This window comes from Porphyromonas canoris, from assembly GCF_000765975.1.
Lineage (GTDB): Bacteria > Bacteroidota > Bacteroidia > Bacteroidales > Porphyromonadaceae > Porphyromonas_A > Porphyromonas_A canoris.
The window spans coordinates 1-57,671 of sequence record NZ_JQZX01000012.1; the positions used below are offsets into that span (position 1 = coordinate 1).

Consider the following 57,671-nt stretch of genomic DNA (forward strand, 5'->3'; position numbering starts at 1 on the left):
TGGGCGAAGACGTGGAAGAGGATCTTCCTTCCATCACCTTGACGACAGAGAAAGCCGTGGGCGAGAAGATAGAGCTTTCGATCAATGCCGAACCGGAAGACCAAGCGGATGTCTGGATAGACCTGAACAACAACAAGGTCAAAGATGCAGGCGAGAGCGTAACCGAATTTGGCATCAATAAAGGGTACACACTCGCGGCACAGACCGTTACGGTGTATGGAAAGGTAAGCTACTTGAACTGCTATGGTCAGAAGATAACCTCCCTGGATGTGAGCAAGAACACAGCTTTGACAGAGTTGTACTGCTACTCTAACTCCCTCACCTCGCTGGATATGAGCAAGAACACAGCTTTGACACGGTTGGACTGCTACTCTAACTCCCTCACCTCGCTGGATGTGAGCAAGAATACGAAGTTGGAATTCTTGGTCTGCTACTCTAACTCTCTCACCTCGCTGGATGTGAGCAAGAACACGGCTTTGCAACTGTTGGGCTGCTACTATAACTCCCTCACCTCGCTGGATGTGAGCAAGAACAAGGCTTTGAAAATATTGACTTGCGACTCTAACAAGTTTACCTCGCTGGATGTGAGCAAGAACACTGCTTTGACAATATTCTCCTGCTCGAATAACCCGAATCTAAGCTCCTTGAAGATCTCGAGCAGCATAAATGATGCGTTGTGGGTCAACGACTGCAAGCTGAGCGCGGAGACGCTGAACGAGATATTCCGGACACTTCCCGATGTAAAAGGGCTGACCGAAGGCGAGAGAAAGATAGCTGTTATCGCAAACAATCCGGGTACGGCAGCGTGCAACAAGAAGATCGCAACAGACAAAGGCTGGAAATTGGATGTCGAAGATACTCCGCCTGCCGGCAACAGCATGACGATGACGACAGAGAAAAAGGTAGGCGAAAAGATAGAGTTGCGCATGAATGCCGAACCGGCAGACCGTCCGGACATCTGGATAGACCTGAACAACAACAAGGTCAAAGATGCAGGCGAGAGCGTAACCGAATTTGGCATCAATAAAGGGTACACACTCGCTGCACAGACCGTTACGGTGTATGGAAAGGTAAGCTACTTGAACTGCTATGGTCAGAAGATAACCTCCCTGGATGTGAGCAAGAACACGGCTTTGACAGGATTGGTCTGCTACTCTAACAGTCTCACCTCGCTGGATGTGAGCAAGAACAAGGCTCTGACATCTCTGGACTGCGAGAAGAATAAAAACCTAAGCTCCGTAAAGATCAGTAACAGTATAAACAACTATTTGGACTGCAACGACTGCAAGCTGAGCGCGGAGACACTGAACGAGATATTCACCACGCTTCCCGATGTAAAAGAGCAGACAGAAGGGAAGAAAGAGCTATATATCAAAGGTAATCCGGGAGCGGCGGCGTGCAACAAGAAGATAGCCGAAGACAAAGGCTGGAGATTGGATGTCGGAGATACTCCTCCTCCGTCTGTTCCTAACCAAATGACGATGACGACAACGCTAGCCGTGGGCAAGAAGATAAAGCTTTGGATCTATGCCGAACCGGAAGACCAAGCGGATGTCTGGATAGACCTGAACAACAACAAGGTCAAAGATGCAGGCGAGAGCGTAACCGTATTTAACTCCGAAGAGTACACACTCGGTGCACAGACCATTACGGTGTATGGAAAGGTAGGCAGGTTCGACTGCGAAAAGAACTCCCTCACCTCGCTGGATGTGAGCAAGAACACGGCTTTGACAGAGTTGGTCTGCTTCTCTAACTCCCTCACCTCTCTGGATGTGAGCAAGAACACCGCTTTGACAGAGTTGAACTGCTCCTATAACTCCCTCACCTCGCTGGATGTGAGCAAGAACAAGGCTTTGACAGAGTTGATGTGCGTCTCTAACTCCCTCACCTCGCTGGATGTGAGCAAGAATACCGAGTTGGAACGGTTGGACTGCGACTCTAACAAGCTCACCTCTCTGGATGTGAGCAAGAACACCGCTTTGAGACTATTCTCCTGCGAAAAGAACCCGAATCTTAGCTCCTTGAAGATCTCAAGCAGCATAAATAATACGTTGTGGGTCAACGGCTGTAAGCTGAGCGCGGAGACACTGAACGAGATATTCCGCACACTTCCCGATGTAAAAGGGCAGACAGAAGGCGAGAAAGAGCTATATATCAAAGACAATCCGGGTACGGCAGCGTGCAACAAGAAGATAGCCAAGGACAAAGGCTGGAAATTGGATGTCGAAGATACTCCTCCTCCGCCTGCCGGCAACAGCATGACGATGACGACAACGAGAGCCGTGGGCGAGAAGATAGAGCTTCGGATCGACGCCGAGCCGGCAGACCGTCCGAATGTCTGGATAGACCTGAACAACAACAAGGTCAAAGATGCAGGCGAGAGCGTAACCGTATTTGGCTCCTATCAAGAGTACAAGCTCGGCTCCCGGATCGTTACGGTGTATGGAAAGGTAACCGAGTTGCTCTGCATCGCTAACTCCCTCACCTCGCTGGATGTGAGCAAGAACACGGCTTTGACAGAGTTGGGCTGCCCCTATAACTCCCTCACCTCGCTGGATGTGAGCAAGAACACGGCTTTGACAGTGTTGTACTGCGGCTATAACTCCCTCACCTCGCTGGATGTGAGCAAGAACACGGCTTTGAGACGATTCTCCTGCGGGAATAACCCGAATCTTAGCTCCTTGAAGATCTCGAGCAGCATAAATGATGATTTGTGGGTCAACGGCTGTAAGCTGAGTGCGGAGACGCTGAACGAGATATTCCGCACACTTCCCGATGTAAAAGGGCAGACAGAAGGGGTGAAAGAGCTATATATCAGAGACAATCCGGGCACGTATACGTGCAACAAGAAGATAGCCACAGACAAAGGCTGGAAATTGGATGTCGAAGATACTCCTCCTCCTCCGCCTGCCGGCAACAGCATGACGATGACGACAACGAAAGCCGTCGGCGAGAAGATAAAGCTTAAGATCTATGCCAAACCGGCAGACCATCCGAATATCTGGATAGACCTGAACAACAACAAGGTCAAAGATGCAGGCGAGAGCGTAACCGAATTTGGCACCAATAAAGAGTACACACTCGGCTCCCGGACCGTTACGGTGCATGGAAAGGTAACCAGGTTGCACTGCGGCTCTAACTCCCTCACCTCTCTGGATGTGAGCAAGAACACCGCTTTGACAGTGTTGGCGTGCGACAATAACTCCCTCACCTCGCTGGATGTGAGCAAGAACACCGCTTTGACAGTGTTGGCGTGCGACAATAACTCCCTCACCTCGCTGGATGTGAGCAAGAATACCGAGTTGGAATGGTTGATATGCTCCTCTAACTCCCTCACCTCTCTGGATGTGAGCAAGAACACGGCTTTGACTTATTTGGACTGCTCCCGTAACTCCCTCACCTCTCTGGATGTGAGCAAGAACACGGCTTTGACAGAGTTGTACTGCTCCTCTAACTCCCTCACCTCCCTGGATGTGAGCAAGAACACCAAGTTGGAGCAGTTGGAGTGCTACAAGAACTCCCTCACCTCCCTGGATGTGAGCAAGAACACGGCTTTGACACGATTCGCCTGCTCGAATAACCCGAATCTGAGCTCCTTGAAGATCTCGAGCAGCATAAATAATGCGTTGTGGGTCTTCCGCTGTAAGCTGAGCACGGAGACGCTGAACGAGATATTCCGCACACTTCCCGATGTAAAAGGGCAGACCTCCGGCGAGAAGAAGATCTGGATCAAAGGTAATCCGGGCACGGATGCGTGCAACAAGAAGATAGCCGAAGACAAAGGGTGGACGGTTAATATTGATTAAGATTGAGGGGAATTTCCCTCACCCCGAAGTGGCAGGGCGTAAAATATTGTAGACAAATTCGGGCAGTGCCGGTGCGATAAGTGCCGGCACTGCTTTTTTTGTGCCGAGACGGAAAACCGGAATCGGGAAAAGAGAAAAGGTCGGTTTCGGAGAGCATGAAAATTTCGTACGTACAAAAAATATTTTCGTACGTACAAAAAAAAATTTACGTGCGCACGAAAAAAAATTTATGTGCGCACGAAAAAAAAATTACGTGCGCACGAAAAAATATTTTCGTAGGTAAGAAAATAAATTTTCGTAGGTAAGAAAAAAAATTTCCGTGGCCAAGAAAAAAAATTTTCATGGGCATAGAAAAAAATTTCCATGCGGACGAAAAAATATCTGCGTGCGCAGAAAAAGTATTTTCTTTAGCATAAGAGTTGTGGCGATCCGGGCATAAAAATATATTTTCATNGACGAAAAAATATCTGCGTGCGCAGAAAAAGTATTTTCTTTAGCATAAGAGTTGTGGCGATCCGGGCATAAAAATATATTTTCATAGGCAGGAAAATATATTTTTATACGAATTGGAAATATTTTTTATGCTTGCGAACATATTTTTATCTGCGTGCGGAAATGAATTTTCATGATGACGGGAAATGAACGATCTCCTCTCTCTCCGAAACTTTTTCCCGTTTTTGGAAAAACTTTTTGGCTTGTTTTTTTTGAGTTTTTTTGCTGAGAAGAGGTGCTTTTGGGGGAGAAAAGTTGGTTCGTGTCGGTATTTATGACTAAAGTTTTGGTTCTGTTTTTGAATCTTTGTACCTTTAGGACACCACGATATACGGGAGAAGCCACGCCCGAACATACGCCCGGCCGTGGGTGGCGATCCCTGAGACTTTATGCGTTGTAAGTACCGAATGAGAAACTAATAAAAACAAAAATCAGATGGAACGTATCTCTATTAAATTTTTACTATCGTTTTTTCTGCTGTCGGCCCTCCTGTTGGCAGGCTGTCAAAACGAACGCGAATCACTATTGCCGGGACAGAAAGAGCGGCAGCTTACCTTTACGGCATCCATGCCTCAGGACGGCATTTCAACACGAGTGGCATTGGAAAATGATGCTGTCAAGAACATCCTTTCGGCCCGCTGGGAGTCGGGAGATAAGGTAACGTTCGTCTTCGAGCAAGGAGCACGGCTTACGGAACCGGTGGAGGTGGTCGTAGGCAGCATCGGTCAGGAAGGCAAAAGTGCGAAGCTGGACATCGAAGTGCCCGAGATCATAGACACGGCGGAAGAGTACACCATTCACGCATTCTGCGGAGTGCCGGGAGAGGGAGTGAGTATTCGTAACAAAGAGATTTTTTTGGACATTCTGCCCTTGCGAGGCGATCGTCTGTCGGATATTGCCGTTCCCGTCCTTTCCAAGCTCAAAGTGGAGCCCGAAGATATGGCGGCTTCGGGCGAAATGCTTCTTCCGTTCGCACATCTCGGGAGTGTGGAGTATGTCGATCTCAAGAACAGCTCGGATGCGGAGCTGAAAGTGCTCAACTGTCATCTCTACGGCACCGATCCGGGAGCGGATGAGTGGCGCTATCTGCCCGGCAACGGGAAGCACTATCTCTACAAACCGATGACTGACGAGGTGGTGTCAGCAGACGGAGACAAGCCAAACCCTTTGGAAGCAGCGGGATCCGGCATCGGCATTGCACCGGGAGCGACTCACACGTTTGCCGTTTGGCATCGCCCTACGGGAAAGAACATTCCGGAGTTCGGCATATCCATGCAGACGGAGCATGGCACCAAACTCTCGGCCAACAAAAAGAGAGCCAAAGCGTTCTCGATGACTGCCGGCAAGGCTTATCGTGTGCAGGCGGAGTGGAAAGAGAACAGCCTGAGAATCCTGGGCGATGGCGTGGAAGAGGATCTGCCTTCGATCTCTTTGACCACGGAGAGGGCAGTTGGCGGGAAGATTTGGCTTTTGGTAGATGCAGATGACGCAGACCGTCCGGATGTCTGGATAGACCTGAACAACAACAATACCAAAGATGCAGGAGAGAGTGTAACCACGTTTGACGAAAAACAAGTATACACGCTCGGCTCTCAGACCATTACCGTGTACGGAAAGATAACTGTTTTTAACTGCTCCGCGGCAGGAATCAAAACGTTAGATCTTAGTAAAAGTCCGGCTTTGAAAGAATTGCTCTGTTTCGAGAATCCTCTCGCTTCGTTGGATGTGAGTAAGAACACGGAACTGGAAAAGCTGGAATGCTGCGATATAGATGAACTTACTGCTTTGGATGTCAGCAAAAACACAAAGCTGACTTATTTGGACTGCTCTGGCTCTTCGATCAGCTCTTTGGACGTGAGTGAAAATATACGGCTGACCAAGCTGGTCTGCCACTCTAATCCTCTCAATTCGTTGGATGTGAGTAAAAACACGGCTTTGTCCGAACTTTTATGTAACAAGATCGGGCTGAAATCTTTAGATGTGAGCAGTAACGCAGACTTGCAAGAGTTGTATTGCAACGGCAACAGCCTCACCTCGTTGGATGTGAGTAAGAACCCAGCATTGATTGTCTTGTCTTGCAGCGAAAATTTCCTCCCTTCTTTAGATGTGAGTGGTAATAAGAAGATGACTTATTTGGATTGCAGGGACAACAAAGAGTTGAGCTCTCTGAAGATTCCCAACAGTATAAATAATGCACTGTTCAGCCTCAATTGTAAGCTGGACGCAGAGACACTGGACGAAATATTCAAAACTCTTCCCGATGTAACAGGGCAAAGCATTGGCGATAAGAAGGTCTTTGTTGCAGGAAATCCCGGAGCGGACGCCTGTCATCCCGAAATAGCCACCCAAAAAGGATGGAAAGTGGATGTCGTGGGGCTTCCTCTTATCAATAGCATGGTGCTGACGACAGAGAAAGCGGTCGGAGAAAAGATCAATCTTAGCATAGATGCAGATGACGCGGACCGCCCGGAAGTCTGGATAGACCTGAACAACAACAAGAAAAAAGATGCGGGTGAGAGCGTAACCAAGTTTGGCAAAAGCCAAGAGTACACGCTTGGAGCCAAGACCATTACCATATATGGAAAGGTAACCACGCTGCGGTGCGAGAAAAATGGCCTCACGGCACTGGATGCGAGCAAGAACATTGCTTTGGAAGACTTGAACTGTAGGGAGAATAAGCTCTCCACATTGGATGTAAGTAAGAACCCGGCTCTCGTCCGGCTCTCTTGCTCTAAGAATCTTCTCGATGAACTGGATGTGAGCGAGAACGTTGCTTTGAAGTATCTGTATTGCGGTAACAATAAGATCTCCCGTTTAGACTTGAGCAACAATAAGAATCTGACCTATCTGGAGAGCCGTGATAACAAAGAGTTGACACATCTGGAAGTTCCCGGCACCCTAAACTATGGCTTGGTTCTTTCCAATTGTAACCTGAGCGAAAGCGTATTGGACGAGATCTTCCGGACACTTCCCGATGTGAGAGGACTCACCGGCAACCAGAAGATCCTTATTACAGGCAATCCCGGAGCGGCTGCTTGTCATCCCGATATTGCAACATATAAGGGATGGAAAGTGGATGTCGCGGGGCTTCCTTCTCCTTGGGAGATGGTTCTGACGACAGAGAAACCGGTCGGCTCCAAGATCACACTTCTGTTGGATGCGGATGCGCCGGATCGTCCGGATGTCTGGATAGACCTGAATGATAACGATGTTAAAGACGCAGGCGAGGCAGTAACCGTATTTGGAAGATTCCAAGAGTACACCCTCCGTTTCTCTGACTTCACCATATATGGAAAGGTAACCGCCCTCAACTGCAGTAATCAAGAAATCATCGACTTGGATGTGAGCGACAACCCGGCTTTGAGATATTTGGGCTGCTATAATAATAAGCTCACGGACTTGGATGTGAGCGACAACACGGGACTGAAGGAGTTGTACTGCCAGGGCAACCGGATAGAAACATTGGATGTGAGCCACAACACGGCTTTGGAAGGGTTGGGCTGCTATAATAATAAGCTCACCTCCTTGAATGTGAGCTACAATACGGCACTGAAGGGGTTGTACTGCCAGGGCAACCGGATAGAAACATTGGATGTGAGCAAGAACACGGCTTTGGAAAGGTTGCAGTGCCACGACAATCTCCTCACCTCCTTGGATGTGAGCTACAACCCGGCTTTGGAAATATTGAAGTGCAACAATAATAAGCTCACCTCCTTGAATGTGAGAGACAATACGGCACTGAAGGAGTTGTACTGCTACGGCAACCGGATAGAAACATTGGATGTGAGCAAGAACACGGATTTGACGGATCTCCACTGCGACAGGAATAAGCTTACAACCTTGGATGTGAGCAAGAATATCATGTTGCTAGCGCTGATGTGCTACGAAAATCAGCTCACCTCTTTGGATGTGAGCAAAAACACGGATTTGATAGTGCTTTACTGCGACAGGAACAACCTCACCTCCCTGGATTTGAGCAATAACATCTTGTTGACGGAGTTGAACTGCTTCAAGAATCAGCTCGTCGCGCTGGATGTGAGCAAGAACACGGCTTTGGAACATCTGGACTGCTACGTAAACAACCTCACCTCCCTGGATTTGAGCAACAACAAGAATCTGACCGTCTTCGGCTGCGACAACAACAAGGATCTGAGCTCTTTGAAGATCTCCGGCAGCATAAACGATATGTTGTATTGCCGCAACTGTAAGCTGAGTGCCGAGACACTGAACGAGATATTCCGAACGCTTCCCGATGTAACCGGGGTGGTGGGAGGCGAGAAGACCATCTACATCCACGGCAATCCGGGCACGGATGAGTGCGACAAGAAGATAGCCACGGACAAGGGCTGGACGGTATCTCTTGACCCCGTTCCATAATCTCTGTTCTTGAGGAAACAGGTAGAAAAAATGCAGGCAGCGCCGGTACGATGATAAGTGCCGGCGCTGCTTTTTTTGTGTCGCAACGGAAGAGGAACAGCAGGGTAGAAGAGCAAGCGGAGCGGGACACTTTCCCCGGGGCTGTAAGTGCTTCATAATAAGTGTTTTCGGAGGCGGAAAGAATTCTTTGCGGAAAGCGTCAAAATTTCTTGGCCAAGAAAATTTTTTTTCCTTGGCCAAGAAAATAATTTTTTGTGGCCAAGAAAAAATATTTTTGTGGCCAAGGAAAAAAATTGCGTGGCCAAGGGGAAAAATTTTCGTGGCCAAGGGGAAAAATTTTTGTGGCCAAGGGGGAAATTTTTTGTGGCTAAGAGGAAAAATTTTTGTGGGCAAGGGGGGAATTTTTTGTGGCCAAGGAGGAAATATTACGTGGCCAAAGGGGAAATATTTCCTTGCGGAAAGAAATTCGCCCCCTTACGAAAGGAGTTGCAGATAACCCTTAGGAGAGATGAAAATAAGGAGAGAAAAAGCTGAGGATGGAGGAGGAGAAGATGGACTTTAATCCGGCTTAATTCCCAATGGATAGCTGCTCCAAGATTTCCCGGTATCTATCGGAAGATATACGGGGAGTGGAGGGGATTGTCGGGGCATCGATCCATCTTTTTTCTATCTCGAAGTAGTCCGGTGCTTCGGTTCGGATGCCTTCAGCTTGCCATACAGACCATTCTTCTCCCCAAAGTTGCTGACATTGCACCAGAGAAACGGAGTGTCTTCGTAGCCCTTTCTTCTCTCCCAATTGTCGGTGTTTTCCCCGAACAGCTCGATCACAAGCGCATGCCGTTTGTCAAGACCCTGCAAGAGCTTTGTGCCGGGATTCTCTCCCCACCCTTGCAGCACCCAACAGCTCTGCGGAAAGGCTTGCATCATCTCCTTTTGGATGGCGGACGAAGCAAGGGCAACATCTACTCCGGAGCTATTCCCTCCCTCATGGAATGGATCTCCTCCAAAGTGTCTGAGATCATTACCATACAGCCGCTTCATCTCCTGGTAATAGATCTGCGCCACTCTTTTGAAGTTCGGATCCGTGGGAAGTAAAAAGTCGGGGCGTTGAAATCCTCCTGCCCATCTGCCTTGAGGGATGATGCCGGCAGAGAGTTTATCCTTGAGCGTCGTCGGCACCATGCCATAGAAGCCTTGCATGACCGGCTCGATACCCAACTCTCTCATCCGTCCGAGAATCTTCTGTTGCAACTCCTTCTGCTGCTCTATCAGAGTATCGCTTACGGGACCTCCCCAGCCCTCCAAGTTGCCCATCAGCCACCAGGCACCAAACACAGGATGCGCAATGAAGTCTTTAATCTCCTCCTTATAGAGAATAAAGTTTATTTTTGCGGAGAAGATAAAAACGAAAGACTTATGAACAAGAAATATCTCGTTGGTTCGCTTTTTCTAAGCTTTCCCTTGGCGATGTGGGGACAGAGCAAAGATCGTCCCAATGTGCTGATCATATATGCCGATGACCTTGGCTACGGAGACCTGGGCTGTTATGGAGCTAAAGGCGTGGAGACGCCCAATATCGACAAGCTGGCAGAGGAAGGAGTCCGGTTCACCAACGCCTATGCCATGGCTGCGACGAGTACGCCGAGCCGATATGGTATGCTCACGGGAGAGTATGCGTGGCGGAAGCCCGGGACGGATGTTGCGGCGGGTGATGCAGGAATGATCATCAAGCCGGAGCAGTTTACCCTCTCCGATCTTTTCAAGCAGGCGGGCTATGCCACGGCAGCCATCGGGAAGTGGCACCTTGGTCTTGGGCCGGAGACAGGCAAGCAGGACTGGAACAAGCCTCTTACGATGGGACTGAAAGACTTGGGATTCGACTACCACTACATCATGGCTGCCACTGCAGACCGCACTCCTTGCGTCTTCATCGAACAAGATACCGTTGCCAACTACGATCCGTCTGCTCCCATCGAAGTGAGCTACCTGCGACCATTCGCGGGAGAACCTCTGGGACGGACACATCCGGAGCTCCTTCAGCTGCGCTCTTCTCACGGGCACGACATGGCGATCGTGAACGGCATTGGCCGCATCGGTTACAGTCGGGGAGGAGGTCGTGCGTTGTGGAAAGATGAGAACATCGCGGACAGCATCACTGCGAAAGCCGTGCAGTTCATCCGCGAGCACAAGGACCAACCCTTCTTCATGTACTATGCCACGAACGATGTCCACGTCCCCCGCTTTCCGCATCCTCGCTTCCGGGGAAAGAGCAGCATGGGACTGAGGGGAGACGCCATCGTACAGTTCGACTGGGCTGTGGGCGAACTCCTTCGCACCCTTGACGAGCTCGGCATCAGAGACAACACCATCATCCTCATCTCCAGCGACAATGGGGCTGTCGTCGATGATGGCTACGAGGACAGAGCCGAAGAACTTCTTGGAGAACACCGCCCGTCGGGAGGTCTGCGCGGATTCAAGTACAGTGCATTCGAGGGCGGCACTCGCGTCCCGGCGATTCTCTCCTGGCGCAGAGGGCAGCAGGGCAAAGGCACCTCCGACCGTGTCGTGAGTCAGGCGGACTGGCTGGCGAGCTTTGCCCACCTCCTCGACATCACGCTCTCGTCCGGTGCCGCTTCCGATAGTCGCCCGGCGCTCTCCGCATGGCTTGGTCGGCACGATGCTCCGCACCGCTCTCATGTGATCGGGCAGGCTGCCAACAAGACCCTATCCGTCCGCACACCGGAGTGGAAATACATAGAGCCGTCCAACGGAGCACCCATGATCACGTGGGGGCCGAAGATCGAGACCGGCTACCTCCCCCGTCAGCAGCTCTATCACCTCCCATCCGATCCGGAAGAACGACACAACGTTGCCGACAAGCACCCCGACATCGTCCGTCGGATGCAAGCAATCCTTCAGAAAGAACGCAATCCCTAAAGCCTCCGGCTGTTTGGAAAAAAGGGGAAGAGGCTCACCGATCATGGCGAGTCTCTTCCCCTTTTTTTGTTTAGAAGTAAATGAAAAATTAACTTCCGGAATTGGACATATTGCTTATTGATGGGGCAATTTTACCCCTAAATATCAAGCAGAGGATCGTATTGAAAATTCGGACATCGGAGTAGAAATGTACTACTTCTCCAAAGGTTCTGATGCTGTTATTTGATCTGTCCAAAAAGGTTTGTTGAGATAATGGATATTAGAAGACTGCCAAACCCATCCGAAAAGGACTATCTGCGTCTCGACAGATACAAGCAGAGGTACGTATATCTTAGACAAAGAGAGCCGTGATCTTATTTTTGTGCATAAAAAGGGAGTATATCGCATGAGTCGTGAATTGTCAAAATGATACTTACGACACCTAAAAGCCGAACTCAAAAATACTTGGGACAAAATTATCTTCCTTGCATGGAACAAATGAACTAACCTTCCGTTTTGCAATTAGCTATTTAAGCGCAAGATCTGCACCTAAAGATAATCATCTACCTTGCTTGATGTGGATAGTGATAGGAATTATAGCTGAAAAATGAGCGATTCCAGAGAGATCATGATCATACACATGGTGTTTTGTTCTTTGGAGGTTTTTTCCTCCGTATTCGTATTGCTGGGCTGTGAGCCGTGGCGAGCAAGAAAGAGCAATTCCTCGCCTGTCATCTGCCATACGGGCTTGCCCAAAAGTTCTTCTAAAATCATACTTCATTGCAGTTGAGTTGTGAATACTTTTGCCCTTGCGCTTAGGGCCATTAGTCAGCTCTGACACTGCGAAAGTATGAGCTAATTCGTTGTTTATGAAATGGTAAGGAAGTCTCAGGAAATACAGGGAAAAGGCAGGAAATCAAAGCCTCTCATAGCCTCACTCTCAATACGCATTTTGACACAAAAAGAGGCTCGCAGAGTATCATGCCCCCGAGCCTCTCTCCACGTTTCGCCCTCCCCGATCCTCACTTCTTGCTTTTCAGTGTTAAATAGGGAAATCCCCTCGTCCCTCTGCAAGCTTCTTCGTACCTTTGTAAGATAAATAGGATTTATAGATAGAATATATGGCAAATAGAAACCTCAAAGATGCTAAAGCAGCTAAGAATGATGAATTCTATACGCAATATCACGACATAGAGGCTGAGATGAATGCCTATTTAGAGTATAATGCGGAAGTATTCCGAGGCAAGACGGTGTTGCTCCCTTGTGATGATCCCGAATGGAGTAACTTCACACGTTTCTTCGTGGCTAAGTTTGAAGAATTGGAACTAAAGAAGCTCATTAGTACGAGCTTCGCTCAAGAGAGCAAGAACTACAAATCTGATTGGCAACCCTCCCTATTCGAGACAGAAGATCCTCGATACAATGCAGAGAAGTCGGCTATTTGTGGTAAAATATTCACCCTTACACATGACACTAATCATAGTGGCAAGATTGATATAGATGACTTGGAATGGGAATATCTCGAGGGCACTGGCGACTTTCGTAGCCCTGAGGTAACGGCTCTGAGGGATGAAGCCGATATTATCATTACCAATCCTCCGTTCTCGCTCTTCCGTGAGTTCCTCGCTTGGATTATGGAGGGAGATAAGAAGTTTGCCATCATAGGCAATATGAATGCCATTACCTACAAAGAAGTCTTCCCTCTCATCAAGGATAATAAAATCTGGCTGGGAGCCACTGGGAATGGGAAGGACATGGTGTTTGCAGTTCCTAAAGGTGCTAAGGTTGATGAAAAAGATAAGCAAAAAGCGGCTCGGTTAGGGTACATTGGAGACTATACAAGATTAGGCAATTCTTGTTGGTATTCCAATATCGAGCATGGACGTCGTCACCAGCCACTGGCTCTTATGACAATGGAGGACAATCTGCGCTATAACAAGAAAATGAAAGGAAAAGAGGGTTATGAACGTTACGATAATTATGATGCGATAGAAATTCCTTTTACTGATGCAATCCCTTCAGATTATGATGGAGTTATGGGCGTTCCTATCTCTTTTTTGGATAAGTATTGTCCGGAGCAATTTGAAATCTTAGGGATAGACCGATATATAGAGGATAATCCTATTCCAGGTAAACGATTTAGTATCAATAATAAAGAGGTCTATGCTCGAATACTCATTAAGTTCTTACTCTAATAAAAATGCGTTTGTAGATTCTCTGACTTTGAATAAGAGGCTGTGCGATACCACTTTCTCTATGCCAAAGTCCGTTAGAAAACCCTTTACCTTCGCTTTCAGTACACCCTAAGATTTCAACTCAGTTACATAAATACAAAAACAATAAATGAAAACAGAACTACATACAGAATGGACTATTGCAGATATCTGCAAAGGGTTTGTTTACAATGAGCTAGAAGGAAAGGGACTATTTGGTCTAGATGGAAGGCTAACGATACAGCCCGAATATCAACGGCATTATATCTATAACGATGGTAAGAAAGATGTAGCCGTTATTAAGTCCATTTTAAGTTCCTATCCTCTGGGGTTGATTTACTTTAATCGTACAGCAAACGGCCAATATGAAGTGCTGGACGGACAACAACGCATCACATCTATAGGACGCTTTTTTACAGGTAAGTTTGCTATAGAAGATGCCAATGGTAATATGCAATATTTCTCTGGTTTGCCTGTGGAACAGCAAAAACTCATCTTAGACTCAAAACTCTTGGTGTATGTCTGCGAGGGTGAGGAGCGAGAGGTCAAAGAATGGTTTAAGACCATCAATATTGTAGGCGTACCTCTTAACGAACAAGAACTGCGTAATGCTATTTATTCAGGTTCGTTTGTCAATGCAGCAAAGCGAGTTTTTAGTAACTCACAGAATGCCGAAGTCCATAAATGGAGTCACTACATCAAAGGAGATGTCAAGCGACAAGATTATCTCAAGGTTGCTCTCGAGTGGGTCAGTACAAGCCATCAGCAAACTGTGGATGCCTACATGAGTATGCACAGGCATGATAAGGTAATTACAGGGTTAGAGTCCTACTTTCGATCGGTAATTGATTGGATTGCGACCACCTTCACAATGACAGATCGAGAAATGTGTGGTCTCGAATGGGGGCGACTCTATGAAACATATCACACAACACCCTATAGTATCGATCATATTACAGCACGGGTGAAAGCACTCATCGCTGATGAAGCCATCAAGTGCCCACGTAATATCTATGAATATGTATTAGGTGGGGAGCAGCATACTCACCTCTTGGATGTGCGTTTCTTTGACGAAAAGGATAAGAAGGTGGCCTACAAGCAACAGACAGAACGTGCAGAGAAAGAAGGGAAATCAAACTGTCCGCTGTGTGCCATTGGGGAAAACGCCAATAAAACACGCATTTACAAACTCTCAGAGATGGATGCCGATCATGTAACAGCATGGAGCAAAGGTGGTAGTACAACTCTTGCCAATTGCGAAATGCTCTGCAAGACGCACAACAGATCGAAAGGAAATAAATAGAAGTTCCCATCTTGTACATGTTATTCTATGAACTAAAAACAATGTACAAGATGCAAACAACATTTCATCAAGTCGCACAATCGTGGTGTGAGGCCAAGCAACCTCTGGTCAAGTACTCCACGATGTGCGCTTATCGGCTTATCCTTCGTACACATTTGTTGCCCCAATTTGGGGCAATGACTCAGATTGCAGAGTCTGATGTCCAAGATTTTATTATTGATAAGATTAATAAAGGACTCTCCAAGAAAACCGTTCGAGATATCATTGCCGTACTTAGGGCTATTATCAAGTATGGAGCAAGACAAAAACTATTTGAGTCGGAGAACTGGCATCTAAGTTACCCAACAATAGAGAAAGGTAGTAAGTTGCCTGTGATGTCGGTTAAGCACCAACGCAGGCTTATGACTTATCTCATCGAGCAGCCAGACTCCAAGAATATAGGGATATTGCTCTCGATCTGTACGGGTATGCGTATCGGGGAAGTGTGTGCATTAGAGTGGTCTTGCGTAGATTTATCTCATCGAATTCTTCGTATACGGCAAACAGTAGCACGCATCTACGATTGCGAAAAAGGGGCTACCGAGCAAGTTTTTAGCACTCCTAAGACAAAACATTCGTTTCGAGAGATTCCTATGAGCAGACATCTGTTTGAGGCTTTGTGTATCTTGAAGAAGTCATCCGTTTCGCCCTTTGTTGTTGGTTCGTCTATCAAAGCAATAGACCCTCGCACTTATCGAGATTATTTTGCCCGATTACTCAAGCGCCTACGGATTCCTCCGATTGTTTTTCATGGCCTCAGACATACATTTGCAACACGCTGTATAGAGAGTCAGTGCGACTATAAAACTGTCAGTACTATTCTCGGACACTCCAATGTTTCAACAACACTTAATCTGTATGTACACCCAAACCTGCAACAAAAGAAACGTTGCATTGAGAAGATGAGTCGATTCCTTGAGACAAAATAGCAAATGATCTCAGTATAAGGAATGATAATTTACCTGTATTTCTTGTAGGTTGCCTTTATCGGTGCAACCGCATAACCTTAAACAAAATCACCACCCAAGCTGTAGTCTTAGGTGGTGATTTTATTGCCTCTAAATTTTTGGGTGTAATAAAGGGTGTAAACCGCATACTCTTGCTGATTTACACCCTTATTGCGGAGAGAGAGGTCAGTGAACCTTCCCCCTTATGTGCTTAAAAGTCAATGCTTTTGTTTTTCCAAACTTATAATCGGTAACGAAATAGGCACAAATTAAATAGCCTTATTTGTCCACCTTTGACCTATGCTCTTCTGCATATATCGTGGGTTCAAAGATACATATAAATTTCATATTTGCAAATTATTTAGTCCTCAATGCTTTAGCATTAGTGCAAGGTGCAAGCTTATCTATATAGATACTTGCACCTTGCACTAAAAAATGCAGAAAAATTTGTTTGTTTGAAATATTGTTCGTAGTTTTGCGAACAACAAATAAAGGAGATAGAATTGTGAAGATTAAGAATGACATTGAAGAACAGGAATTAATTGCCCGCTTTGCAAAAGCAATGGGACATCCTACCCGGATTGCGATACTACTGTTTTTGGCATCGCAAGAAAGTTGTTTCTTTGGGGATATTCACGATGAACTTCCGATAGCTAAAGCGACCGTATCACAGCACTTAAAAGAACTCAAAGATGCGGGCTTAATTCAGGGAGAAATCGAAACCCCGAAAGTGAGGTATTGTATCAATAAGGAGAACTGGGAAATAGCCCGAAAGTTATTTGCAGACCTTTTTAATGTATATGTAAAAGATGTATGCTGTTAATCAGCATATATTTTTTCCGACAGACGTTCGTTGTTTGGCGAACTACATTCGTTTGGTGTGTTCAGATAAATAAAGTGATATGAAAATTAGAAAAGTAAAATTAGAAGACGCCCGTAGGATTTGTGAAATATATAACTATTACATTGAGAATACGGCTGTAACATTTGAAACTGCTCCTGTTTCAGTAGAAGAAATGAAAGGACGTATCAGTGAGATTATTGATTCCGGATTTTCCTATTATGTCGGAGAAATCAATGGTAATATAGTAGGATACTATTACATCCACAAATGGAATGGCAGGTGTGCTTATTCATCTACAAAAGAGGTTACAATTTATTTAGATAAAGACCATACTGGAAAAGGATTTGGAACAGTGTTATACAACCATCTATTCCAAAACTTAGATAAAAAAAATATCCATGTGTTAATTGCTGGAATTTGTATTCCAAATGAAGGCAGTGTGAAGTTGCACGAGAAATTTGGATTCAAGCAAGCTTCACACATGAAAGAAATAGGATGGAAATTTAATCAATGGCAGGATGTCGGTCATTGGTTGCTTAACATAAATAATTGAAGCTATGAAAATACTTATTCTATGTACTGGTAACAGTTGTCGTAGCCAAATGGCACATGGGTTCTTGCATTCTTTTGACCCATCACTAAAAGTATATTCCGCAGGGACAAAAGCGAGTGGAAAATTAAATCCTCAAGCAGTGGAGGTTATGAAAGATGCCGGAATAGATATTTCGCACCATACATCCGACAATGTAGATAAATACTTGAATGAAGAATGGGACTATGTTATTACGGTTTGCGGTGGTGCAAATGAAAGTTGCCCTACCTTTTCCGGTAATGTTAAGAATCGTTTGCACATAGGATTTGAAGACCCATCAGAAGCAACGGGTTCGCCTGAATTTATCCACTCTGAATTTATTCGGGTAAGGGACGAAATTAAAGAAGCATTTTACAAACTATATATCGAAAAAATAAAAAGCAATGAGTAAGAAGAAAATGAGTTTTTTAGATAAGAATCTCACTCTTTGGATATTTTTGGCTATGGCTATTGGCGTTGGGCTGGGTTACTTTTTCCCATCATTCAGCAGTACAATAGATTCATTATCCAGTGGAACTACAAACATCCCTTTAGCTATCGGTTTAATCTTAATGATGTACCCACCATTGGCAAAGGTCGATTACAAACAATTACCGAAGGTTTTCAAAAACGTAAAAATATTATCAATCTCGTTAATCCTGAACTGGATTATCGGGCCAGTATTAATGTTTTTACTTGCCATCATCTTCTTACACGATTACCCGGAATATATGGTAGGAGTAATTCTTATCGGATTAGCACGATGTATAGCGATGGTTCTTGTATGGAACGACTTAGCAGAAGGAAATACGGAATACGGTGCAGGATTAGTAGCCTTAAACAGTATCTTTCAAGTGTTCTTTTATAGCTTCTACGCTTGGTTGTTTGTTACAAAACTTCCTCCCCTATTCGGTTTTGAAGGGGCTATCGTTGATATTTCTATCGGTACGATTGCCGAAACGGTTGCTATTTACTTAGGTATTCCTTTCTTGATGGGAATATTAAGCCGATTTATATTGGTTAAATTAAAAGGAGAACAATGGTATAAAGAAAAGTTCATCCCTAAAATATCCCCTATAACTTTAATAGCACTACTGTTTACTATCATCCTTATGTTCAGCCTGAAAGGTGAACTGATTGTGCAAATACCACTGGATGTAGTTCGCATAGCTATACCGTTGCTTATCTACTTTGTGGTGATGTTCTTGCTTAGCTTCTTCGCAGGTAAGCTTATGGGGGCTTCTTATGATAAAAATGCTTCGATTGCCTTTACTGCAACCGGAAACAATTTTGAACTGGCTATCGCAGTGGCAATTGGTGTATTCGGATTACATAGTGGGCAAGCCTTCGCCGGAGTAGTCGGGCCTTTGGTCGAAGTCCCGGTATTAATCCTGTTGGTAAACTTAGCATTTTGGCTTCGGAAGAAATATTATAAATAAACATAGTACAAACCAATAAAAAGAAAATGTATGAAGAAATGTATTTTAATCGGACTTTTTGCTGTATTGCTGGTTGCTTGTGGTGGTAATACACAAAAGAAAAACGGACAAGCTGCTGAATCTGAAACGGCAGCTAAAGAACAAGTTGCAGATGCTTCTGTGGTGAATGTGTATTACTTTCATGGAAAGCAACGTTGCAAAACCTGTGTGGCAGTTGAGAAAGTAACTAAAGAAACCATAGAAAAGGCTTTTGCTGATAATAAGAAAGTTCGTTTTGTAGAGATAAACACGGAAGATAAAGCAAATGCTAAACTGGTAGAGAAGTATGAGATTACTTGGAATGCCCTTATCATTGAAAAAGGCGATAATTATATCGACCTGACAAAAGAAGGTTTCGCCAATGCTGTCAATACTCCTGACGTGCTTACAGAACTGATTAAGAAAGAAGTAAACGCAAGGCTATAATACCTATGATGGAGTTTTACAAAATTTTGTCGATGGGTCTAATTTCCCACTACTGACGGCATTCTTGCTCGGCTTAATGACTGCAATAAGTCCTTGCCCGTTGGCTACCAACATTACGGCTACGGCTTATTTAAGCAAGGATATTGCCGACAAAAGGCGGGTATTGCTTAACGGGGTTTTCTATACTCTTGGCAGGATGTTTTCTTATACGGCTCTTGGAACTATCTTCTATTTCGGAGCAAGTCAGTTTCAGATAGCAAGGTTTCTTCAAAATATCGGTGGATTTTGGCTGGGGATAGCATTAGTTATAGTAGGAATCTTAATGCTCGATGTAATAAAATTCAAGTTTAATGGAATGAATAAACTTACATCAGGATTGGAAAATAAGCCAAATAAACGGAATTACTGGAATGCCTTTTTGATGGGAGTTGTGTTTGCTTTGGCTTTTTGTCCATATAGCGGAGTTCTTTACTTCGGGGTGCTTATACCTATGACGATAGCCAGCCCGTCAGGATTATTACTTCCTCCGGTATTTGCTATTGCCACCGGGTTGCCTGTAATAATCATCGCTTGGTTATTGGCATATAGTATCGGGAATGTCGGAAAGTTCTACAATAATATGAAAACCTTTCAGGTATGGTTTAAGCGGATAGTAGCCGCCATCTTTATCATCGTAGGAGTTTATTATATCATTACAAATATTTAAAGAGAACGAAAATGGAAATTATAGTATTAGGCACTGGATGTGCAAATTGCAAAACCACGTATAACAGAGTTGCCAAAGTAATTGCCGACACGAACAGTAAAGCAACTTTGAAGAAAGAAGAAGATATACTGGAGATAGTGAAGTATAACATTATGTCGTTACCCGCTATCGTTGTGGATGGTGAAGTGAAAATAAAGGGCTATGTACCATCCGAAGAAGAGATAAAGAAATTAGTAACAGAATAAATAAAAATAATATGGTTGATTTAAAGTTAGATACACGGAAAGCCGTAAAGATATACGACCCGGCATTGTGTTGTCCTACCGGACTATGTGGGGTAAATATAGACCCTGAATTAATGCGGATAGCAGTTGTTATCGAAAGCCTGAAAAAGAAAGGTGTTATCATCGAACGCTTTAATTTGCGTGACCATCCACAGGTTTATGTTGATAACAAGAAAATCAACGAATACCTGATGAAAGAATCGGCAGAAGTGCTTCCTATCACAACACTGGACGGTGAAGTCGTTCTGACAAAGCAATACCCCTCAAATAAGCAGATTGCAGAATGGTTAAATGTCCCCGAAGAGGACTTGACCGTTAAGAAATAACAGTAACAATAATCAGGTTTACAACAATTTATTCTATCTGTAAAAATAGGTAGAACAGGATGTTTACATCCCAGATTGTAACCATAAAACAGATATAGATATGAAAAAGTATAATCCGGCAAACGAAAAACTTACCCAGTATATATTCTTCACGGGTAAAGGTGGCGTTGGGAAAACATCCATCGCCTGTGCTACGGCAGTGAATCTCGCTGATAACAGTAATAAGGTACTTTTGATAAGTACCGACCCTGCATCCAATTTACAGGATGTATTTGATATGCCGTTAGACAATAAGGGAACAGCTATTAAAGAAGTTCCAAACCTTACAGTAGTCAATCTTGACCCGGAACAGGCAGCAGCCGAATACCGGGAATCAGTTATCGCCCCTTATCGTGGGAAATTACCCGAAAGTGTTATTACCAATATGGAAGAACAGCTTTCAGGTTCGTGTACCGTTGAAATTGCAGCTTTTAATGAGTTCTCCGACTTTATTACCAACGAAGAAAAGCGCAGGGGATTCGACTATATCATCTTTGATACTGCACCTACCGGACATACCCTGCGAATGCTTCAACTGCCATCGGCATGGAACACTTTTATTGCCGAAAATACAACCGGAGCATCTTGTTTAGGACAGCTTTCGGGACTGGAAGACCGTAAAGAAGTATATAAGAATGCTGTTGCTACCCTGACAGATAAAACCCAAACTACACTTTTCCTTGTCAGCAGACCGGAAGAAAGTCCTTTGAAAGAGGTCGAACGTTCATCTAATGAACTGCTGGATTTAGGCATTGAAACACAGCATCTAATTATAAATGGAGTTTTAGAAAACTACGATGCAAACGACAGTATTTCCAAACAGATTTACGAACGCCAGCAAAATGCACTCAATAACCGTTCGTCAGCCTTGTTAAAACTGAATACATACATAGTTCCGCTTCGTTCTTATAATATGACGGGTATTGATAATATCCGTAATATGCTGAATGCAGATGTAACCATAAAGAACGATGTAGCGCATATTGAAAAAGATGATTTCAATACGATTGACAGCGTTATTGAAGACCTCTACCAATCGGGTAAGCGTGTAATTTTTACGATGGGTAAAGGTGGTGTCGGCAAAACTACTATTGCCGGGAATATTGCTCGTGGGTTGGCTAAAAAAGGCGTAAAAGTGCATTTGACTACAACTGACCCAGCCAATCACCTGTCCTTCATCGAAACGAAATTAGATGGTATTACAGTAAGTCATATAGACGAAAAAGCGGTGCTTGCCGCTTATCAAAAAAACGTATTGGATAAAGCAAGGGAAACAATGGGTGATGCCGATTTAAGCTATATCGAAGAAGACCTGCGTTCGCCCTGTACACAGGAAATCGCTGTTTTTAATTCCTTTGCCGAAATTGTTGCCAAAGCGGATAATGAAGTGGTAGTGATAGATACTGCCCCTACCGGACACACGTTGCTATTATTGGATTCAACTCAAAGTTATCATAAAGAAGTGGAACGGACACAGGGAAATATTACTCCTGCGGTTCAAAACCTGCTGCCTCGTTTACGGAATGAGAAGGAAACAGAGGTGGTTATTGTAACTCTGCCCGAAACAACGCCTGTATTTGAAGCACAAAGGCTGCAACAGGATTTACAACGTGCCGGAATTAAAAACAAATGGTGGGTAGTTAATTCCAGTCTGCTGCTTACTTCAACGAATAGTCCTTTCCTTAAAGCCAAAGCACTAAGCGAAGTACAATGGATTAATAAAGTAAAGGAAATTTCAGAGGGGAACTTTGCAGTTATAGAATGGAAAGAAAAGGTGTAATGCTACAAAACAGGAAGGAATAGGAATTTTCTTATTCTCTATGTAAGTTATCCTTTTTGAGATAAGAACCTGAAACTGTTTTTTAGCGGATTCAGGTTCTTACTGTTTTATCACAGATAAAAATATATGAAAATGAGAAAATAAATATATCATCAGGAATCAAAACGATAACTACGATGGGAGAAATAACAATAAAAGACTATTTCAGCAATCTATTACAGGAAGTGGATTCGGAAATTCAAACAATAGAATTAAACGAATCCGACTTTCTCCATGTGTGTAAAAAAGTAATTAATTACTTACAGGATATAATTTCTGATTTAAAGTCGTTCGTATTGAATTATAAATTTCAGGATAATTCAGAAGAAATATTGTTTTTCAAACACTTGAAACCTCAAATTAGTAGTAAATTAATCTATTACAATAGCATTTACAATATTGAGTTAAAACGTCCTACCGGAAGCGATGATGTTCAAACGCAATATTATGTATCAGAATTAGATTCTCTCACTACTTTTTTCAATCAAAATCTCACTTTTTATCAATACTACCGAACAAATGCCTGTTATCTTGACGATAAATACTTTCTTCGTGGAAAGCCAGATATACATTTGATTATAGATAATTCTTTTTTCGATTCAGACCCACAGTTCTCCACCAGTTATGATTTCAAGGTCGCAAAAATTTTAGCCAACGAGTTAATTAAAATTTACCTCACGAACAGGATAAAAGAACTAACAAATGAAGGTCTTCGGAAAAGGAATCAGGGTTCTTGTTGTCAAATGACTTGGACAGGCTCAAAACGTGGGCTTGTTGAACTGATTTACGCCTTTGATACTTGCGATGCATTCGATAAGGGAAATACTGATATAAAAACAATAGCTGTGAATTTTGAAAAGATGTTCAATATAGATTTGGGGGACTTCTATCACATATACATGGAGATAAAGGGACGTAAAATTAACAGAACAAGATATTTAGATATTCTACAAAAGAATCTTCTTCGGCGGATGGAAGAAGAGGATTAATTACTGTCAATCCGATACGAGGTACTGGCAAGTTACCAAAGGCGAAGCTATCAATGTTTCGCCTTTTTTATTGAATAAAAATTTCACCACAGGTGGGTAAAACTGTGGTTTTTATTTGATTTTATCCCTTCATCTTTGCAGCAAATCAATTAGTTACAATTATGGATGTCATAACGATAGAATCAAAAGCATTTAAGGAATTGGAAGCAAAGATTAACGCCATTGCAGATTATATCCTTAACAAACAGGAATCGGAAGATATAAACGAAGATGAAATATGGGTGGATAGTTACGAAGTCTGCACATTCTTAAAAATCAGCGACAAAACATTACAAAGGCTTCGGGTATCAGGCACAATCGCCTATTCCAATATTCGGGGTCGATATTTCTACAAAATCGGAGAAATAAAACGGATGCTGGAAGAACGACTGATTAAGAGCAATTCAGAATGTTTAAACGATTTAGTAACAAACCATAAGCTATATGTTAAGGAAAGAAGAAATCTTAGAAAGAACAAGTAACGGACTGAACGTTTTTAGATATTACATTGCTTGTCAATGGCGTGTAGGACGTAATTTCTTCAACCCATTGTATAAAGACAATAAGGCTTCGTGTAATATTTATTTCGACCGAAAAGCCGGAGTATATAAGCTGAAAGACTTTGGGAATGACGAGTATAGTGGGGATTGTTTCTACCTCGTAGGAAAACTGAAAGGTTTGAACTGTAACAATGCTAATGATTTTGTCGAGATATTGAAAACTATTAATAAGGATTTATCACTTGGATTATCAGAGAATACAGATACCTCTGTACCATATAGTCCGAAGGAATCTATACTTGTCATTCCTGAAAAGAAAGCTAAACCATATAGTTTTCAGGAACAAAAAATTTCCCGGAATGAATTGGAATATTGGAAAACGTTCGGCATCACTTCTGAAATATTGGCACAGTACAAGGTCTGTTCTATCAGAGAGTTCAAAAGCGAAAATTCAGAAGGAAAACCATACTCCATAACTTCATCATTGGGAGAACCCATATTTGGTTATAAGAGCAAACGATATATCAAACTATACCGTCCATTTTCCAAAATGCGATTCTTATATGGGGGTGATATGGGGGAAAATTACAGCTTCGGATTGGAACAGTTACCAGCCAAAGGTGACACAGTTTTTATCACTGGTGGTGAAAAAGATGTCCTTTCCCTCGCAGCGAAGGGATTTCATGCGATATGCTTTAACAGCGAAACCGTAAATATTCCGGCAACTATCATTCACAAACTGTCTTTCCGGTTCAAACATATCATCCTGCTTTATGATATGGATAAAACCGGGCTTGAGAGTTCTTCTAAACATGAAAAACAGTTAGCAGAATATGGTGTAAAACGTCTTCTATTACCGCTTTCAGGAACAAAAGAAGAGAAAGATATATCCGATTATTTCAGGCTTGGAAATAGCCGTGAATCGTTTCTGAAACTCTTCCTTGATTTTTTAGATACTCTATACAGCGATACTATGACTATGCTGAAATCGTGCGAAATAGATTTTAATAACCCTCCGGCAAAAGCACAGGAAATCATATCTGCCGGGGATGTGCCACTGGGAACACAGGGAAATATCCTTTGCATCACAGGTGGTGAAGGTACAGGGAAAAGCAACTATGTTGCTGCGTTGGTTGCCGGGTCAATCAGACCGGAAAATATTTGTATTGATACATTGGGAATCAATGTACACGAAAACAGCCAAAATAAAGCTGTCCTGTTGTATGATACAGAACAGTCCGAAGTACAACTGTTTAAGAATGTTTCCAACCTATTAAAGCGGGCAAAACAACCGGGAAAGCCGGAAGAGTTGAAAGCATTCTGTCTGACCGGGATGTCCCGGAAGGAACGTTTACAGGCTATTGTTCAAAGTATGGATAAGTTTCATTATCAATATGGCGGTATTCAGTTAGTTGTCATAGATGGTATTGCAGATTTGGTACATTCCGCCAATGATGAAGCCGAAAGTTTGCGGGTTGTCGATGAACTCTACCGATTGGCTGGAATATATCAGACCTGTATTGTTTGTGTATTGCACTATGTCCCGAACGGATTAAAGCTTCGTGGACACTTGGGGTCGGAACTGCAACGAAAATCGGCTGCCATCCTCTCCATCGAGCTGGATAATGAACCGACTGTATCAGTAGTGAAAGCCTTGAAGGTACGGGAAGGCAGTCCGTTGGATGTTCCGCTAATGCTTTTTTCTTGGGATAAGGAAACCGGGATGCACCTATATCGTGGTGAAAAGCCCCGTGAAGAAAAAGAGAAGCGGAAAGAAAAAGAACTGGTAAGCGTAGCCCGTGAAGTGTTCGACCAGCAAACATTTATCACTTATATAGACCTGTGCGAACAGATACAGCAGATTATGGATGTAAAGGAACGCACAGCGAAAAGTTATATACGCTTTATGCGGGAGAAGGAAATTATTATTAAAGACCCTTCAAATCAGAGTTATTTTATTAAAGGTCATTTTTAATCGGTTATTGTTATGAATATAGATAGGGAAACATTCATCGCTTGGATGGAACGTATAATGGACAGGTTCGATATGACCGAAAAGAAAATCGACCGATTGGCAACCCAGCGTAATTGTTTGGATGGTGAACAGCTTTTGGATAATCAGGATTTGATGTTTCTTTTGAAAGTCAGTCTTCGCACACTCCAACGTTATCGAAAAAAAGGTATCCTTCCGTATATAAAACTGGATGATGGTCGATGCTATTATAAAGCTACCGATGTACATAAGTTGATTCGGGAGAAACTGTAAAAAATAATAGCTTATATTACCGACTTTCAGTATCTTTGCAGAAGAAAATTTGAGATAAAAAGCTGAAAGTTAATCTTTCAGAATTGATATATAACATAACGTTCGCAGAACGTCTCGATACGAAAACTGGCAATTTTCAAAAGAATAGGGACTACTGTGCAATGTCTATGCTATCGTTGTATAGCGTGGGCTTGCCTGTCTTCTATTCTTAGGTATGCCAGTACCTCGTATCGGAGCAGTGTGAGTTCCACGCTTCTTTTTGATGGGCTGGCGAACAGTTTTATAACTGTTTAATACCTACTGATATGGGAATCTTAAAATCGCAAATAGCTGTATCTCTTGATGGGTTTATTGCCCGTAAAGATGGTGAAATTGACTGGATTACAAAAGAAGTAAAAGAATCTATCAACAAAGTTTATAGTTCCGCAGAAACGCTGATTTCCGGCACAAATACCTATAATTTTATTTTTGAACGCTGGGGTGGTTGGCCATACAAAAGTAAAAAGACTTTTGTTGTCACAAATACCCCTATAAATACTATTCAGGAAGAATATTTAGCTTTCATAACCGACAATCCTTTCGATGTTATTCAAGGATTGAAAAAAGGAATGGAATCCGATTTGGTAGTTATTGGGGGCGGTAAACTTATCACATCTTTAATCAATAATCAACTGCTGGATGAATTGACAATTTACACAGTTCCTATCATGTTGGGAGAAGGTGTTTCTTTTATCGGAAAAACAATCGGTTCAGAATGGGAATTATCAGATTGTCATTCACTGGATGGTGGAATATTATGTGCAACATATAATTTTAGGTATGAATTAAACTGAAAAGCACCCAGTGTCCCCACCGGGTGCTAACCACAAAAATCCTCAATTACGGATAGCATAAAATCTATTCATAATGGAATTTTCTGTGGTAAAGATACGGAATTTCGGATTATTTCCTTGATTTCCCTTTCTTTTCAGGGAAAACGAATACCACATTGAACTGGTCGTCAAAAGCCAGTGAAGCATCAAAGGGCTTTCCGGCTTTACTCCTGAAACCTTTTATCATTCCGGTTTTCTTCGCTGTTACCAGTTCCGTAATCTGTTTATCCGTTAATTGCTTATCACTTTTATTTCGGAAGATAACCAGCCCGCAATCAGTATTATCACACTTTGCTACTTTCGGATACAGCAGGATCCGACCTGTCCCGCATTTCGGGCAGGTTAAATCCTGCTGCGTTGATAAGGTGAGCTGCACCCCTAAAAGTTCGCTGGTTATCTGTGAAGCATGAACTTCTGTACTTTTATGGAAGGTGTCGGGATTCATTTCCCCGCTTTCAATCTTGGATAGTGCGTTTTCCCACATACCTGTCATTTCCACATCTGCGATTTTCTTGTCCCGGACTATATCGTAAACCGCCAGTCCCTTTTCTGTCGGCACAAGAGCTTTCTTCTCCCGGATAATATACTGGCGGGTAAAGAGAGTTTCAATAATCGCTGCCCGTGTCGCTGGCGTACCGATACCGGAATCCTTCATACTGGCTTTCAGTTCTGCATCTTCCAGTTCCTTTCCTGCATTTTCCATAGCCGACAACAAAGAACTTTCCGTATGTAACGGCTTGGGCTTAGTCTGCTTTTCCAGTAACTCAATATCGGAGAGGGGTAAATTTTCACCTTCTTTTAATGCTGGTAAAACTGTATTTTCTTCGCCTTCTTCTTGGGCGTTGAAAACAGTCCGCCATCCGGCAGACTTTATTACTGTTCCTTTCACTGCAAAAATACTCTCGCCACTGGTGAGAGAAATTGAAGTAACTTCCTTGACACACTTTTGCGAGAAAGCTTCCAGCATCCTTCCGGCAACCAGTTCATATATTGCCTGTTCATCCGCCTGTAAACTTCCGGGCTTATTTTCGGTAATAATCAGGGCGTGGTGGTCGGTAACTTTCTTATCGTCCACCGAACGCCGATTCAGACTGCTGCCTTTCATTGATTTTGCGTAGCCGGCAAACCGGTCGTAAGTTTCCAGTAGGGAAATACGTTCTGGTATTTCATCGAAAACATCCTGTGATATATAACGGCTTCCGGTTCGGGGGTATGAAATCAGCTTGCATTCATACAGTTTTTGTGCAATAGACAGCGTTTTATCTGCGGAGAAATTAAGTTTTGTATTGGCTTCCTTTTGCAAGGTGGTAAGGTCATACAAAAGCGGTGGCTCTTGGTTCACTTCCTTGCATTCTACCGATTTAACCTGCACCTGACCGCTATCCTTTATTATTTGCAACTTGTCGATGGCAGGTTGCTGGCTATCGAATTTTTCTTCTGAAAGGGCTGAAAACTCGATGCTGTCTTTCCCGGTGTGTAATTTCAGTTGCCAATACTTCTGTGGAACGAAGTTCTTGTTCTCAAGATAACGGGAACATATCATCGCCAGCGTGGGTGTCTGTACCCGTCCCAAAGAATATGTCCCTCTTCCGGCAGCTATACTTAACGCTTGGGAAGCATTAATGCCGATAAGCCAATCTGCTTCGCTTCTTGCCTTTGCCGACCGGAAAAGGTTATCGTACATTGTCCCGTCCTTGAGATTCTGCAATCCGTCCCGGATGGCTTTATCCGTCAGGCTGCTTATCCATAAGCGGACGAAAGGTTTCCGACACTCAAGATATTGGTAAATGTACCTGAATATCAGTTCACCTTCTCTTCCGGCATCAGTTGCAACGATAATCTTATCGCACTGGTCGAATATTTCTTTAATAATCTTGAGTTGCTTAACCGTCCCAGTATCGGGCTTATATCCTTTGTCGGTTTTTATCTGACGGGGAATAAGCTGGAATGACTGCGGTAGTATGGGTAAATTTTCCCGCCTGAAGTTTTCGATTCCGTAGGCATCAGGCATGGCAAGTCCTACCAAATGACCGAACGCCCAGGTAACGATGTATCCGTTACCTGAAATGTTCCCGTCATTCTTTTTTGTTGCACCCAGTACGGTGGCTATATCCCTTGCCACACTGGGCTTTTCTGCTATTACTGCTATCATTATATAATTGGATTTTTGTGGTTAATAATTATTTCATTTTGCGACCTTGCGACTTTTTAGGTTTGTCGGGCTTCTGTTCTTCTTTCTTTTCTTCCCACTTTTTCTTCTGTTCCCCGGTAGGTGTAGCTTGTCCGGGCTTCAAAGGTTCTTTCGTATGCTTGGTCGCTTCGTTCGTTTTGCCTTCGGAATTGACCGCTACTTGTGTTTTATGTTCGTTGGCAGGGGTTATTTCTTTGGCTTTCTCTTTCGCTTTATCAGGATTGAATTTGTAAAAATCCAGCTTTCCTTTTTCATGGTTTACCTTTACATAGGCGTTATATTCCTGACCTTCTTTATCTTTCAACCCTTTTACATAGATGGTTTTATCCGCCCGCAAATCAGCCTGCTGTTTGTCGGATAATTCCACTCCTGCAAGGGATTTGGGAATACGCACCCCTTCGGGCTGGTCGTTCCTCTGCTGTTGTCCCTGTTGCTGGGTATGCTTTTGCTCTTTTTCGGGAAAGATAAATTCAAGGCTGCGTTTTTCCGCATTGACCTGAACGAAGGCAGAAAACGGTTTATTCTTGGCGGAAATCATATTTTCAAGGAATACCGCTTTACCTTCCATCAGGGCAGCTTTCTGTTTTTCATCCAGCTTAACACCTTTTATTTCATCGGGTAGTTTGAGGGACGAAGCCTTCATGGATACCAGTTCATTGGTCTGTTTGTCGATACTGATAAAAGAAGGTACAAGTTCACTTGTGCGATAGTTCTTTACATCAACAATTCTACCTATGTTTCCGGTTTCCCGGAGATTCTTTTTGTCTTCATCGGTAAACTGGTGTCCAAAGAACGGACGGTCAAGTTCCGGTTCTTTACGGATACCATGAATTGCCAAAACCACATTTCCTTCACTGTCCGGACGAAACGAAAGACGGGCATCCGTTTTCATTACCATTGACCCGAAGTTGGCTTCAATTGGAAAAGTGGAAGGCGACTTATATCCTCGCAGCATAGGTTCTAATGCCTTTGACTTCTCAAGCTGTTCTTTGGTGATTCCCAGATTTTTCAGGTCGTCCCAGTTAATTTTGTTAGGGTCGATGAAATACTTATTCGTATCGGCTGGCTTCTGTTCCTGTGTAGTGGATTCCTTTGGAACTTCCGGTTTCGGTTCTTTCGGCTCGATACGGATTTTATCAAGTATTTCATCCGCAGCAGGTGTCGGATTCTTGATATTCTCCTGAATGATTTTTACTGTCCGTTCGGTATCTTCGGGTGCTATTTTGAAGAAACTGAAACGGGTCGGGTCTTTTAGCTGGTTGAAAAAGTTCTTCAAGAAATTTTCAAGTGCGTTCCCCTGCTTATCCACTTTCAGGAAATCGTTGTTATGTTCCTGCTTTGGCGGAACAGTTTGCAGTTCCCCGTTTTCATCAATACCCTTTACGGCATTAATCGTTTTCTTTTCCTTGTCAAAGACAAGAAGAATTTCCATCATCTGTTCATCAGAGCCGGACTTGTTGTTTGAATTTACATCCATAACTTTAATTTTTAATGGTTAATAAAAAACTTATCGAATTAAAAGTACGGATGAAATAGTGTATATATTAAGTTGTGGCGTTAGGTGGCTGTATATGACCTTATTTGTCTTATTCCCAAACACAAAGACGGTTATATCCTTTGTTTTTGTTAAATTTGCACTATTATTCAAAATGTAATTATGGCAACAAGAAGAAAGTGTTTCACGCAGCCAACGTTAGAAGTTATTTCTAAAATATTAGGTGATACGAATGAAGGACTAACGGGTAGTGAAATCCAATACTTATTAATGCAAAGTCAAATAGCAGATATAGAACCAGCACTAACAAAATGGAGAAGATTGTATAGTGCATTTGCGAACTATCAGAATATAAATCAATGTTCAAATTCTATTCTGAATTTTATTGCATTAGCATTAGCACCAGCGAAGTATGTTGATTGCCCCGAAATATTTACAGAAAAACGAAATCTGATAAATCAACAATTAAGTTTTATAGGATACCAATTTAATGATAATGGTAAGTTTAGTGAAATTACACAGGCAACTACAATTTCCGAAGCCCAAAGAAAGGCTAATGATTTGAAAACGAAGTTGGAACAGAGAAAAGCACATGCCGATATTTTCAAATACTGCAAAGCAGAACTATTAGCAAGCAATTACTTTCATTCTGTTTTTGAAGCTAACAAAGGATTATTCCAAAGAATCAGAGATTTATCCTTGCATAATGACGATGGCAATAGATTAATTGAATATGTTTTCAGTAGTACCCCAGTATTGATAATAAATAACTATCAGTCAAAATCGGAACAGGACGAACATAAAGGATTCTGTAATATTCTAAAAGGATTATGTGGTATGTTCCGTAATCCAGAAGCCCACGAGCCAAAAATCAGTTGGGAGATTACAGAACAAGATGCGCTTGAAATATTATCAATGATTTCATATTGTCATAGAAGATTAGATAATGCACAAAAAATAAGATAACTAATTATGGGAGAAACTTATAGAACAGGAAAAGATGGAAAAAAGGTTACATTTCCATCGACTGGGTACACGTATAGAGAGGGAAAAGATGGTCGGGTAATAGCGTTTCCATCTACTGGTTACACATACAGAGAGGGTAAAGATGGCAGAGTAGTGGCTTTCCCATCTACTGGAAGTAGTGGCTTTCCCATCTACTGGATATACATACAGAGAGGGAAAAGATGGTAGAGTAATAGCGTTTCCATCAACTGGTTATACATACAGAGAGGGTAAAGATGGCAGAATAGTAGCTTTCCCATCTACTGGATATACATATAGAGAAGGTAAAGATGGTGAGAAGGTAAAGATGGTAGAGTAGTAGCCTTTCCTTCGACTGGATATTCGTACAAAGAAAATAGTAAAGGAAGAATCGTTCCAACAAAAAATAAATAGCCCCAAAATTGAGGCTATTTATTTTTTATTTTATTCTTCGGATTTCACCAAATGCTGCAACTCCGGGTCGCTTTTGATGCGCTCCATTTCATCAATAACAATCTGCTTTACATCCTGCTTTATCCGCTCGTAATTAAGCTGGATTTGCTCTTTCATCAGGTCGTTGCCATCTGCATCCCGGAAGTCGATAATCTCCGGTATCTTTTCATAGCGGGCTGTTTCACGCTTTACCTTCTCGTTATCCACTACGATTTCAGCATGGAAAATCTTTTGGTCTATCCGTTCATCGAAATTATCACTGACCGCACCCACAAACATTCCCTGCGTAAGATTCGATATTTTACTGGCAGGTATCAAACTATCCATCTGCATACTGATTGAGGTTGATTTATCCTGACGGTTGATTGTCATAGACTGACGTTTCTGCAAAACTTTCCCGAAACGGTCTGACAATGTTTTTGCTGTTTCTCCTACAACCTGACCGCTAAAAATATTTCCAACTGTATTTTGGATTACTTTACTTTCCTTATCGCCATAATCCCTTGTTAGCTGGCTGTAATCCTGAAAGCCCAAACAGACTGCTACTTTATTGGAACGGGCAGTAGCTATCAGGTTATCCAATCCCCGGAAATAAATGGTCGGTAACTCGTCAATAATAACCGAACTTTTAAGCTGTCCTTTCTTGTTAATTAGCTTCACTATACGACTGTTGTACAGTCCCAAAGCGGCGGAATAAATATTCTGCCTATCGGGATTGTTTCCGACACAAAGTATTTTCGGTTCGTCCGGGTTATTTATATCCAGTGTAAAATCATCACCTGTCATTACCCAGTACAATGCCGGACTTATCATTCTTGATAGTGGGATTTTTGCCGATGCGATTTGCCCCTGTAACTGGTCTTGGGCTTGGGATTCCCACGCATCCATAAAGGGAGAAAGATAGTTTTCCAACTCCGGGTAGGAAGTCAGAATAACAAATGTGTCTGCATACTTCCGGTTCAGGAACTCGATGGCGTGTGGGAATGTGCAATACTTTCCACCCTTATATATCTTGAGAAACCAAATAATCGCTGCCAGCAGGATAATCGGAGATTCCACAAAGAAGTCGCCTTGCTTCTGAATCCAGCTTCTGTTCAGGTTCAGCATAATGGTGTATGCCGATTCATAAGCATCCGATATATCTGTCATAAAAGCCGGATTGATAGGGTTACATCGGTGGCTTCGGCGTGGGTCGTCAAAATTTATCACATAGAATGTGGGCTTTACCTTATAAGCATCCGAATGGTTCATCAAATGATTGTAAGCGATTTCCGATAAGTCCGGGAACTTATAATCATAACAGTAAAGTGCAAAACCCTTCTCTATCTGCTGTTTAATGTAATTATTCACCACTGCATAGGATTTACCACTACCGGGAGTACCCAGCACAATAGTAGCCCGGAACGGGTTCACCACGTTTATCCATCCTTTGTGCTGTTTTTTCTTATACCAAAAACGTGATGGAAGATTTACTGAATATTCATTCTCCATCAGGCGGGTTTCCTGCATGAAGCTTTCGTTCTCCAAATTGAAAACATCGTCCATCATATTATTTTTGAGTAGCCGGGACATCCAGACCCCAGCAACCAGTAAACATAAATATCCGCCAGCCATTGACAGGATATAAAAGGTAGCGTTCGCCGAAAGTGGTAATGGCAAATACAGCATCCACCAGTTCAGGAAAAACAGGATAAAACCAATAGCAAGGAAAACGTAAATCTTTGTCCATGTTACCTTTTCTTCCTTCACTCCTTTTGTTCCCAAACAACTCAAAGCAAGGAATATCACTGCAAATACTTTCGTTATCAGGATATGGCTAAATAGCCCTGCGGTTCGCTGAAAGTTTAATAGTATCTTATCGAGTACGCCGATATTGATACCCCAGTTTACTATCGACTGGTAACAAAACCAGTAGATATTGATTACCACAAATAAAATACTGATTGCCCGCATAAAGTCCATGACTTTGGCAAGTCCTCTTAAATCATCTTCATTTTGCATAATTGATTATTTTTATAGATTGTTATTACATCTGCCGTCCGTAACGGCGTTTTTTCTTTTTCTTGGGAGTTGGCGGAGTTTTATCATTCCCTGCCGATGAATCGCTGCCACCGGGCAGGATACTGAAAAGGCTTCCGATTGTAGATTCCCCGTTTTCAGATTGCCGTTCTAACGGCACGAACGGTTCTGCCAAAGGTGTGAACGGTTCTTTCGGAACAGCCTGTTTTGTGTGTCCCTCGTTTACATGGGATTCTCTAAACAGGTCATTAAATACATTGGCTGAAAATTCCTTCCCTAAACGAGAGCCGTTCAGGACGGCTTTGTTTTCGTGGTCGATAAAGGTTGCACCATATATGCGCCCTTCCGGGTTCTGCCGGAATACGACTTCAATTCCTTTATCTTTCAGGTTCTTTTCAAATTGTTCCTTTGAGCCGGAAGCTTTCAACGCTTCGCTTACCCGACCTTTGATATTGGCTTTCAGTTTGCCGTCTTTCCATTTGGTTGCTGCTTGTCCTATCCTGCGTTCCAATGCTTCATAACCGACCGACTTACCCAGCCGGGAAGACTTGATGGGATTACCCAGCTTTTCGCCTTTATCATCGGTTGCGGAATAGACAATACCATTATACGCCTTGCCCCGAACTTCACCTTTAACTTCTTCCGCACGTACATTATAAATTGATAACAGAGTATTCAGTTCCCCGATACTTTGGAACTGGTAAGTGTTTACTACGCCTTTAACCGTATTGGAAAGCTGGTGCTTTACATCACCCGCAGCATAATCGACCTTTCGGAACTGGTGGTGTTCCTGCTGTTGTTTCTTTTCGGCAGGATGCAGACCATATTTTGCTTCCAGTTCCCGTGTAATATCCTTGCTCCGGCGATGTTCAAACTTATCATTCAGTTTTTTGCCGTTCTCGTCCACCCGCAGGGATACGATATGCAGGTGGTGACGGTCGATGTCTTCATGCTTGTAAACCATGTAGGGCTGATTCCCATAGCCCAGCTTCTCCATATATTCCTGTGCAATCTCCGATAACTGTTCATCCGAAAGTTTATCATCCGGGTGCGGATTCAGGGATATATGAATTATGGGCTTTTCGGTTTTGATGTCTTGGGGCAGGTGCATTTCAAAACTTTCCAAGCAACGCTGGATATTGAAATTACCATCTTCACTTTCAAACATCCGGTTGCTGAAAAGTACCTTGCCTTGTTCTTCATCAACCTTATTCTGATTGTATGCCAGCGCACCGAAAAGCGAACTTCCCACATTTATTTTTGCAACCATCGCTGTTCAAATTCCTGTGTGAGTTCGATAATTTTCCGGCTTAATACCACCAGTTCTTCGGTCGCCTTTTCCAATTTATAGAGAAAAGAAAGGGCTTTCTTTTCGGTAAAATTGGTATTCAGAGCCTTCACAACCTGATTATAGTTCACGCCTATTGCCCGGAATTGAGCGTAAAAAGTTGTCAGGCGTGTGTAATAATCGACTGCTGCCTTATCAATTTTTATCACTTTGAATGAACCGCCAAAAATTCTTTCTATGATAAAATGCGCTTTCGTCCGCATACCGGACTGTTCAAAAAGAGCCAAAAAACGGGCATGGTCAGTTGCATTGAAGCTGACCGAATACCGGAAAACTGCCGGGTCTGCCTTTGGCTTTCGTCCTTTGCCACCGGATTGTGGCACATTCGTTTTTTCTTTTCCCATACCATTATTTTTTTAAGGGTTTACGACTTCGGAGTACAACCCATCCCGGCTTGTCCGGGCAAGGGGTTCTAAGCTGCTGAAAGAATTTCAAGCTGCGCAGAACACACCTTGCTATTTGCACGGCGCAAATAAAATCCGTCATGGGACGGATTAGCAGTTAGCCATAAGGTGAATGAACTCCGGGAAGCTACCGAACGGATACCTTTTTATCGGTTCAAATAGGATTCCGATGCAAAGTAACAGGGATTAATTATGCTGTGCCATAGCACATTATAGGACAAGCAAAGCCATCTAAAGCCATACGAAGCCACTTTCAAAAACGGACGGTTTTTCTCCATTTATTTGCGGTCAGAATCAGTATTGAAATAGATAAGTAAAGCGGTAAATACCGATAGAAATATTGGAATGAACCGGGCAATATGGAAAGACTGGTTTACTGATTTCAAGAAAGCAAGAAATACTGAAATCAATATTTCAAGCAATCAATAAAACAATATGTCTGCAAGTCGATAAAGACAGATTGAATTACAGATAACAATATGGAAATCAATACTGCACAGAATGAAGCAGTCAATCAATAATGAAGTAAAACAATAAAGAATTAAAGAAATGAAGAAAGAAACATTATTCGTAGCCTTCTCCACCCAAAAGGGCGGGGTCGGTAAAACCACTTTCACGGTATTGGTGGCAAGCTATCTCTACTACCTGAAAGGCTACAATGTAGCGGTTGTCGATTGCGACTACCCGCAGCACAGTATCAGTGCCATGCGTAAACGGGACGGTGAACAGGTAAACAACGATACCAATTACAAGGTGCTTGCCTTTAACCAGTTCAAAGCATTGGGAAAGAAAGCCTATCCGGTCTTGTGCAGCACTCCCGAAGCTGCCATCAGTACAGCCGAAGAGTTCCTGAAAACAGAGCCGATGGAAATAGATGTGGTCTTTTTCGACCTGCCGGGAACTGTGAACAGCGAAGGTATCATCAGTTCGCTGGCTTCTATGGACTACATCTTTACACCGATTACCGCCGACCGGGTGGTACTGGAAAGTAGCCTTTCATTCGCCATGACAGTAAACAACCTGCTGGTACAGAATGAAGTTTACCGGATACAAGGCTTGCACCTGTTTTGGAATCAGGTCGATGGCAGGGAGAAAACCGACTTGTATAGAATTTACGAAAATACTATCGGCGAACTGAAATTACCCCTCATGAAAACCTTTATCCCGGATACCAAACGCTACAAAAAGGAACTGTCCGGTGATAAGACTTCTGTCTTCCGTTCCACACTGTTCCCTGCGGATAAGCGAATGATAAAAGGCAGCAACCTTGAAGAATTGGTGGCTGAAATAGGATACATTATAAAACTATACTAATATGGCAAAACAGGAAAAAGTACAGGTGGATGAAGATTTTATGAAAGAAATCATTTCACAGGGTTTACCCATGAAACAGGAAATTTCACCTAAAGCAGTAAGTAAAGAACCGGATACGCCGGAAGTTATACAGGAAACTGTGGAAGAACCTGTCCGGCAACCGGAAGCAAAAACCATCCGGGAAACTACCCGCCGGAAGAAAAGTACCCCTGCCGATTACCGGGAAACCTATTTCCAGAAAATGGAACTTCCCGACCGCCAGCCGATATATGTAAGTCGTTCCACCCATGAAAAATTAATGAAAATAGTAATGGTTATCGGTGAACGAAAAGCGACTGTAAGCAGCTATGTGGAAACAATTATCCTGAATCACTTCGACCAGTATCAGGACGAAATCAACGAACTGTATAAGAAAACTTTTGAAAGCCCGATATGATACTAAAATTAATGATAGCTGGGGTTGTCCTTTACTACCTCGTCCTGTTTTGTCGGTTCAGGAAGGAAGCAAACAATTCCCCTTCCAAAAGTCCCGGCAACCGTAAAAACGAAAGGGCTGTCGTAGGAAAAACTACCTTCCGGTTAAGACAAGTAACGCCATCCGAAGACACTGAAAGCCAGTTTTCTAAAGGGGTTGATAATGCTTCTATATTTGCCCCGGCTGACACGGAAGATACCCCGCAGCCGATGGATGTTGAATTTGAAATGAAGTATGAAGATGAAGTACCGGAAGATGAACTGGAAGCGGAAGAAATCGCACTTATCACTGGCGGTGAAGGTCAGTCGGCACGGGGTATCTCCTTTGAAGAAATGGCACAAGCAGTACAGGTCGTTAGGGAGCAGGAAGCCCCGGAAGAAGAGGAACGGAAAGCCCTGCAAACCTTGTCGGTTATGCAACAAACCAGCCTGTACGACACAATGATGGAACAGATAAACGGGGGCATGGTACGGGTGGCGGAAATGCTGGGTAAATATGATGCTGTATTTATCGCCCCGCCAAACGAAACCAGCCCCGAAGATTTACAGGCGTTCGATATGAACGACTATATGTAGAACCTTTAAAACGAATCAGGTATGAAAGAAAAAGATTACGGTTAGCTGGGCTTAACCATTCAAAAGAGGTCAGAAGACCAACCACAAAAATTCTCAATTATTAATCCCGCCGGAATAGCGGACTATCCACCCGCTTTCCGGCATCATAAAATCAAGTTTATAATGAAAAAGAAAATATTTCTTTCCGCAGCCATCGTCTTGGCTGCAACTTCCGCATTTGCACAGGGCAACGGCGTAGGTGGTATTACAGAAGCTACAAACATGGTTACCAGCTATTTTGACCCGGCGACAAAGTTGGTGTATGCCATTGGGGCTGTCGTTGGTTTGATTGGGGGTGTAAAGGTGTATAACAAGTTCAGTTCGGGTGACCCGGATACAAGCAAAACCGCAGCTTCATGGTTCGGGGCTTGTATCTTCCTGATTGTGGCTGCTACCATCCTTCGTTCATTCTTCCTGTAATCATAGGTGTTATGATTAGCTATTCAATTAACAGGGGGATTGGAAAACCTGCGGAGTTCAAAGGGCTTCGCAGCCAATACCTTTTCATTTTTGCAGGCGGGCTACTTGCCGTCTTCGTATTGTTCATCATTCTTTACATGATAGGTATAAACCAGTGGGTTTGCATCGGGTTCGGGGTCGTAGCGGCTTCGGCTCTTGTGTACTTCACTTTTATGCTGAATGATAAATACGGTACTCACGGTCTTATGAAAATGACCGCCCGCAAAAGCCATCCCCGGTACATTATCAACCGGAAAGCCATCCCCCGATTATTCACCTATAAAAGACAGAAGCACGCATGAGGAATATATTAAAAGCTGCCACATTGGAAAGTAAATTTCCCCTGCTGGCAGCCGAACACGATTGTATCATCAGTAAGGATGCCGATATTACGGTGGCGTTCCGGGTTGAACTACCCGAACTGTTCACCGTTACCGGGGTCGAATACGAAGCGATACATTCCGCTTGGCATAAGGCAATCAAAGTATTGCCCGATTACAGTATTGTGCATAAGCAGGACTGGTTTATTAAGGAAAACTATACCCCTGAAATTCAAAAGGATGGGTTAAGTTTCCTGTCCCGAAGCTTTGAACGGCATTTCAATGAAAGACCGTTCCTGAATCATACCTGTTACCTGTTCCTGACTAAAACCACAAAGGAAAGAAGCCGTACCCAAAGTAATTTTAATACGCTTTGCCGGGGCTTCATCATTCCAAAGGAAATTCAGGATAAGGAAACCGTAACGAAGTTTTTGGAATCGGTCGGGCAGTTTGAACGGATAATGAACGATTCGGGATTTATCACCCTTACCCGCCTGACTTCGGATGATATTACCGGAACGCCGGAAAAAGCTGGGATTATTGAAAAATACTTTTCCCTGTCGCAGAGTGATACGACTACACTACTGGATATGCAACTGAACCCCGAAGATATGCGTATCGGCGATAATATTTTATGCTTGCATACGCTTTCGGATGTGGAAGACCTGCCGGGTGCGGTTACTACTGATTCCCGTTACGAAAAGCTGTCCACCGACCGTAGCGACTGCCGTTTGTCGTTCGCTTCGCCTGTGGGCGTATTGCTTTCCTGTAACCATATCTATAACCAGTATATCTTTATAGACGACCATACGGAGAACCTGAAACGCTTTGAGAAGCAAGCCCGTAATATGCATTCGCTGTCTAAATACAGCCGTTCCAATCAGGTGAACAAAGAGTGGATAGAGGAATACCTGAACGAAGCGCACAGTCAGGGTTTGACCTCCGTTCGCTGCCATTGCAACGTAATGGCATGGGCGGATGATAAAGAGGAATTAAAGCATATCAAAAATGATGTGGGAAGCCAGCTTGCCTTGATGGAGTGCAAGCCCCGTCACAATACAATGGATACCCCGACCCTTTACTGGGCGGGTATCCCCGGCAATGAAGCCGATTTTCCGGCGGAAGAATCCTTCTTTACATTTATTGAACAGGCTTTGTGCTTCTTCACGGAAGAAACGAACTACCAATCATCACCCAGCCCTTTCGGGATTAAGATGGTGGACAGACTTACCGGAAAACCACTTCACATTGATATTTCCGATTTGCCCATGAAAAAAGGAATTATTACGAACCGTAATAAATTCATTCTTGGGCCGAGCGGAAGTGGGAAATCCTTCTTTACCAACCACATGGTACGTCAATATTACGAACAGGGTACACACGTCCTGTTAGTGGATACCGGAAATTCCTATCAGGGATTATGCGAATTAATCCACCGGAAGACTGGCGGGAAAGATGGCGTGTATTTTACATATACCGAAGATAACCCGATTTCATTTAATCCATTCTATACCGAAGATAATGTCTTCGATATTGAGAAACGGGAATCCATCAAAACGCTTATCCTGACCTTGTGGAAACAGGAACATGAAAAACCCACCGGGGCGGAAAGCGTTGCCTTGTCCAATGCTGTAAGCGATTTTATTAACCTGATTACACAGGATAAGTCCATCGTACCCAGTTTTAATTCCTTTTACGAATTTATCAAAAATGAATACCGGAATAACCTGAACGAACAGAATGTCAGGGAAAAGGATTTCGATATTGATAATTTCCTATTCGTGTTGCAACCTTTCTATAAAGGTGGTGAATACGATTACCTGTTGAACTCGGATAAGGAACTGGATTTGTTGAACAAACGCTTCATCGTTTTTGAGGTAGATGCCATCAAAGATAACCCCGTACTTTTTCCTGTGGTTACAATCATATTGATGGAAGTTTTCATCAACAAAATGAGGCGGTTAAAGGGAATCCGTAAGATGCTGCTTTTGGAAGAAGCGTGGAAGGCTATCGCCAAAGATAGCATGGCACATTATCTGAAATACCTGTTCAAAACGGTGCGTAAATACTTCGGTGAAGCGGTGGTGGTAACGCAGGAAGTGGACGATATTGTCCATTCTCCCATTGTGAAAGAATCCATCATAACGAACTCCGACTGTAAAATTCTGCTCGACCAGCGCAAATACATGAACAAGTTTGACAGTATCCAAGCGATGCTGGGTTTGACCGACAAAGAAAAAGCGCAAATACTTTCCATCAACATGGCGAACCATCCGGGACGGAAATACAAAGAAGTATGGATTGGACTGGGTGGCGTACAATCGGCTGTCTATGCCACAGAAGTAAGTTTGGAAGAGTATTACGCATTTACAACGGAAGAAACTGAAAAACTCGAACTGTTCCAACTTGCCGATAGGCTGGATGGCGACCTTGAGTTAGCTATTAAACAGCTTGCCGAAAGCAAGCGTAATCCTAATTAAAATCAAATCAATATGAAACAAATAAAAATCATCTTCCCGGTTCTTCTCTGTGCTATTCTACTGGCTTTGTCTTCCTGTAATGAAACAAACGCCGACCGACTGAAAGCCATGTGCGGTCATTGGGAAAGCGTTACAAACCGACCATCATTCACGGTCTTTGAAAGTGCGGATGGCTATAAAGTAACCATGCAACGAAGAACCCGCAGGGGTGAAACCCGTGCGGAAACCTATCAAATCATAGAAAAGGACGGATACCTGTTTATCGAAACAGGATTTTCCATACTGGTAAGCTATGATAGTGAAACCGACCGGATACTATTATCCTCCGGCGGTGAATATGTAAGAAGTAAAAAACAATCAAAAAATTAAAGCGATGAAAACAAAAATAATGATGTTAGTCGTGGCACTCTGCCTGTTTGCAGGTAACGCCAGCGCACAATGGGCGGTCATTGACCCGACAAATTTGGCTCAGGGTATTGTCAATACTACCAAAGAAATTGCACAGACTTCAAAAATTGTAGGCAATACGGTAGATACTTTCAAGGAAACCAAGAAATTGTACGACCAAGGCAAGCAATATTATGATGCCTTGAAATCGGTAAACAATTTAGTGAAAGATGCCCGCAAAGTACAGAAAACCGTGCTTTTGCTGGGTGAGATTACTGATATATACGTTACCAACTTCCAGCTAATGTTATCGGATAAGAACTTCCGACCGGAAGAACTCAACGCCATTGCTTTCGGATATTCCAAACTGCTGGAAGAAAGTTCGGATGTATTGACCGAACTTAAAAATGTTGTGAATATCAACGGGCTGTCCATGACCGATGCCGAACGTATGGAACGGATAGACAAAGCATATAATTCCGTATTGAATTACCGGAATTTGGTTTCCTACTATACCCGTAAAAATATATCCGTGTCTTATCTGCGGGCAAAGAAAATCAGCGACACCGACCGTGTGATAGCCTTGTATGGAACTGCTAACGATAGATACTGGTAATTATGACGTTGTTAGCCGTTGATTGGGGAAACCTGCATGAGATTCTGAAAAATCTCTATGTGGATATGATGCCCCTGTGCAGTAATATGACTGGGGTAGCCAAAGGTGTGGCGGGATTGGGTGCATTGTTCTATGTGGCAGCGAAGGTATGGCAAGCCTTATCGAGAGCTGAACCGATAGACGTGTACCCGCTTTTGCGACCGTTCGCCATTGGTCTGTGCATTATGTTCTTTCCGACTATCGTACTGGGAACGATAAACAGTGTATTATCCCCGGTAGTAAAAGGAACGAATCAAATACTGGAAGGACAGACCTTTGATATGAATAAATACCGGGAACTGAAAGATAAAAAGGAGTATGAAGCCATGCTTCGGAATCCTGAAACCGCTTATCTCGTTTCTGATGAAGAGTTCGACAAGCAACTGGATGAACTTGGATGGTCGCCTTCGGATTTGATTACGACAATGGGGATGTATATGGAACGGGCTTCTTACAATATAAAGAAAGCCGTCCGGGACTGGTTCAGGGAACTGTTGGAAATACTCTTTCAAGCTGCTGCCCTTGTCATAGATACGATACGGACGTTTTATTTGATTGTATTAGCCATACTTGGCCCGATTGCTTTTGCAATATCGGTCTATGATGGCTTCCAATCAACCTTAACACAATGGATAACACGCTATGTAAGTGTGTACCTGTGGCTTCCCGTATCGGATTTATTCAGTTCCATTCTTGCCCGGATTCAGGTCTTAATGCTGGAACGTGATTTACAATTATTGGACGACCCCAGTTTTATACCCGACAGTTCCAATACGGTTTACATCATTTTTATGATTATAGGAATTGTGGGATACTTTACCATCCCGACTGTATCCAACTGGATTATTCAGGCTGGCGGATTGGGTGGTATGAACCGGAATCTTTCTAAAACAGCAAGTGGTGGTGGAAACCTTGCGGGTGCAGCAGCCGGGGCAGTAGGTGGAAACATCGCCGGAAAATTAATTAAAAAATAAACAGTAAAAATATGGAGTTTAAAAGTTTAAAAAATATAGAAACCAGTTTCAAGCAAATACGCCTGTTCGGGATTGTATTTGTATGCCTGTGTGCCGGGATTGTGGGTTATGCCCTTTGGAACTCGTACAGTTTTGCAGAAAAACAGCGTGAAAAGATTTACGTTCTCGATGGGGGTAAATCCCTTATGTTGGCACTTTCGCAGGACTTATCACAGAATCGTCCCGTGGAAGCAAAGGAACACGTTCGGCGTTTCCACGAACTCTTTTTTACCCTGTCGCCGGATAAGAACGCCATTGAATCGAACATACAGCGTTCCTTATACTTGGCGGATAAAAGTGCTTTCAATTACTATAAGGACTTATCCGAAAAGGGGTATTATAACCGTATCATTTCCGGGAACATCAACCAGTCGGTACAGGTGGACAGTGTAATATGCAACTTTGACCACTATCCCTATCAGGTGGCGACCTATGCCTGGCAAATGATTATCCGGGAAAGCAGTGTTACCGAAAGAAGCCTTGTTACCCGATGCCGGTTGCTGAACTCTGTAAGGAGTGATAACAACCCACATGGATTTACCATTGAAGCTTTCGAGATTACGGAGAATAAGGATTTACAAGTATTAAAACGGTAGAGCTATGGTAAAGAAATCATTAATAAACCTGCGGGACTGGATAGATGATAAGTTGCGTTACGCTTGCGGAAGCCTGTCGAAAGATGCCCGGATAATCATTATCATAACCTTTATTCTCGGTGGTAGCATCCTATCTATTTACTGGACGGTTTCTTCCATACATAATATAGGAAAGAAGAGTGCAGAGAAAGAATTTATGGAGATAAGGCACATTGAACGCTTGGAACTGGAACGAAAAGACAGTATAAACCATTATCAATTACAAAAATATGGAACAGAATCAGAATTTGAATCAGGAAACGAGTAACAACAAAGAAAGGAAAGAGAAAAAACAGCTTTCCCCGCAGGAATTACAGAAACGGAAGAAACTAATCATCTTCCCTTTGATGTTCCTTGCCTTTGCCGGATGTATGTGGCTGATATTTGCCCCGTCCTCAAAAGACGAAGTAAAGCCGGACGAAATCGGCGGTTTTAATGCCGATATTCCATTACCCAAAGAAGACGGGATATATAGCGATAAAAAGACGGCTTATGAACAGGAATCCATGAAATCCAAACAGGAAGACCGGATGCGTTCTTTGCAGGACTTCGGATTTACATTGGGTGAAGAAAATAAGGTTACGGATAATTTGAGCCTGACCGCCGACCTGCCGGAAGAACAACCAGCAAGGAACAACCGGAGTTACTACGGCGGTTCTTCCCGTAATAGTTCTTATGTGCAATCTTCGGCTTACGCCTATCAGGATATAAACCGCCAGTTGGGAAGTTTCTACGAAACACCCAAAGAAGACCCGGAAAAAGAAGAACTGGCACGGAAGATTGAAGAACTGGAATCCCGGCTGTACGAACGGGAGAATACCCAAAGTACGGCAGACGAACAACTGGCACTACTTGAAAAATCCTATGAATTGGCAGCCAAATACATGAACGGCGGGCAGGAACAGGCAGTGAAACAGGTAACACCCACTGCATCCATACAGGGAAAGGTTCAGGCGTTGCCTGTGCAAGCGGTAACAGAACAGACCGTTTCGGGACTGCAAGTGCCTATGAGTGATGCGGAGTTTATCGCAGCATATAGCCAGCCCCGGAACTTTGGATTTAATACGGCGGTCGGAACTGAGTCGTTAATGGGAAAGAATACAATTCTTGCCTGTATCCATGAAGACCAGTCGGTGATGGACGGGCAGAATGTCCGGCTTCGCCTGTTAGAGCCGTTACAGGCGGGTCATATCCGTATGCCGAAAAACAGCCTGTTATCAGGAACGGCACGGGTTCAGGGTGAGCGCATGGATATTAATATCTCTTCATTGGAATATGAAGGTAATATCATTCCGGTTGAATTGGTGGTCTATGATTCAGACGGGCAAAAAGGTTTATCCGTTCCGTCTTCGCTGGAAATGCAAGCCCTGAACGAAGGTATGGCAAATATTGGGGCTGGGCTTGGCTCAAGTTTTACTGTCAATCAAAATGCGGGGGCTGCCATCGTGTCGGATTTGACAAGGGGTGTTCTGCAAGGCGGTTCGCAATACCTGTCAAAGAAGTTCAGGACGGTAAAAGTAAACCTGAAAGCCGATTATAAAGTAATGCTATACACAAAACAGTAATAATAACCACAAAAAAATCTCAATTATTAATCTGCCGGAAAGTGGGCTATCCACCCGCCAACGGCAACTAAAAATCAATTTGTAATGAAAAAGTTAATTATCATGTTCGCACTGGTTATCGGTGCGGTAACGGTCAAAGCGCAAAGCAATGATTTCTTTCAGGGTATTACCCAAAAATTTCCTTACGGGCAGATGGTTACGCCTTATGGCGTTCAGGTCACTTTTGCCAAAACAGTACACATTATCTTCCCTTCCACTGTCAAATATGTGGATTTGGGTTCTAACCATCTTATCGCAGGAAAAGCGGATGGGGCAGAAAATGTTATCCGTGTTAAGGCTGCTACCGAAGGTTTTCCGGGAGAAACCAACTTTTCAGTTATCTGTGAGGACGGCAGTTTTTATTCTTTCAATGCCAAATACGCCCATGAACCGGAAATGCTGAATATAGAAATGAAAGATTTCCTTGAGAATGAAAGTATAACCGATTATTCCCATACCCGGATGAACATTTACTTCCGTGAACTGGGTAATGAATCGCCTTTGCTGGTAAAGCTGATAATGCAGTCTATTTATAAAAATAACGATAGAGAAATACGCCACTTGGGATGCAAGCGTTTCGGGATACAATTTTTAATCAAGGGAATTTACGTGCATAACGGAATGTTCTATTTCCATACACAGGTGAAGAACTCTTCCAATGTTCCGTTCGATACGGACTTCATTAAATTTAAGGTGGTCGATAAGAAGGTGGCAAAGCGCACTGCCATTCAGGAATCGGTACTTTATCCCGTCCGCAGTTTTAACGAAGTGATTACCATAGGCGGAAAATCCACTGTCCGCACGGTCTATACCTTACCAAAGTTCACCATCCCGGACGATAAGATATTGGTGGTAGAGCTGGTCGAAAAGAACGGTGGCCGTCACCAAAATATCCGTATCGAAAGTTCGGATATTGTGAACGCCAGAGTGATTAACGAACTTAAAATCAAGTAAGATGAAGAAATTAATCTGTGTTATAGCAGTGTTGTGTTTGTGCCAGACTTTTAACCTGGCACACGCACAACGTTACCTGCCCGGACAAAAGGGATTCCAACTTACGTGCGGAATGGCAGATGGCTTTAAGAAGCCCGGTGAACCGGAATCGGCTTACTATTTCGGTGCTGCGCTTGCCACTTATACCAAAAACGGAAACCGTTGGGTGGTCGGTGCGGAATACTTCAATAAGGAGTATGAATATAAGAATGTAACCGTGCCTTTAAGCCTGTTTACAGGAGAAGGTGGGTATTATATAAAAATACTTTCCGACCGCCGGAAAACCTTCTTTCTGTCCTTCGGGTTGTCAGCTCTTGCCGGATATGAAACAAGCAACTGGGGAGATAAGGAACTATACGATGGTTCTACACTCACGAACAAAGATGCCTTTGTTTATGGTGGGGCTGCTACGCTGGAACTGGAAACTTACCTGACGGACAGGGTGGTTTTTCTTATCAATGCCCGTGAACGTGCGCTGTTTGGTTCTTCCATCGGGAAGTTCCACACACAATTCGGGGTCGGTTTTAAATTCATAATAAATTAGTGCGATATGAAAAAAATAATCAGAAACATAATAATGGGGGTGTACTTGCTGGGAGCAATGCTGCTGGTGTTTTCTTGTGATGATAAGCTGGATGTTCAGCAGGTTTACCCGTTTACGGTAACAACGATGCCCGTGCAAAAACGTATTAAGATGGGTGAAACGGCAGAAATACGTTTTCAACTTCAAAGGGAAGGATATTACGAAGATACCAAGTATTTCATCAGGTATTTTCAACCGGATGGAAAAGGTACGCTTCGGATGGCGAACGGAACAGTTTTTCTTCCAAATGATTTGTACTCGCTTCCGGGCGAAACGTTCCGCCTGTACTATACTTCCGCTTCCACAGACCAGCAACAAATTGATGTGTATATCGAAGACAGCTTCGGGCAGGTGGTACAGCTAACGTTTGCTTTTAATAATGAGAACGAGAAAGAAGAGCAAAAGGAATAAGCAACTTTAAACAACTTATTGAAAAGCATCTGATAACAGTTTGTCAGGTGCTTTTTTATGGGTATTTTTGCAAAAAACATAGAATCATGGAAGATACATTACAGGACTTAACATCTTTATTTGAAGAAGCAAAAAATAAAAGTGAGTTTGAGTTTGTATTAACTCTTATAAATTACAGGGGTATGGGTACACAAAAACTGACCTCTAATCTTTATGAATGGTTTGATGCAATAGAATTTTATAAGAAGCTGTATGAATCGCATACAGGAAAAGAAAAAACAAGAATCGGGACATTACTTTATTCTACCTTCTTTGAAAATAGTGATTTTTATAATATTATTGGTAGCCTATGCCGAATAAAATTGGGTTATAAAGGTTCATCTTATCTTTTTTGGAAAACGAAAAAATACGAACGATTATTGGGAATTGGAGAAAAGCAGGATTATCTAATCGAGCTTTTGAATGATGCAGGTAAGCAAAATATAATTGCTTTTTTTGAAGAAAATCACTTCAAAGAAATAAGAAATACGTTTTTTCATTCTGCGTATTCTTTGAGTGAAGAAGACTATGTCTTGCATGACTCCGACCCTATTGTTATTAATGGGATTGGACAATCTATTTTTAATGTAGAAGAATTTTTTTATCCTAAAATAGAAAATGTAATTGCTTTTTTTGATGCTTTTAAGAAGCTTTTTTTGGATAGCTTGGATTCATATAAAGCAGATAAAGAAGTTATGGGATATTTCCCAAATTTACAGAGGATAACTATATTAGGCTCTGATAAAGGTCTTCAAGGATTTAGGATTAAAAATTCGGTGCAATTTTGTGGGAAATGGTATGATTCAGGAATTTGGTATGAAGAAGAATATGATATGTGGGCTGGACATAATATCAGGATTAGTGCAGCAGACAAAGAAACTATTGAAATTGGAGAACAACTTTCTCGATTCGAGAATAAGGATGATATAACTAAAAATAATGCAGAGTTTTTCAACTTAGTGGACAAGGTTTCAGAAAGAAAGCAACAAAATGAGATTAATAGAGCTGCTTCATTATTGATAAAGTTTGGAGATGTACGGTATCAAAAGATGCAGGATGAACAAAACCTACATAAAAAACAAAGCTTTCCTAAAATAATTTTACCGTATTATAAACAAGCGATAGAATTAAATTCTCAAATTGACCTAACAGAAACACGAAAGCGTATAAAGGAACTTGAATGAGCAAAAGTGAACAATAAATACCTACTATATATTGATATACTTGGATTTTCCGATATGGTAAAAAACGATTATGGGAAAATCACGAAACTTTTCGATTATATAAATAATCTGAATGTACATCGACATGGTGCATTTCAAACTATTGTATTTTCGGATACAATTTTAATTTTCAACAAAGAAACTCCGATAAGTACCCATGACCATGAATATTTTGTCATGTTTGCTTGTGAATTTGTTCAGGATTTAATGTGTAGAAGTGTTGATTTAGAAATACAGTTTCGTGCTATATTAACTTATGGTGAGTTCTTTTATGAACGTTTATCCAATATAGAAGCATATCATGGTAAAGCTTTAGTCAATTCATACCAAAAGGAAAAAGACATAAATGGCATAGGTCTTTTTATAGATAAAAACATCCTGAAATATAATACCATATTCAAAACTACTCCATTTGACAAGGATTTGCATTTTGTCTTTTTAACGCAAAGCATGGAAACACTTTATAAGTCTGATTATACTATTCCATTATCCCGGTTCAATATTGAAGATGAGTTAATTTGCTATAACATCGAATGGGAAAGTAAGATATTGAAAACAATAAAAAAAAATATTGATATACAGACGGACTCCAAAATAAGAGGGAAGTACCTTCAAACTTATCACTTATATAAACAACGGTATCAAAAAATCATAAATATATTTGAAGAAAACGACTTTGATTATAAAGTTTTATCTCCTGATGCTGACTGGGGAAATGCAATAAAAGGAAAGGAATAAATTATATGGAAAAATCCACCGGGTTAGCGGTGGATCCTTTCATTAATAAAAATCAAAAGTTTGGAAAGCGGTTTCTTTGCTACTTTCTTTTTCAGCACACTTCACGAAAGAAAGTAGCGGGCGGGGTTTCCGCCCGTTGGTTTATAATTCTTCAAATTTATCTATATCACATTCGATGATTACGACTTCCGACTGGTAACTGTATAAGTCGTTTTCTTTTGCTACTGTGATGGCTTTTTCTTGCGTAGAAAAAACGCCAAAGCAAACACGGCTTGACTTTGTTTTGTGTACGTCCGTTTGAAATAAAATATATACTTTCATGTTACTGTTGCTTAATGTGTGAATGATAGATTTCTGTTTTCTCTTCAAATGTTTTAATATCCCAAAACAGGTTACAGGCATCAATAAACCGTGCATCTTCTTCGTTATTACCGTCCCTATCTTGTTCTATACCTGTAATGTCTTCCAATTCATCAAAATTGAGCATTTTCCACCATTCATTGTAGGTTAGTAGGGCATTTTTCCGGTTTAACCATTCATCCCGCCGTTTTCGGCACTCTTCCAGCGTTTTCGCTACCGTAGAGAAAAGTTCTCCATCCGTATGGCGATAATCATATTGGAAATATTCTGTTCCCCTGAACGCTCCCGCAATGAACGTTACATATTTTTCTTGTCCCGGCTCTTGGGTCGTGGACACTCCATTTTTATTTAGTGATTCCATATATTTACATTAATAAAGTGAGTAATAAGGCGATGAAAACCGCAGCTATCAAAAGGCTATACAAAACAGATACAAATAACCGCAGGATAAAGCGGATAACGAAAAACGCAATTATCAATACCGCCCATATACCCGCCGAAGTGGACAGAAAATAAATTACTGAAGCCAGTAACCCCACCCGGAACAATAATCTGAATAAACCGCTTATTTTCAATGTCTTTTATTTTGTAGGCGGGTTTCCCCGCCCGGTGAATAATCAGCAAACACGGAAGACAAAACCGTCTTCAAACCAGTAATCACCCATAAATAGGTCGCGGGCAAACTTTTCGTAATCAAAGTATGTTTTTGCGAACTCCGGCAATTCGTATAACTCTTCTACAATTTCATAGGCGTAATCTTCTTCATCGTTGTATTTGCCCTGAAAATCGTCCCTGAAAGAAGAAATAAGGTCGTTTGCATCTTCGGTCGATAGGTCGTGTGAACCGTGATTACACCACACTAAAAATGCTTCCTGCTCGTCTTCGCTTAAATCGTCCATTGCATCCCGGATGTCGAAAAAGTTGTCAGATAGCCAGCTTTCGCCGATTAATTCATCCGGTATATTTTCCCAGTCCTGAAACATATATTCAGGGTCTTCCTCGTCTGCGTGGAGTTCCGCACAGGCTTCGTAAAACTCGTCTTTGTCCGAAAAGTCGGAAAGGTCAAACCACTTGCCCTCGATTGAGCCATCGTTGTACTTTGCATATGTACCTACATAAATCCTTGCTTCGCTTAAACTTGTTGCTTCCATAACTTCTGATTTTTTAGATATATGCGGATTCTTGAGGTGAGGGAGTTGAGTTTCATAACCTTTTTTTCCTGCTTCTCGTAAATCCGACTTTTTTTATATGCGTCTTTCCGTCGGGTCGGTCGTTTTCGTTTCATATATGCCGGAAAGTGTAGGCTTTAGTCTTTGCAAGTTTTTGTGGAAAAATACTCTCAAGCGAAGCGCAGTAGGAAGATTTTTGCATCAAACCCTTTAGGGCTTGAACTTTCAAAGACGTTAAGAAGCCGTAAATACTTTTGCATATAGAAATGGAAAGGAATAACCGCCCCGATGGAATGACTGCCTATGGGAGTGGTTTACGGTTAAAGAAGCTGGCAAAAAAGCATTACTTTTGTATCATATAATAAAGGTTCTAATTATGTATAAATCAATATTTCATATTCCAAAAATGGATTGCCCCTGTGAAGAAAGCCTTATTCGCATGAAATTACAGGATAATAAATCTATCAAGCATCTTGATTTCGACCTTGCAAAACGGATATTAGTTGTAACACATAGTGGCGACAGCAGTAATTTTATTACAGAACTTGAATCACTTAATCTTGGTGCAAAGCTTCAAGAAACAGTGGCAACAGATGGTAATGATTCTACCGATAATCCAGCCCGACAGCGAAGAGTTCTATGGATTGTACTCGCAATCAATTTTGCTTTCTTCTTGATTGAAATTACAACAGGGCTTATTTCAGGTTCAATGGGATTAGTAGCAGATAGCCTTGATATGTTGGCAGATGCTCTTGTTTATGGTATGAGCCTTATGGCTGTGGGTGCTGTTATTGCAAAGAAAAAGCGAGTGGCACTTATAAGCGGCTACCTGCAAATTTTACTTGCAGCATTAGGGCTGTCAGAGGTTATAAGGCGTTTCTTAGGATTTGAGGTTATGCCCGAATTTAAGACTATGATTGTCATTAGCTTACTTGCATTACTTGCTAACTCCATCTGTCTATGGTTGCTTCAACGTACTAAAAGTAAGGATGCACATATTAGAGCAAGCGTAATATTTTCGGCAAACGATGTTATTATAAATATTGGAGTTATTATAGCAGCCTTATTTGTTTGGTGGCTTGAAAGCAATATCCCTGATTTGATAATAGGTATAGTAGTTTTTCTTGTTGTTATTCGTGGTGCAATCCGAATTTTGAAACTGGCTAAATAAAAAATGGCGGGCTTTGTCGGCTCGCCATCATTAGGTTATCACAATTTGTGATAAGTTATTTTTCTTCATCAGGTATTCTGTATCCTATGGGTTTTCTTGGTTTAGGGTCAGGTTTACTTAATAGCTGGGTTAAAGCTTGGTATATCTCACTGAACTGTGCATCGGTGCTTTCTTCCAGTTCCTCGATACGTTTAAGAAGTTCATCATATCCGATAACCATTTGTCGCATCAGGACAAATGCCCGCATAATAGATATATTTACATCTATTGCTGTTTGGCTTCTCAATACAGTAGAAAGCATTGCTACATCCTGTTCCGTGAAAACCATTGGGCTGACAGAACTGTGTTTTAGGGTTTCGGGGAACTGGTCACAATTTGTGACCAGTTGGTGAAATTCTTCTTTATCCAGTTCAAACATAAAGTCAGAAGGAAATCGCTGAATGTTACGTTTGACAGCCTGTTTGAGAACCTTTGTCTTTACATTATATAACTCTGCTAAATGGAAGTCCAGCACTACCCTGTATCCCCGGACTTCAAAGATTTTGTTTTGAATGACTTGTAATTCCATATCTATTTATATTTTAATGTTTTAGAATAAAAATCGTTACCTAATTCGTTACCCATTGGTTACCTACTGGAAATAGGTAACTATTGAGCCACTTTTTTATAGATTTTTTCAATACCCGTAAATTGCTCGGAAAGTCCTTTCATATCATCACTAATCTTATTATTAGTAATGCGGGCGTAGATTTGGGTCGTTTCAATATTGGTATGCCCCAGCATTTTAGAAACGGTTTCAATGGGAACTCCTTTACCCAGTGTCGTTGTGGTGGCAAAGGTATGACGGGCAAGGTGAAACGTAAGGTTTTTCTTGATTCCGGCAAGGTCGGCAATCTCCTTTAAATAGGAATTAAGTTTTTGATTACTGATTACAGGAAGGATTTTACCGTTAGGAAGCTTATCCTTATATTTATCCAAAATCATCTTTGGAATGTCCAGTAACGGTACATTTACATCTATTCCAGTTTTCACCCGCTTAGTCATAATCCAAAGGTTGCCGTCAAACGACTTGCGGATATGCTCTTTTCTAAGTCCTGCTACATCTATATAAGCCAAACCGCAAAAACAAGAAAAAAGAAATAAATCCCGAACGTGTTCCAGCCTTTCGGAAACAAGGTTGAGTTCAAGGATTTTCTTGATTTCATCTTCCGTAAGGTATCCTCTATCAACCCTTTGTAAGCGTATTTTATAGTTGGCAAAAGGGTCGCCGACTATCAGCCCGTTGTTCCGGGCAATCAAGACTATACGTTTGAAGAACTGCATAAACTTGGCAGTCGTGTTATGGTTACATCTGCCAACTGTCATAAGATAGACCTCAAAGTCATTTATAAACATATTGTTTATAGACTTCAAAGCTATATCGGAAAGATTGTACTTAGCTTGGATAAAACTCGCAAGATGCTTGCGGGTTACTTCATACTTTTGATAGGTAGATGCAGATTTAGATAGACCTATAAGCTGCTTCACATCATCATTGTGCTTCTGAAATAAATTCAGCAACGTTTCGTGGTTCTCCGTATGCCCTAAAAATTCATTCTTGATTTGCTCGGCAGTAACATAGTTTTCTCGCCGTTGCTGTTCATGGTAGATTTGGTGTAATGATGCTTTAATGTCTTCCAGTAACTTATTGAGTTGTGCGCAGGACTTCCCGGTTGCTTTACCAGCTTTCACACTCCAATTATCGGGATGGATGCTTTGTTTGGTACTAAACTGGCAAATTTTTCCATCAACGGTAATTCTTGCCATAATTGTTACCTCTCCATTACGTTTTTCTGACCCTTTTTTCAGGTAGAAAAGGACTTTGAATGTACTCTTCATAATCTCACTTTTTAATGTTACAAAATTACTTTTAATGTATTAATTGTGAGATATATACAGGCTGTACAAATTCGGACAGCGAGAGGTCATTTTTGGACAAATCGTTACCGTTTTTGTCCGGTATGGAATCGGTAACGATTTAGGCACAAATTTGTGTCTTTTGAGGTCTTTTTGGTGTCTTTTATGCTGGACAAAATACAAACAAAAAAGCCTACAAATCATTGACTTGTAGGCTTTTGTCCGTTTATTGTCTGTTTTTGTCCAGACCTTCCAGCGGAGAGAGAGGTTCTTTCTCTTGAACTCTTATAAATAGTCATAGGTATTCAATCTTTTGTTTTTCAGTACTTTGTGCTCTTTCTTGATAAAATGAGATTTCATAGAAAATCTTTGGTGATATCATTTTTTGGGTGTAATTTTGGGTGCAGAAATTACACACCCAGACAATATGAATATCAAACGCAATATCATCTTCGCCCTTGAGAGTCGCAAGAAGGCAGGCATTCCCATCGTGGAGAATGTGCCTATTCGCATGCGTGTGAACTTCGCCTCTCAGCGCATCGAGTTTACTACGGGCTATCGTATTGATGCAGCTAAGTGGGATGCCGACAAACAGAGAGTCAAGAATGGCTGTACCAACAAGCTCAAGCAGTCAGCTGCCGAAATCAATGCTTCGCTCCTCGGCTACTATACCGAGATACAAGAGATCTTCAAGAAGTTTGAGGTAGACGAAGTGATGCCTACGCCCGAGCAGATTAAGGAGGCATTCAACGCACTGCACAGACCAGCGGAGGAAGAAACGAAGCCCTCCTCACGGAAAAAAGCCACGGAAGGCAGTGATTTTTACAAGGTCTTCGATGAGTTTGTGCGTGATTGTGGACGACAGAATGATTGGACGCACTCCACCTATGAGAAGTTTGCAGCCGTGAAGAACCACCTTTCGAACTTTCGGGAGGGGCTTAACTTTGAGTTTTTCGATGAGAAAGGGTTGAATGACTATGTCGCTTATCTTCGTGAGGGCAAGGAGATGCGTAATAGCACTATCGGCAAGCAGCTGGCATTCCTCAAATGGTTTTTGCGTTGGGCTTTCAAGCAGGGAGTGCATCAGAATAATGCTTACGATACTTATAAGCCCAAACTCAAGAGCACGCAAAAGAAAATCATCTTCCTGACGTGGGATGAGTTGACGAAGCTCCGAGAGTTCGAAATACCTGCGAACAAGCAGGCTCTCGAACGAGTGCGTGATGTCTTCCTCTTTCAATGCTTCACAGGCTTGCGATATTCCGATGTGTTCAACCTCCGCCGAAGCGATGTCAAAGGCGAACATATCGAGGTGACGACCGTCAAGACCTCGGATAGCCTGATTATCGAGCTGAACAATCACAGTAAGGCGATTTTGGATAAATACAAAGAGATTGCTTTTGAGGACGATAAGGTCTTACCAGTCATTACCAACCAAAAGATGAATGACTACCTCAAGGAACTGGCAGAGCTGGCAGGCATAGATGAGCCTGTGCGTCAGACCTACTACCGAGGCAATGAGCGTATAGACGAGGTCACGCCCAAGTATGCCCTTCTCGGCACACACGCTGGGCGTCGCACCTTTATTTGTAATGCCCTCGCCCTCGGCATCCCTCCTCAAGTGGTTATGAAGTGGACAGGACACAGCGACTACAAGGCTATGAAGCCTTACATCGACATTGCAGACGACATCAAGGCGAATGCGATGAGTAAATTTAATCAGTTATAGCCCTATGAAACAAGAAATACAAGCCATAGACCGCAAGGACTTCGCCCCTATCGTACACGCTATTGGGGCAGACATCGAGCAGACGCAAGTGCGTATCGTGGCATCAGCCAATGCCGATATGCTCTATCACTATTGGAAGGTGGGGCATTTCATTCTTTACCTCCAAGAGAAAGAGGGCTGGGGTGCTAAGGTCATCGACAAGCTCTCGGAGGCTATCCGCTCGCAATATCCCGATAAGAAAGGATATTCTCGCAGAAACATCTTCTATATGTGTAGCTTTGCCAGTGCCTACCCTCTGAATGTGCTGCAACAAATGTGTGAGGCAGACAGCGTGTTAAGTAATCCATCTGTGGACGCAGTGAAAACCCTTACGACTCAACTCAATCAATTAGTGCAAGAACCTCTTGCACTAATTCAAAACACAGAAAATCAACGGATTGAAATTACGCAACAATCTGTTGCACAATTAGGAGAAGTAGCTCAAACGTTATCCTCTGTCTATCAGACAGACATCGAGCAAATAGAGACGCTCTTCAAGCAGTCCGCGGTCGTTCGCACAAATTGGGCGAGCCATGTAATACTTCTCAACAGCAAGCTCCCTCTTGGCGAACGCTATTGGTACATTACACAAGCCGTGGCGAATGGTTGGAGCAGTAATGTGCTGAAATCACAGTTGGATACCAATCTTTTCGCTCGTCAGATTGAGGCGAAGAAGGTAAACAACTTTGCCGTGCGTCTCCCCAAGCCACAGAGCGACCTTGCCAACTATCTGATGAAAGACCCCTACATTTTCGACATCATGGGACAGACGGAACAGATGGCGGAGCGAGACATCGAGCGTCAACTGGTGTCGCACATCACGAAGTATTTGCTCGAGATGGGTAGTGGCTTTGCCTTTGTGGCTCAGCAAAAACATTTTCAGGTGGGCGAACAAGATTTCTATGCCGACCTTGTTCTTTACAACATTCAGTTGCATGCCTATGTGGTCATTGAGCTGAAGGCAACGCCTTTCAAGCCCGAATACATGGGGCAACTGAATTTCTACATCAATGTAATAGACGACACGCTCCGAGGTGAACACGACAACAAGACTATCGGCTTACTGCTCTGCAATGGGGGCGATAAGGTTGTGGCACAATATGCCCTCTCGGGTTACGAACAGCCGATAGGTGTCAGCGACTATCAGCTCACAAAAGCTATCCCCGACAACCTCCGCTCCGCGCTCCCCAGCATTGAGGAGGTAGAGGAAGAAATGAG

General features: G+C 42.6%; 51 protein-coding genes and 3 pseudogenes (1 of these 54 running past the window's edge). 42 read left to right on the plus strand and 12 right to left on the minus strand.

Annotated features, from left to right (window positions below):
• Both HQ29_RS10625 and HQ29_RS06415 read left to right on the plus strand, forming a co-directional pair.
• Window positions 1–3,806, plus strand: a pseudogene (locus HQ29_RS10625) (hypothetical protein); the annotation flags it as partial.
• Between the two features lie 927 nt (window positions 3,807–4,733).
• The gene (locus tag HQ29_RS06415) at window positions 4,734–8,675 is read left to right on the plus strand and encodes a leucine-rich repeat domain-containing protein (protein ID WP_036868508.1); all 3,942 of its coding nucleotides are present in this window, start codon (window positions 4,734–4,736) and stop codon (window positions 8,673–8,675) included.
• Window positions 8,676–9,341: 666 nt separating this feature from the next.
• Here the strand turns inward: HQ29_RS06415 and HQ29_RS06425 are convergent.
• Window positions 9,342–10,106, minus strand: coding sequence for an alpha-N-acetylglucosaminidase TIM-barrel domain-containing protein (locus tag HQ29_RS06425; RefSeq protein WP_082226852.1), 765 nt, complete (start codon window positions 10,104–10,106; stop codon window positions 9,342–9,344).
• A 36-nt stretch (window positions 10,107–10,142) separates the two neighbouring features.
• On the opposite strand from HQ29_RS06425, the gene HQ29_RS06430 reads away from it, so the two are divergent.
• Window positions 10,143–11,612 (plus strand): sulfatase family protein, encoded by a 1,470-nt coding sequence (locus HQ29_RS06430; protein ID WP_235318034.1) that lies wholly within the window; start codon window positions 10,143–10,145, stop codon window positions 11,610–11,612.
• Window positions 11,613–12,185: 573 nt separating this feature from the next.
• Here the strand turns inward: HQ29_RS06430 and HQ29_RS06435 are convergent.
• Entirely contained in the window at window positions 12,186–12,365 is a 180-nt protein-coding gene (locus tag HQ29_RS06435) for a DUF3853 family protein (protein WP_052089922.1), read from the minus strand.
• A 347-nt stretch (window positions 12,366–12,712) separates the two neighbouring features.
• Here HQ29_RS06435 and HQ29_RS06440 point away from each other — a divergent pair, with 347 nt between their 5' ends.
• The 17 genes and pseudogenes from HQ29_RS06440 to HQ29_RS06520 all read left to right on the plus strand — a co-directional run bounded on the left by HQ29_RS06440 (window position 12,713) and on the right by HQ29_RS06520 (window position 27,213).
• Window positions 12,713–13,786 carry an adenine-specific methyltransferase EcoRI family protein gene (locus HQ29_RS06440; RefSeq protein ID WP_052089924.1) on the plus strand — a complete coding sequence of 358 codons (1,074 nt, stop codon included), beginning with the start codon at window positions 12,713–12,715 and terminating at the stop codon, window positions 13,784–13,786.
• Window positions 13,787–13,934: 148 nt separating this feature from the next.
• Entirely contained in the window at window positions 13,935–15,107 is a 1,173-nt protein-coding gene (locus tag HQ29_RS06445; RefSeq protein ID WP_036865077.1) for an HNH endonuclease family protein, read from the plus strand.
• Window positions 15,108–15,157: 50 nt separating this feature from the next.
• Entirely contained in the window at window positions 15,158–16,075 is a 918-nt protein-coding gene (locus HQ29_RS06450) for a tyrosine-type recombinase/integrase (RefSeq protein ID WP_036865136.1), read from the plus strand.
• 523 nt (window positions 16,076–16,598) lie between these two features.
• Window positions 16,599–16,916: an ArsR/SmtB family transcription factor gene (locus HQ29_RS06455; protein ID WP_034542507.1), complete on the plus strand. Its 318-nt coding sequence runs from the start codon at window positions 16,599–16,601 to the stop codon at window positions 16,914–16,916.
• A gap of 79 nt (window positions 16,917–16,995) precedes the next feature.
• Entirely contained in the window at window positions 16,996–17,490 is a 495-nt protein-coding gene (locus HQ29_RS06460; RefSeq protein ID WP_025836647.1) for a GNAT family N-acetyltransferase, read from the plus strand.
• Between the two features lie 4 nt (window positions 17,491–17,494).
• Window positions 17,495–17,920 (plus strand): arsenate reductase ArsC, encoded by a 426-nt coding sequence (locus HQ29_RS06465; RefSeq protein WP_025836648.1) that lies wholly within the window; start codon window positions 17,495–17,497, stop codon window positions 17,918–17,920.
• Window positions 17,913–18,947: an ACR3 family arsenite efflux transporter gene (arsB, locus tag HQ29_RS06470; RefSeq protein WP_036868517.1), complete on the plus strand. Its 1,035-nt coding sequence runs from the start codon at window positions 17,913–17,915 to the stop codon at window positions 18,945–18,947. Before HQ29_RS06465 ends, arsB begins: the two co-directional genes overlap by 8 nt.
• Window positions 18,948–18,977: 30 nt before the next feature.
• A complete protein-coding gene (locus HQ29_RS06475; protein WP_025836651.1) occupies window positions 18,978–19,412 on the plus strand; it encodes a nitrophenyl compound nitroreductase subunit ArsF family protein in 435 nt (144 codons plus the stop codon).
• A gap of 16 nt (window positions 19,413–19,428) precedes the next feature.
• A pseudogene (locus HQ29_RS06480) lies at window positions 19,429–20,118 on the plus strand (aromatic aminobenezylarsenical efflux permease ArsG family transporter); the annotation flags it as partial.
• Window positions 20,119–20,129: 11 nt separating this feature from the next.
• A complete protein-coding gene (locus tag HQ29_RS06485; RefSeq protein ID WP_025003744.1) occupies window positions 20,130–20,363 on the plus strand; it encodes a thioredoxin family protein in 234 nt (77 codons plus the stop codon).
• An 11-nt stretch (window positions 20,364–20,374) separates the two neighbouring features.
• Window positions 20,375–20,728: an arsenite efflux transporter metallochaperone ArsD gene (arsD, locus tag HQ29_RS06490; RefSeq protein WP_025003743.1), complete on the plus strand. Its 354-nt coding sequence runs from the start codon at window positions 20,375–20,377 to the stop codon at window positions 20,726–20,728.
• Between the two features lie 100 nt (window positions 20,729–20,828).
• The gene (gene arsA, locus HQ29_RS06495; RefSeq protein ID WP_036868521.1) at window positions 20,829–22,547 is read left to right on the plus strand and encodes an arsenical pump-driving ATPase; all 1,719 of its coding nucleotides are present in this window, start codon (window positions 20,829–20,831) and stop codon (window positions 22,545–22,547) included.
• A gap of 176 nt (window positions 22,548–22,723) precedes the next feature.
• The gene (locus HQ29_RS06500; RefSeq protein WP_052089928.1) at window positions 22,724–23,575 is read left to right on the plus strand and encodes an RteC domain-containing protein; all 852 of its coding nucleotides are present in this window, start codon (window positions 22,724–22,726) and stop codon (window positions 23,573–23,575) included.
• 161 nt (window positions 23,576–23,736) lie between these two features.
• Entirely contained in the window at window positions 23,737–24,096 is a 360-nt protein-coding gene (locus HQ29_RS06505) for a helix-turn-helix domain-containing protein (RefSeq protein ID WP_025003740.1), read from the plus strand.
• Window positions 24,059–26,089, plus strand: a complete 2,031-nt coding sequence (locus HQ29_RS06510) for a bifunctional DNA primase/helicase (protein WP_036868528.1) — start codon at window positions 24,059–24,061, stop codon at window positions 26,087–26,089. The genes HQ29_RS06505 and HQ29_RS06510 overlap by 38 nt, the downstream gene beginning before the upstream one ends.
• Window positions 26,090–26,101: 12 nt before the next feature.
• On the plus strand, window positions 26,102–26,380 hold the full coding sequence (locus HQ29_RS06515; RefSeq protein WP_025003738.1) for a helix-turn-helix domain-containing protein: 279 nt from the start codon (window positions 26,102–26,104) through the stop codon (window positions 26,378–26,380).
• A 305-nt stretch (window positions 26,381–26,685) separates the two neighbouring features.
• Entirely contained in the window at window positions 26,686–27,213 is a 528-nt protein-coding gene (locus tag HQ29_RS06520) for a dihydrofolate reductase family protein (RefSeq protein ID WP_036868532.1), read from the plus strand.
• A 109-nt stretch (window positions 27,214–27,322) separates the two neighbouring features.
• Here HQ29_RS06520 and HQ29_RS06525 read toward each other — a convergent pair whose 3' ends face one another.
• Both HQ29_RS06525 and HQ29_RS06530 read right to left on the minus strand, forming a co-directional pair.
• On the minus strand, window positions 27,323–29,404 hold the full coding sequence (locus HQ29_RS06525) for a type IA DNA topoisomerase (RefSeq protein WP_036868535.1): 2,082 nt from the start codon (window positions 29,402–29,404) through the stop codon (window positions 27,323–27,325).
• 28 nt (window positions 29,405–29,432) lie between these two features.
• Window positions 29,433–30,920, minus strand: coding sequence for a DUF3945 domain-containing protein (locus HQ29_RS06530; protein WP_036868539.1), 1,488 nt, complete (start codon window positions 30,918–30,920; stop codon window positions 29,433–29,435).
• Window positions 30,921–31,100: 180 nt separating this feature from the next.
• On the opposite strand from HQ29_RS06530, the gene HQ29_RS06535 reads away from it, so the two are divergent.
• Window positions 31,101–31,904 (plus strand): TIGR02391 family protein, encoded by an 804-nt coding sequence (locus tag HQ29_RS06535; RefSeq protein WP_036868543.1) that lies wholly within the window; start codon window positions 31,101–31,103, stop codon window positions 31,902–31,904.
• 6 nt (window positions 31,905–31,910) lie between these two features.
• Window positions 31,911–32,132: a hypothetical protein gene (locus tag HQ29_RS09930; RefSeq protein WP_052089930.1), complete on the plus strand. Its 222-nt coding sequence runs from the start codon at window positions 31,911–31,913 to the stop codon at window positions 32,130–32,132.
• Between the two features lie 234 nt (window positions 32,133–32,366).
• Here HQ29_RS09930 and mobC read toward each other — a convergent pair whose 3' ends face one another.
• Genes mobC through mobA form a run of 3 tightly spaced genes read right to left on the minus strand, consistent with a single transcriptional unit; the run spans window position 32,367 to window position 36,086 of the window.
• The gene (mobC, locus tag HQ29_RS06545; protein ID WP_036868547.1) at window positions 32,367–34,376 is read right to left on the minus strand and encodes a conjugal transfer protein MobC; all 2,010 of its coding nucleotides are present in this window, start codon (window positions 34,374–34,376) and stop codon (window positions 32,367–32,369) included.
• Between the two features lie 25 nt (window positions 34,377–34,401).
• Window positions 34,402–35,664, minus strand: a complete 1,263-nt coding sequence (gene mobB, locus HQ29_RS06550; RefSeq protein ID WP_036868550.1) for a conjugal transfer protein MobB — start codon at window positions 35,662–35,664, stop codon at window positions 34,402–34,404.
• Window positions 35,649–36,086: a conjugal transfer protein MobA gene (gene mobA, locus HQ29_RS06555; protein WP_036868555.1), complete on the minus strand. Its 438-nt coding sequence runs from the start codon at window positions 36,084–36,086 to the stop codon at window positions 35,649–35,651. Before mobA ends, mobB begins: the two co-directional genes overlap by 16 nt.
• A 609-nt stretch (window positions 36,087–36,695) precedes the next feature.
• On the opposite strand from mobA, the gene HQ29_RS06560 reads away from it, so the two are divergent.
• From HQ29_RS06560 to HQ29_RS06640, 17 genes are all read left to right on the plus strand, one after another.
• Window positions 36,696–37,460: a ParA family protein gene (locus HQ29_RS06560; protein ID WP_036868557.1), complete on the plus strand. Its 765-nt coding sequence runs from the start codon at window positions 36,696–36,698 to the stop codon at window positions 37,458–37,460.
• A 1-nt stretch (window position 37,461) separates the two neighbouring features.
• A complete protein-coding gene (locus HQ29_RS06565) occupies window positions 37,462–37,896 on the plus strand; it encodes a DUF3408 domain-containing protein (protein ID WP_036868561.1) in 435 nt (144 codons plus the stop codon).
• Entirely contained in the window at window positions 37,893–38,510 is a 618-nt protein-coding gene (locus HQ29_RS06570) for a hypothetical protein (protein ID WP_230623906.1), read from the plus strand. The genes HQ29_RS06565 and HQ29_RS06570 overlap by 4 nt, the downstream gene beginning before the upstream one ends.
• Before the next feature lie 162 nt (window positions 38,511–38,672).
• Window positions 38,673–38,969: a DUF4134 domain-containing protein gene (locus HQ29_RS06575; protein ID WP_025003727.1), complete on the plus strand. Its 297-nt coding sequence runs from the start codon at window positions 38,673–38,675 to the stop codon at window positions 38,967–38,969.
• A gap of 11 nt (window positions 38,970–38,980) precedes the next feature.
• A complete protein-coding gene (locus tag HQ29_RS06580; protein ID WP_025003726.1) occupies window positions 38,981–39,310 on the plus strand; it encodes a DUF4133 domain-containing protein in 330 nt (109 codons plus the stop codon).
• Entirely contained in the window at window positions 39,307–41,808 is a 2,502-nt protein-coding gene (locus HQ29_RS06585) for a TraG family conjugative transposon ATPase (protein ID WP_036868565.1), read from the plus strand. Before HQ29_RS06580 ends, HQ29_RS06585 begins: the two co-directional genes overlap by 4 nt.
• 12 nt (window positions 41,809–41,820) lie before the next feature.
• Entirely contained in the window at window positions 41,821–42,177 is a 357-nt protein-coding gene (locus HQ29_RS06590) for a DUF3876 domain-containing protein (RefSeq protein ID WP_036868568.1), read from the plus strand.
• 4 nt (window positions 42,178–42,181) lie between these two features.
• On the plus strand, window positions 42,182–42,811 hold the full coding sequence (locus HQ29_RS06595) for a DUF4141 domain-containing protein (protein ID WP_025003725.1): 630 nt from the start codon (window positions 42,182–42,184) through the stop codon (window positions 42,809–42,811).
• A 2-nt stretch (window positions 42,812–42,813) separates the two neighbouring features.
• Entirely contained in the window at window positions 42,814–43,824 is a 1,011-nt protein-coding gene (gene traJ, locus HQ29_RS06600; RefSeq protein WP_036844670.1) for a conjugative transposon protein TraJ, read from the plus strand.
• 11 nt (window positions 43,825–43,835) lie between these two features.
• The gene (gene traK, locus HQ29_RS06605; protein WP_036868571.1) at window positions 43,836–44,459 is read left to right on the plus strand and encodes a conjugative transposon protein TraK; all 624 of its coding nucleotides are present in this window, start codon (window positions 43,836–43,838) and stop codon (window positions 44,457–44,459) included.
• A gap of 4 nt (window positions 44,460–44,463) precedes the next feature.
• A complete protein-coding gene (locus tag HQ29_RS06610) occupies window positions 44,464–44,766 on the plus strand; it encodes a TraL conjugative transposon family protein (protein ID WP_036868574.1) in 303 nt (100 codons plus the stop codon).
• Window positions 44,729–46,063, plus strand: coding sequence for a conjugative transposon protein TraM (gene traM, locus HQ29_RS06615; protein ID WP_036868576.1), 1,335 nt, complete (start codon window positions 44,729–44,731; stop codon window positions 46,061–46,063). The genes HQ29_RS06610 and traM overlap by 38 nt, the downstream gene beginning before the upstream one ends.
• Window positions 46,064–46,147: 84 nt before the next feature.
• Window positions 46,148–47,056 (plus strand): conjugative transposon protein TraN, encoded by a 909-nt coding sequence (gene traN, locus HQ29_RS06620; protein WP_036868578.1) that lies wholly within the window; start codon window positions 46,148–46,150, stop codon window positions 47,054–47,056.
• 1 nt (window position 47,057) lies between these two features.
• Window positions 47,058–47,639 (plus strand): conjugal transfer protein TraO, encoded by a 582-nt coding sequence (locus HQ29_RS06625; protein WP_036868581.1) that lies wholly within the window; start codon window positions 47,058–47,060, stop codon window positions 47,637–47,639.
• 6 nt (window positions 47,640–47,645) lie between these two features.
• Window positions 47,646–48,089, plus strand: a complete 444-nt coding sequence (locus HQ29_RS06630; protein ID WP_036868584.1) for a DUF3872 domain-containing protein — start codon at window positions 47,646–47,648, stop codon at window positions 48,087–48,089.
• Between the two features lie 86 nt (window positions 48,090–48,175).
• On the plus strand, window positions 48,176–49,312 hold the full coding sequence (locus HQ29_RS06635) for a hypothetical protein (RefSeq protein WP_036868587.1): 1,137 nt from the start codon (window positions 48,176–48,178) through the stop codon (window positions 49,310–49,312).
• Between the two features lie 54 nt (window positions 49,313–49,366).
• Window positions 49,367–50,089: a hypothetical protein gene (locus HQ29_RS06640; protein ID WP_052074860.1), complete on the plus strand. Its 723-nt coding sequence runs from the start codon at window positions 49,367–49,369 to the stop codon at window positions 50,087–50,089.
• A 141-nt stretch (window positions 50,090–50,230) separates the two neighbouring features.
• Here the strand turns inward: HQ29_RS06640 and HQ29_RS06645 are convergent, their stop codons facing one another.
• The 3 genes and pseudogenes from HQ29_RS06645 to HQ29_RS06655 all read right to left on the minus strand — a co-directional run bounded on the left by HQ29_RS06645 (window position 50,231) and on the right by HQ29_RS06655 (window position 51,600).
• Window positions 50,231–50,410 carry a DUF7336 domain-containing protein gene (locus HQ29_RS06645; protein ID WP_036868593.1) on the minus strand — a complete coding sequence of 60 codons (180 nt, stop codon included), beginning with the start codon at window positions 50,408–50,410 and terminating at the stop codon, window positions 50,231–50,233.
• 187 nt (window positions 50,411–50,597) lie between these two features.
• Window positions 50,598–50,810, minus strand: a pseudogene (locus tag HQ29_RS10525) (DUF3873 domain-containing protein); the annotation flags it as partial.
• A gap of 256 nt (window positions 50,811–51,066) precedes the next feature.
• On the minus strand, window positions 51,067–51,600 hold the full coding sequence (locus HQ29_RS06655) for an antirestriction protein ArdA (protein WP_036868595.1): 534 nt from the start codon (window positions 51,598–51,600) through the stop codon (window positions 51,067–51,069).
• A 394-nt stretch (window positions 51,601–51,994) separates the two neighbouring features.
• Here HQ29_RS06655 and HQ29_RS06660 point away from each other — a divergent pair, with 394 nt between their 5' ends.
• Window positions 51,995–52,789, plus strand: coding sequence for a cation transporter (locus HQ29_RS06660; protein WP_036868598.1), 795 nt, complete (start codon window positions 51,995–51,997; stop codon window positions 52,787–52,789).
• A gap of 55 nt (window positions 52,790–52,844) precedes the next feature.
• Here the strand turns inward: HQ29_RS06660 and HQ29_RS06665 are convergent, their stop codons facing one another.
• Together HQ29_RS06665 and HQ29_RS06670 are read right to left on the minus strand one after the other, a co-directional pair.
• Window positions 52,845–53,357, minus strand: a complete 513-nt coding sequence (locus HQ29_RS06665; protein ID WP_036868601.1) for an ORF6N domain-containing protein — start codon at window positions 53,355–53,357, stop codon at window positions 52,845–52,847.
• Window positions 53,358–53,437: 80 nt separating this feature from the next.
• The gene (locus HQ29_RS06670; RefSeq protein ID WP_036844689.1) at window positions 53,438–54,667 is read right to left on the minus strand and encodes a site-specific integrase; all 1,230 of its coding nucleotides are present in this window, start codon (window positions 54,665–54,667) and stop codon (window positions 53,438–53,440) included.
• A 445-nt stretch (window positions 54,668–55,112) separates the two neighbouring features.
• On the opposite strand from HQ29_RS06670, the gene HQ29_RS06675 reads away from it, so the two are divergent.
• Both HQ29_RS06675 and HQ29_RS06680 read left to right on the plus strand, forming a co-directional pair.
• The gene (locus HQ29_RS06675) at window positions 55,113–56,414 is read left to right on the plus strand and encodes a site-specific integrase (RefSeq protein ID WP_036868604.1); all 1,302 of its coding nucleotides are present in this window, start codon (window positions 55,113–55,115) and stop codon (window positions 56,412–56,414) included.
• A 4-nt stretch (window positions 56,415–56,418) separates the two neighbouring features.
• On the plus strand, window positions 56,419–57,671 hold the 5' portion of the coding sequence (locus tag HQ29_RS06680) for a PDDEXK nuclease domain-containing protein (RefSeq protein WP_036868606.1). 25 nt of this gene lie beyond the right edge of the window; only the first 1,253 of its 1,278 coding nucleotides appear in the window; it begins with the start codon at window positions 56,419–56,421; its stop codon lies off the right edge, out of view.

Excerpts from the sequence above, each read along its gene's own strand:
- HQ29_RS06415 (WP_036868508.1), top strand. The coding sequence starts at position 4,734 with ATGGAACGTATCTCTATTAAATTTTTACTATCGTTTTTTCTGCTGTCG.
- HQ29_RS06430 (WP_235318034.1), top strand. The coding sequence starts at position 10,143 with ATGTGGGGACAGAGCAAAGATCGTCCCAATGTGCTGATCATATATGCC.
- HQ29_RS06435 (WP_052089922.1), bottom strand. The coding sequence starts at position 12,365 with ATGATTTTAGAAGAACTTTTGGGCAAGCCCGTATGGCAGATGACAGGC.
- HQ29_RS06440 (WP_052089924.1), top strand. The coding sequence starts at position 12,713 with ATGGCAAATAGAAACCTCAAAGATGCTAAAGCAGCTAAGAATGATGAA.
- HQ29_RS06445 (WP_036865077.1), top strand. The coding sequence starts at position 13,935 with ATGAAAACAGAACTACATACAGAATGGACTATTGCAGATATCTGCAAA.
- HQ29_RS06450 (WP_036865136.1), top strand. The coding sequence starts at position 15,158 with ATGCAAACAACATTTCATCAAGTCGCACAATCGTGGTGTGAGGCCAAG.
- HQ29_RS06460 (WP_025836647.1), top strand. The coding sequence starts at position 16,996 with ATGAAAATTAGAAAAGTAAAATTAGAAGACGCCCGTAGGATTTGTGAA.
- HQ29_RS06465 (WP_025836648.1), top strand. The coding sequence starts at position 17,495 with ATGAAAATACTTATTCTATGTACTGGTAACAGTTGTCGTAGCCAAATG.
- arsB (WP_036868517.1), top strand. The coding sequence starts at position 17,913 with ATGAGTAAGAAGAAAATGAGTTTTTTAGATAAGAATCTCACTCTTTGG.
- HQ29_RS06475 (WP_025836651.1), top strand. The coding sequence starts at position 18,978 with ATGAAGAAATGTATTTTAATCGGACTTTTTGCTGTATTGCTGGTTGCT.
- HQ29_RS06485 (WP_025003744.1), top strand. The coding sequence starts at position 20,130 with ATGGAAATTATAGTATTAGGCACTGGATGTGCAAATTGCAAAACCACG.
- arsD (WP_025003743.1), top strand. The coding sequence starts at position 20,375 with ATGGTTGATTTAAAGTTAGATACACGGAAAGCCGTAAAGATATACGAC.
- arsA (WP_036868521.1), top strand. The coding sequence starts at position 20,829 with ATGAAAAAGTATAATCCGGCAAACGAAAAACTTACCCAGTATATATTC.
- HQ29_RS06500 (WP_052089928.1), top strand. The coding sequence starts at position 22,724 with ATGGGAGAAATAACAATAAAAGACTATTTCAGCAATCTATTACAGGAA.
- HQ29_RS06505 (WP_025003740.1), top strand. The coding sequence starts at position 23,737 with ATGGATGTCATAACGATAGAATCAAAAGCATTTAAGGAATTGGAAGCA.
- HQ29_RS06510 (WP_036868528.1), top strand. The coding sequence starts at position 24,059 with ATGTTAAGGAAAGAAGAAATCTTAGAAAGAACAAGTAACGGACTGAAC.
- HQ29_RS06515 (WP_025003738.1), top strand. The coding sequence starts at position 26,102 with ATGAATATAGATAGGGAAACATTCATCGCTTGGATGGAACGTATAATG.
- HQ29_RS06520 (WP_036868532.1), top strand. The coding sequence starts at position 26,686 with ATGGGAATCTTAAAATCGCAAATAGCTGTATCTCTTGATGGGTTTATT.
- HQ29_RS06525 (WP_036868535.1), bottom strand. The coding sequence starts at position 29,404 with ATGATAGCAGTAATAGCAGAAAAGCCCAGTGTGGCAAGGGATATAGCC.
- HQ29_RS06530 (WP_036868539.1), bottom strand. The coding sequence starts at position 30,920 with ATGGATGTAAATTCAAACAACAAGTCCGGCTCTGATGAACAGATGATG.
- HQ29_RS06535 (WP_036868543.1), top strand. The coding sequence starts at position 31,101 with ATGGCAACAAGAAGAAAGTGTTTCACGCAGCCAACGTTAGAAGTTATT.
- HQ29_RS09930 (WP_052089930.1), top strand. The coding sequence starts at position 31,911 with ATGGGAGAAACTTATAGAACAGGAAAAGATGGAAAAAAGGTTACATTT.
- mobC (WP_036868547.1), bottom strand. The coding sequence starts at position 34,376 with ATGCAAAATGAAGATGATTTAAGAGGACTTGCCAAAGTCATGGACTTT.
- mobB (WP_036868550.1), bottom strand. The coding sequence starts at position 35,664 with ATGGTTGCAAAAATAAATGTGGGAAGTTCGCTTTTCGGTGCGCTGGCA.
- mobA (WP_036868555.1), bottom strand. The coding sequence starts at position 36,086 with ATGGGAAAAGAAAAAACGAATGTGCCACAATCCGGTGGCAAAGGACGA.
- HQ29_RS06560 (WP_036868557.1), top strand. The coding sequence starts at position 36,696 with ATGAAGAAAGAAACATTATTCGTAGCCTTCTCCACCCAAAAGGGCGGG.
- HQ29_RS06565 (WP_036868561.1), top strand. The coding sequence starts at position 37,462 with ATGGCAAAACAGGAAAAAGTACAGGTGGATGAAGATTTTATGAAAGAA.
- HQ29_RS06570 (WP_230623906.1), top strand. The coding sequence starts at position 37,893 with ATGATACTAAAATTAATGATAGCTGGGGTTGTCCTTTACTACCTCGTC.
- HQ29_RS06575 (WP_025003727.1), top strand. The coding sequence starts at position 38,673 with ATGAAAAAGAAAATATTTCTTTCCGCAGCCATCGTCTTGGCTGCAACT.
- HQ29_RS06580 (WP_025003726.1), top strand. The coding sequence starts at position 38,981 with ATGATTAGCTATTCAATTAACAGGGGGATTGGAAAACCTGCGGAGTTC.
- HQ29_RS06585 (WP_036868565.1), top strand. The coding sequence starts at position 39,307 with ATGAGGAATATATTAAAAGCTGCCACATTGGAAAGTAAATTTCCCCTG.
- HQ29_RS06590 (WP_036868568.1), top strand. The coding sequence starts at position 41,821 with ATGAAACAAATAAAAATCATCTTCCCGGTTCTTCTCTGTGCTATTCTA.
- HQ29_RS06595 (WP_025003725.1), top strand. The coding sequence starts at position 42,182 with ATGAAAACAAAAATAATGATGTTAGTCGTGGCACTCTGCCTGTTTGCA.
- traJ (WP_036844670.1), top strand. The coding sequence starts at position 42,814 with ATGACGTTGTTAGCCGTTGATTGGGGAAACCTGCATGAGATTCTGAAA.
- traK (WP_036868571.1), top strand. The coding sequence starts at position 43,836 with ATGGAGTTTAAAAGTTTAAAAAATATAGAAACCAGTTTCAAGCAAATA.
- HQ29_RS06610 (WP_036868574.1), top strand. The coding sequence starts at position 44,464 with ATGGTAAAGAAATCATTAATAAACCTGCGGGACTGGATAGATGATAAG.
- traM (WP_036868576.1), top strand. The coding sequence starts at position 44,729 with ATGGAACAGAATCAGAATTTGAATCAGGAAACGAGTAACAACAAAGAA.
- traN (WP_036868578.1), top strand. The coding sequence starts at position 46,148 with ATGAAAAAGTTAATTATCATGTTCGCACTGGTTATCGGTGCGGTAACG.
- HQ29_RS06625 (WP_036868581.1), top strand. The coding sequence starts at position 47,058 with ATGAAGAAATTAATCTGTGTTATAGCAGTGTTGTGTTTGTGCCAGACT.
- HQ29_RS06630 (WP_036868584.1), top strand. The coding sequence starts at position 47,646 with ATGAAAAAAATAATCAGAAACATAATAATGGGGGTGTACTTGCTGGGA.
- HQ29_RS06635 (WP_036868587.1), top strand. The coding sequence starts at position 48,176 with ATGGAAGATACATTACAGGACTTAACATCTTTATTTGAAGAAGCAAAA.
- HQ29_RS06640 (WP_052074860.1), top strand. The coding sequence starts at position 49,367 with ATGGTAAAAAACGATTATGGGAAAATCACGAAACTTTTCGATTATATA.
- HQ29_RS06645 (WP_036868593.1), bottom strand. The coding sequence starts at position 50,410 with ATGAAAGTATATATTTTATTTCAAACGGACGTACACAAAACAAAGTCA.
- HQ29_RS06655 (WP_036868595.1), bottom strand. The coding sequence starts at position 51,600 with ATGGAAGCAACAAGTTTAAGCGAAGCAAGGATTTATGTAGGTACATAT.
- HQ29_RS06660 (WP_036868598.1), top strand. The coding sequence starts at position 51,995 with ATGTATAAATCAATATTTCATATTCCAAAAATGGATTGCCCCTGTGAA.
- HQ29_RS06665 (WP_036868601.1), bottom strand. The coding sequence starts at position 53,357 with ATGGAATTACAAGTCATTCAAAACAAAATCTTTGAAGTCCGGGGATAC.
- HQ29_RS06670 (WP_036844689.1), bottom strand. The coding sequence starts at position 54,667 with ATGAAGAGTACATTCAAAGTCCTTTTCTACCTGAAAAAAGGGTCAGAA.
- HQ29_RS06675 (WP_036868604.1), top strand. The coding sequence starts at position 55,113 with ATGAATATCAAACGCAATATCATCTTCGCCCTTGAGAGTCGCAAGAAG.